General features: G+C 35.9%; 45 protein-coding genes (1 of these 45 running past the window's edge). 15 read left to right on the forward strand and 30 right to left on the reverse strand.

Annotation, left to right across the window (positions count from 1 at the left end):
* The 16 genes from I3217_RS09730 to I3217_RS09805 form a co-directional block, all read right to left on the reverse strand.
* Positions 1–1,512 (reverse strand): protein-disulfide reductase DsbD family protein (locus tag I3217_RS09730; RefSeq protein WP_435049565.1); only part of this gene is annotated, 1,512 nt, incomplete at its 3' end.
* A 17-nt stretch (positions 1,513–1,529) separates the two neighbouring features.
* Positions 1,530–1,976 carry a protein-disulfide reductase DsbD domain-containing protein gene (locus tag I3217_RS09735; RefSeq protein ID WP_435049566.1) on the reverse strand — a complete coding sequence of 149 codons (447 nt, stop codon included), beginning with the start codon at positions 1,974–1,976 and terminating at the stop codon, positions 1,530–1,532.
* A gap of 21 nt (positions 1,977–1,997) precedes the next feature.
* A complete protein-coding gene (locus I3217_RS09740) occupies positions 1,998–4,796 on the reverse strand; it encodes a M16 family metallopeptidase (protein ID WP_435049567.1) in 2,799 nt (932 codons plus the stop codon).
* 403 nt (positions 4,797–5,199) lie between these two features.
* On the reverse strand, positions 5,200–8,004 hold the full coding sequence (locus I3217_RS09745) for a M16 family metallopeptidase (RefSeq protein WP_435049568.1): 2,805 nt from the start codon (positions 8,002–8,004) through the stop codon (positions 5,200–5,202).
* An 82-nt stretch (positions 8,005–8,086) separates the two neighbouring features.
* Positions 8,087–9,418, reverse strand: a complete 1,332-nt coding sequence (locus I3217_RS09750) for a thioredoxin family protein (protein ID WP_435049569.1) — start codon at positions 9,416–9,418, stop codon at positions 8,087–8,089.
* Positions 9,419–9,436: 18 nt separating this feature from the next.
* A complete protein-coding gene (locus tag I3217_RS09755; protein ID WP_435049570.1) occupies positions 9,437–10,777 on the reverse strand; it encodes a thioredoxin family protein in 1,341 nt (446 codons plus the stop codon).
* A gap of 14 nt (positions 10,778–10,791) precedes the next feature.
* Positions 10,792–12,135, reverse strand: coding sequence for a thioredoxin family protein (locus I3217_RS09760; protein WP_435049571.1), 1,344 nt, complete (start codon positions 12,133–12,135; stop codon positions 10,792–10,794).
* A 170-nt stretch (positions 12,136–12,305) separates the two neighbouring features.
* Positions 12,306–14,978 carry an insulinase family protein gene (locus I3217_RS09765; RefSeq protein ID WP_435049572.1) on the reverse strand — a complete coding sequence of 891 codons (2,673 nt, stop codon included), beginning with the start codon at positions 14,976–14,978 and terminating at the stop codon, positions 12,306–12,308.
* A 114-nt stretch (positions 14,979–15,092) separates the two neighbouring features.
* Positions 15,093–16,589: a hypothetical protein gene (locus tag I3217_RS09770; protein WP_435049573.1), complete on the reverse strand. Its 1,497-nt coding sequence runs from the start codon at positions 16,587–16,589 to the stop codon at positions 15,093–15,095.
* Between the two features lie 16 nt (positions 16,590–16,605).
* Positions 16,606–17,715: a hypothetical protein gene (locus tag I3217_RS09775; RefSeq protein ID WP_435049574.1), complete on the reverse strand. Its 1,110-nt coding sequence runs from the start codon at positions 17,713–17,715 to the stop codon at positions 16,606–16,608.
* 46 nt (positions 17,716–17,761) lie between these two features.
* On the reverse strand, positions 17,762–19,192 hold the full coding sequence (locus I3217_RS09780) for a RagB/SusD family nutrient uptake outer membrane protein (RefSeq protein WP_435049575.1): 1,431 nt from the start codon (positions 19,190–19,192) through the stop codon (positions 17,762–17,764).
* An 11-nt stretch (positions 19,193–19,203) separates the two neighbouring features.
* The gene (locus tag I3217_RS09785) at positions 19,204–22,842 is read right to left on the reverse strand and encodes a SusC/RagA family TonB-linked outer membrane protein (RefSeq protein ID WP_435049576.1); all 3,639 of its coding nucleotides are present in this window, start codon (positions 22,840–22,842) and stop codon (positions 19,204–19,206) included.
* A 133-nt stretch (positions 22,843–22,975) separates the two neighbouring features.
* On the reverse strand, positions 22,976–24,169 hold the full coding sequence (locus I3217_RS09790; protein WP_435049577.1) for a FecR domain-containing protein: 1,194 nt from the start codon (positions 24,167–24,169) through the stop codon (positions 22,976–22,978).
* An 88-nt stretch (positions 24,170–24,257) separates the two neighbouring features.
* A complete protein-coding gene (locus I3217_RS09795; protein ID WP_435049578.1) occupies positions 24,258–24,830 on the reverse strand; it encodes an RNA polymerase sigma factor in 573 nt (190 codons plus the stop codon).
* Between the two features lie 334 nt (positions 24,831–25,164).
* Positions 25,165–26,721, reverse strand: a complete 1,557-nt coding sequence (locus I3217_RS09800) for a T9SS type A sorting domain-containing protein (RefSeq protein WP_435049579.1) — start codon at positions 26,719–26,721, stop codon at positions 25,165–25,167.
* A 278-nt stretch (positions 26,722–26,999) separates the two neighbouring features.
* Entirely contained in the window at positions 27,000–27,251 is a 252-nt protein-coding gene (locus I3217_RS09805; RefSeq protein WP_435049580.1) for an RNA polymerase sigma factor, read from the reverse strand.
* A 495-nt stretch (positions 27,252–27,746) separates the two neighbouring features.
* Between I3217_RS09805 and I3217_RS09810 the strand changes: the two genes are divergently transcribed.
* Together I3217_RS09810 and I3217_RS09815 are read left to right on the forward strand one after the other, a co-directional pair.
* Entirely contained in the window at positions 27,747–28,076 is a 330-nt protein-coding gene (locus I3217_RS09810) for a hypothetical protein (RefSeq protein WP_435049581.1), read from the forward strand.
* A 190-nt stretch (positions 28,077–28,266) separates the two neighbouring features.
* A complete protein-coding gene (locus I3217_RS09815) occupies positions 28,267–28,845 on the forward strand; it encodes a c-type cytochrome (RefSeq protein WP_435049582.1) in 579 nt (192 codons plus the stop codon).
* A gap of 76 nt (positions 28,846–28,921) precedes the next feature.
* On the opposite strand, the gene I3217_RS09820 is transcribed toward I3217_RS09815, so the two are convergent.
* Positions 28,922–29,320, reverse strand: a complete 399-nt coding sequence (locus tag I3217_RS09820; RefSeq protein WP_435049583.1) for an ankyrin repeat domain-containing protein — start codon at positions 29,318–29,320, stop codon at positions 28,922–28,924.
* Positions 29,321–29,590: 270 nt separating this feature from the next.
* Here I3217_RS09820 and gpmI point away from each other — a divergent pair, with 270 nt between their 5' ends.
* From gpmI to I3217_RS09845, 5 genes are all read left to right on the forward strand, one after another.
* Positions 29,591–31,111 (forward strand): 2,3-bisphosphoglycerate-independent phosphoglycerate mutase, encoded by a 1,521-nt coding sequence (gpmI, locus tag I3217_RS09825; RefSeq protein ID WP_435049584.1) that lies wholly within the window; start codon positions 29,591–29,593, stop codon positions 31,109–31,111.
* 126 nt (positions 31,112–31,237) lie between these two features.
* Positions 31,238–31,654 (forward strand): BT0820 family HAD-type phosphatase, encoded by a 417-nt coding sequence (locus I3217_RS09830; RefSeq protein ID WP_435049585.1) that lies wholly within the window; start codon positions 31,238–31,240, stop codon positions 31,652–31,654.
* A gap of 96 nt (positions 31,655–31,750) precedes the next feature.
* Positions 31,751–32,569 carry a type I methionyl aminopeptidase gene (gene map / locus I3217_RS09835; RefSeq protein ID WP_435049586.1) on the forward strand — a complete coding sequence of 273 codons (819 nt, stop codon included), beginning with the start codon at positions 31,751–31,753 and terminating at the stop codon, positions 32,567–32,569.
* Positions 32,569–33,333 carry a class I SAM-dependent methyltransferase gene (locus I3217_RS09840; protein WP_435049587.1) on the forward strand — a complete coding sequence of 255 codons (765 nt, stop codon included), beginning with the start codon at positions 32,569–32,571 and terminating at the stop codon, positions 33,331–33,333. The genes map and I3217_RS09840 overlap by 1 nt, the downstream gene beginning before the upstream one ends.
* A gap of 12 nt (positions 33,334–33,345) precedes the next feature.
* The gene (locus tag I3217_RS09845) at positions 33,346–33,717 is read left to right on the forward strand and encodes a DUF423 domain-containing protein (protein WP_435049588.1); all 372 of its coding nucleotides are present in this window, start codon (positions 33,346–33,348) and stop codon (positions 33,715–33,717) included.
* 8 nt (positions 33,718–33,725) lie between these two features.
* Here I3217_RS09845 and I3217_RS09850 read toward each other — a convergent pair whose 3' ends face one another.
* Both I3217_RS09850 and I3217_RS09855 read right to left on the reverse strand, forming a co-directional pair.
* Positions 33,726–34,706: an FAD:protein FMN transferase gene (locus I3217_RS09850; protein WP_435049589.1), complete on the reverse strand. Its 981-nt coding sequence runs from the start codon at positions 34,704–34,706 to the stop codon at positions 33,726–33,728.
* A 1-nt stretch (position 34,707) separates the two neighbouring features.
* Positions 34,708–35,085: a Na(+)-translocating NADH-quinone reductase subunit F gene (locus I3217_RS09855; RefSeq protein WP_435049590.1), complete on the reverse strand. Its 378-nt coding sequence runs from the start codon at positions 35,083–35,085 to the stop codon at positions 34,708–34,710.
* A gap of 94 nt (positions 35,086–35,179) precedes the next feature.
* On the opposite strand from I3217_RS09855, the gene I3217_RS09860 reads away from it, so the two are divergent.
* Positions 35,180–35,617, forward strand: coding sequence for a Na(+)-translocating NADH-quinone reductase subunit F (locus I3217_RS09860; protein WP_435049591.1), 438 nt, complete (start codon positions 35,180–35,182; stop codon positions 35,615–35,617).
* On the opposite strand, the gene I3217_RS09865 is transcribed toward I3217_RS09860, so the two are convergent.
* From I3217_RS09865 to I3217_RS09905, 9 genes are all read right to left on the reverse strand, one after another.
* The gene (locus I3217_RS09865; protein ID WP_435049592.1) at positions 35,612–36,559 is read right to left on the reverse strand and encodes a hypothetical protein; all 948 of its coding nucleotides are present in this window, start codon (positions 36,557–36,559) and stop codon (positions 35,612–35,614) included. The two genes, I3217_RS09860 and I3217_RS09865, sit on opposite strands and share 6 nt — an antisense overlap.
* A gap of 5 nt (positions 36,560–36,564) precedes the next feature.
* On the reverse strand, positions 36,565–38,019 hold the full coding sequence (locus I3217_RS09870; protein WP_435049593.1) for an MBOAT family O-acyltransferase: 1,455 nt from the start codon (positions 38,017–38,019) through the stop codon (positions 36,565–36,567).
* A 157-nt stretch (positions 38,020–38,176) separates the two neighbouring features.
* Positions 38,177–39,040 carry a hypothetical protein gene (locus I3217_RS09875; RefSeq protein WP_435049594.1) on the reverse strand — a complete coding sequence of 288 codons (864 nt, stop codon included), beginning with the start codon at positions 39,038–39,040 and terminating at the stop codon, positions 38,177–38,179.
* A gap of 380 nt (positions 39,041–39,420) precedes the next feature.
* Positions 39,421–40,731, reverse strand: coding sequence for an NADH:ubiquinone reductase (Na(+)-transporting) subunit F (gene nqrF / locus I3217_RS09880; RefSeq protein WP_435049595.1), 1,311 nt, complete (start codon positions 40,729–40,731; stop codon positions 39,421–39,423).
* Positions 40,732–40,737: 6 nt separating this feature from the next.
* A complete protein-coding gene (gene nqrE, locus I3217_RS09885) occupies positions 40,738–41,454 on the reverse strand; it encodes an NADH:ubiquinone reductase (Na(+)-transporting) subunit E (RefSeq protein ID WP_435049596.1) in 717 nt (238 codons plus the stop codon).
* Positions 41,455–41,536: 82 nt separating this feature from the next.
* On the reverse strand, positions 41,537–42,184 hold the full coding sequence (locus I3217_RS09890; RefSeq protein WP_435049597.1) for an NADH:ubiquinone reductase (Na(+)-transporting) subunit D: 648 nt from the start codon (positions 42,182–42,184) through the stop codon (positions 41,537–41,539).
* 3 nt (positions 42,185–42,187) lie between these two features.
* Positions 42,188–42,940, reverse strand: a complete 753-nt coding sequence (locus I3217_RS09895; protein WP_435049598.1) for a Na(+)-translocating NADH-quinone reductase subunit C — start codon at positions 42,938–42,940, stop codon at positions 42,188–42,190.
* A 2-nt stretch (positions 42,941–42,942) separates the two neighbouring features.
* Positions 42,943–44,142 carry an NADH:ubiquinone reductase (Na(+)-transporting) subunit B gene (locus I3217_RS09900; protein ID WP_435049599.1) on the reverse strand — a complete coding sequence of 400 codons (1,200 nt, stop codon included), beginning with the start codon at positions 44,140–44,142 and terminating at the stop codon, positions 42,943–42,945.
* 2 nt (positions 44,143–44,144) lie between these two features.
* The gene (locus I3217_RS09905; protein WP_435049600.1) at positions 44,145–45,500 is read right to left on the reverse strand and encodes a Na(+)-translocating NADH-quinone reductase subunit A; all 1,356 of its coding nucleotides are present in this window, start codon (positions 45,498–45,500) and stop codon (positions 44,145–44,147) included.
* Positions 45,501–45,698: 198 nt separating this feature from the next.
* Between I3217_RS09905 and I3217_RS09910 the strand changes: the two genes are divergently transcribed.
* The 4 genes from I3217_RS09910 (at position 45,699) to I3217_RS09925 (ending at position 50,477) form a co-directional block, all read left to right on the forward strand.
* The gene (locus I3217_RS09910; protein ID WP_435049601.1) at positions 45,699–46,952 is read left to right on the forward strand and encodes a DUF5103 domain-containing protein; all 1,254 of its coding nucleotides are present in this window, start codon (positions 45,699–45,701) and stop codon (positions 46,950–46,952) included.
* Positions 46,953–47,047: 95 nt separating this feature from the next.
* Positions 47,048–47,434 (forward strand): Co2+/Mg2+ efflux protein ApaG, encoded by a 387-nt coding sequence (gene apaG, locus I3217_RS09915; protein ID WP_435049602.1) that lies wholly within the window; start codon positions 47,048–47,050, stop codon positions 47,432–47,434.
* Positions 47,435–47,604: 170 nt separating this feature from the next.
* Entirely contained in the window at positions 47,605–49,236 is a 1,632-nt protein-coding gene (gene pruA, locus I3217_RS09920; RefSeq protein ID WP_435049603.1) for an L-glutamate gamma-semialdehyde dehydrogenase, read from the forward strand.
* Between the two features lie 119 nt (positions 49,237–49,355).
* Complete coding sequence (locus tag I3217_RS09925; protein ID WP_435049604.1) at positions 49,356–50,477, forward strand: lactonase family protein; 1,122 nt, start codon at positions 49,356–49,358, stop codon at positions 50,475–50,477.
* A 1-nt stretch (position 50,478) separates the two neighbouring features.
* On the opposite strand, the gene rsmG is transcribed toward I3217_RS09925, so the two are convergent.
* Positions 50,479–51,108, reverse strand: coding sequence for a 16S rRNA (guanine(527)-N(7))-methyltransferase RsmG (gene rsmG, locus I3217_RS09930; protein ID WP_435049605.1), 630 nt, complete (start codon positions 51,106–51,108; stop codon positions 50,479–50,481).
* 135 nt (positions 51,109–51,243) lie between these two features.
* Here rsmG and I3217_RS09935 point away from each other — a divergent pair, with 135 nt between their 5' ends.
* From I3217_RS09935 to I3217_RS09945, 3 genes are all read left to right on the forward strand, one after another.
* A complete protein-coding gene (locus tag I3217_RS09935; RefSeq protein WP_435049606.1) occupies positions 51,244–52,344 on the forward strand; it encodes a fatty acid desaturase family protein in 1,101 nt (366 codons plus the stop codon).
* Between the two features lie 20 nt (positions 52,345–52,364).
* On the forward strand, positions 52,365–53,552 hold the full coding sequence (locus I3217_RS09940; RefSeq protein WP_435049607.1) for a pyridoxal phosphate-dependent aminotransferase: 1,188 nt from the start codon (positions 52,365–52,367) through the stop codon (positions 53,550–53,552).
* Between the two features lie 168 nt (positions 53,553–53,720).
* Complete coding sequence (locus I3217_RS09945) at positions 53,721–56,423, forward strand: T9SS type B sorting domain-containing protein (protein ID WP_435049608.1); 2,703 nt, start codon at positions 53,721–53,723, stop codon at positions 56,421–56,423.
* Between the two features lie 14 nt (positions 56,424–56,437).
* Here I3217_RS09945 and I3217_RS09950 read toward each other — a convergent pair whose 3' ends face one another.
* Positions 56,438–57,671, reverse strand: the 3' portion of a protein-coding gene (locus tag I3217_RS09950) for a TrkH family potassium uptake protein (protein WP_435049609.1). Its footprint extends 260 nt past the window's final position; 1,234 of the gene's 1,494 nt are visible here — the last part of the coding sequence; the start codon falls outside the window, past its right edge — the gene reads right to left on this strand; the stop codon is at positions 56,438–56,440.

A 57,671-nucleotide genomic window follows, 5' to 3' on the forward strand; every position in this document is an offset into this window, starting at 1 on the left:
AGGTAAGGCCTCATGGCTATCTGAAGCTACGCCTCCTCCTGAATTTTTATAACCTACACCGTATGGTGATTCACTATAGTTTGGTGGCGGCGGGAATGCACTTATTAAGTTTAAAGGCGCTCCCCAAAGTCCCGGAATCATATATATTGTAAAGGTTAAGGTGATAAGTCCTAAACTTAAACGTCCTACTGAAATATGTGTTAATGGTGAATCGTGTGGTAATTGTATCTTTCCGAATAAATAAAAGGCTAAAGCTCCAAACACAGCAATCCAGATTGCAATAAACACTTCGCGCTCTAAAATATGCCATTGCATAATGTAATCGGCATTCGATAAGAATTTAAAAGCTAAAGCAAGTTCTAAGAATCCTAAAACTACTTTTACGGTATTTAACCAGCCTCCTGATTTTGGTAAAGAGTTTAACCAACCCGGGAAGGCTGCAAATAAAGCAAAGGGTAATGCAATTGCTAAAGAGAAGCCTAACATTCCAACGATTGGAGCAATTCCGCCTTTAGACGCCGCTTCTACTAATAAAGTTCCAACAATTGGTCCGGTACAAGAGAACGATACAATGGCTAAGGCCAGAGCCATAAAGAAGATTCCGATTAATCCGCCACGGTCGGCCTGAGAATCTACTTTGTTTGCCCAGGAGTTTGGTAACATAATCTCGAATGCCCCTAAGAAAGACACTGCAAACACCACCAGTAAAATAAAGAAAATGATATTAAACCATGGATTGGCTGCCAGAGCATTTAAGGCATCGGCTCCAAAAATTCCGGTTACTGCGGTTCCTAAAAGCACATAAATTACAATAATACAAAGTCCGTAAATCACGGCATTTTTAATCCCTACGGCTTTGTTTTTACTCTGCTTGGTAAAGAAACTTACCGTCATAGGAATCATAGGAAACACGCAAGGTGTTAACAAGGCTGCAAACCCGGATAAAAAGGCGATAAAGAAAATACTAAACAGCCCTCTGTTATCGGCTTCTTTATCTTCCTTTTCTATAGTGTGAACTGTCGCTTGGTCTTTTGATGTTTCAGCAGAAGCTACCGCAGCAGTTGCTGCTAAATCGAAGCTTAATTCAACTTCGGGTATTTGCACACATTTTTCATCGTTACAGGCCATACCTTCAACAAAAGCCAGAATAGAATCGACTTTATCTGTTACCTGAATACGCTGTTTAAACGTTGCAGCATTTTCGAAATATTTAATTTCCATTTCAAACACAGGGTCATGCACCGTGTGTCCTTCCTCTTCAGTTGTATTACCGATGATTGTAAAAGAGCCTTCACTATCATCGTAAATAAAGGATGTTGGTAAAGGTCCGTCGGCAGGAACAGTCTGCGAATATAAATGCCACCCCCCTTCGATGGTGGCTATAGTAACTAAATCGTATTCAGTATCTGAAACTTTTTCAACAGTGGTAGACCACTGTACAGGCTCTAATATTTGCGCAAACGCAGCTGTAGATAAAACTAGAGCTGCGATTGCTAAAAGAAATTTCTTCATTTTAGATCTTCAAAAATTTATTTTACGTTGAATACTAAGTCTACTTCTGTTGGAGGTAAACAACGACTGTCATCGCACACCATAAATTCAACTATACCTTTAACATCAAAAGGCGCTTTTCCTTTTAATTTAACACGTTGTTTAAAGTCGGCCTTTGTTTCGAAAAACTTTATTTCCATTTCGAAAACAGGATCCTGAATCGTGTGTCCTTTTTCCTCTACAGTATTTCCTTTTTTAAGATAGTTACTATTGCCTTCGAAAGTGAATTTTGTTGGAATAGGTCCATCCTGAGGCACGTTTTGCGAGTATAAATGCCACCCTTTTTCGATAGTTGCGGTAGCGACCAATTCATATTCTGAATCGGAAATTTTATTAACCGAAGTACTCCATTTTACCGGTTCTAATATTTGTGCTTGCCCTACAAAGGCAGTTAAAAGGGCAAAAAATAAAATTACTTTTTTCATGTTTAATATATTGGATTTAGTTTATTGTTCTGGTTTAAAAACGATCTCGTAAGATTTGCCGCCATCTAACACCGCTTTCGCTATATTTTGAATATCCTTAGCTGACATGGCTTTTACTATATTTTCGAAATTTTTAGGATCGTTTATATTTTCATCATATCTGAAATAACGTGTTAAAACCTGCATATCGTAAGCGTTTTTGTTCTTAGCCTGCTCACGTACTTTTAAAAAGTTAGTTCTGGTTTTATTTAAATCGTCTGCATTAATCATACCATTTGCTATTTTTTGCAATTCATTATTCACAATTTTCACAAGATTATCGGCCATATCTGGATTACAATCAAACTTAAAACTTACAATAGCCTGAGACTTAGGTTCTCTTACAAATGTAGCATTAGCTCTTGGGCTGTAAGCGCCCCCTTCGGCTTCTCTTACCGTTTCTGTCACTCTTAATTGAAGAATATCACCTAAAACGTTAGTGTAAATCGAGTTTTTGTTAGAATAAGACATTTCCTTTTTATACACCACATTTACAGTCGCTTTAGGGTCCTCCATAGCTAAATAAATGGATTTATTAATATTATCGGCAACCCATTCTGCACCATTATCTTTATATTCTTCCTTTGTTTTGTTGGTAGGAATGCTGGCAATATATTGTTCTAAAAGAGGTTTTAACTCATTTACCTTAACATCACCAACGATGAAAAATTCGAAATCTGAGGCATTTGCAAAACGCTCTTTATATATTTTTTCGATGGTATTAAAGTTTACATCATCGGCGAACTCCTGATCAAAAATACGCTCTTTCGGATTGTTTTTGCCATACACACTAAGTGTTAAACTATCGCGCATTTTTTCACCAACATCTTTACTTTTTCTTATTAAATACGTATCGATATTGTTTTCCAGAACTTTATAAGCATCGGCATCAAAACGCGGTTTCACAAAATATGCATACACCAGTTGCAACATGGTTTCTACATCTTTTACGTTAGAATATCCAGAAACTGATTCGCCTATATCGCTTAAACCAAGCTGTACTTTTGCTGTTTTTCCTGCTAAAATTTTCTTTAAATCGGTTGCTGAAAAATCAACTACACCAGACATATTCACTAAACTGGTTACAAACATAGCTGAAGGCAAATCTTCATCGGAAATAAGAGATTTCCCTCCTAAACTTAAAGCTTTTAAAGACACATTATCCTTTTGTTTGTCTGCATATTTATAATGTACCGTAATACCATTACTCAAGGTAAAAGTAGTGGCATCAACTGTTTTATTATAAGTTTCCTTAGTTATAGTCCCTGCTTTAATATTTAAATCTGAAACTAAAGTTTTTCCTGCAAGATCTTCTGTATACGGTTGTAAGTTGTCATTATTTTCTACTGAAGCAATAATTTGATTCACCTCAGCTTCGGTTAAATTATGCTGCCCTTCTACTCCTGTTATATTCACAAAACGATTCTCCTGAGTGTATAAACCTTTAATCGTATTATGTAATTCTTCTTCGGTAATATTGTTTAAAATCTGCTTTACAATACCGTACTCCTTCTCGATATCGGTCATGGTACGATTGGACAAAAAGTTATTCTGAATAACATTTTCTATGCTTTTATGACTTTTATCGTCCTTTTTAGCAATACCATTTTCGTATGCCGTAATGATGACAGCTTTAGCACGATCAATTTCCGAAGGAATGTATCCAAATTTCACTGCTCTTTCCACTTCAGTTAACACTTGGGTAAACGCTTCCTTTTGCATATCCGGCTTTGGAACAATACTAACATTAAAACTATTGGAAGTTCTTGAAAGTCCACCATAACCAACAGAAGCTCTTAGGAAATGAGCATCAGGTTTTCTGGATAATTCCGAAATTCTTGAAGACAGCATACGCGTTGCCATACCTTCTAATAAATCGCGTTTTAAATCGGCAACAGTTTCCGGTTGTAATGATTTTTTATGACGAATACCAAAACTTATAGAAGCTGAAGACACTTCCGGATCGGTTCCTAAACTGTATAATAAGTTTTTATTATCAGGGATATTAACTACAAAACGCTCTCTTGGATTTTCTACTGCAGGTATTTTAGAAAATTTCTCTATAATTTTCTGTTCTATCTCTTCCACATTCACATCTCCTATTACAGCGATAGCCTGTAAATCGGTTCTGTACCAATCGTGATAAAAATCGCGAAGGGCTTTATACTCAAAGTTTTCTACCACCGACATTAACCCGATTGGCATTCTATTGGCATACTTAGAGTGGTTGTACGTAATAGGCATCGAGGTTTCGTAAATACGCATTCTTCCATTTTGTCTGGTACGCCACTCTTCTTTAATTACTCCGCGTTCTGAATCTATTTCCTCATCGGTCAGTAATAAATAATTTGACCAGTCATTCAATACTTCCAGACAGGTATCTACTAAACCATCTTTTGTTGGGATATCGTTTAAATTATATACCGTTTCGTCGAAAGCCGTATACGCATTAATATCCTTACCAAATACAGCCCCGTGCTTCTGAAGCGTATTTAAAATTCCTTTTCCTGGAAAGTGTTTGGTTCCGTTAAACGCCATATGCTCCAGAAAGTGCGCCAACCCCTGCTGATCATCATTTTCTAAAATCGAACCTACATTTTGTATAATATAATAACTTGCCGCATCTTTAACTACATCGGTACTTTTAATGTAATATGTCATGCCATTTTCCAGCACACCTTTTTTAATAGTATTATCTACAGGTAAAGGCTGCGTTAAATCTTGAGCATGCACTTGTAAAACTGCAAGAAAAATAAGTACTTTCGATAAAATAGATCTCATTAATTAGGGTTTAATTCGTTTAGTTTTCTGTTTTAAATAATTGGCCAAAACTATAACTTTACATCTTATTTACTCTTAATTTTAAGATAGTTTTAATAAAAGAGGGCTGTAAATTTACAGCCCTCGGGTTTTCATTTCTTATTATTAAGGGACTAACTCAAATAAAATATAAAATGATAAAATTTTCAACCATTGTTTCTCTTCATACTTTGAGCGGGAATCGACCTGAAACAATTTCCTACTATAAGCCTGGCAATTAAAGTTCTAGTCCTTTCACTAACATCTGTTTTCGCTATTAACCTATATTTTAAAGACGCCAATAACACTAAGAAGAGTGACAACTTCTCAAAAAAAGTTGTCATTTTTTAAGAATTTTTAGGCTAAAAATATTTATCCCTTCAATTTACTTTACCTGAGGCACAAAAAGAATATCTAAAACATCGGCATTATTAAAAAATCGTTTAGCCGCTGCTTTAATATCTTCTGTCGTCACTGTATTTAAAATTGCATCGTAATATTCCGGAGCCAGCATATTCTCCCCATATTCGTAATAGGTCTCCAAAACAGACATCCAGTATTTATTCGACTGCTGAATCACCGGCCTGTTTTTCTTCAGGTTTAAGACTACTTTATCAAGATCTGATTGTGACACCTCTTGTTTTACATTTTCAAGTTCTTTTAACACCAATTCATTTAAACGCTCAGCATTCTTTGGGTCACAGTTAAATGAAATATCCATATTGGCTCGAGCTTCAGGCTTTCGGACATCGCGAGCATTTACATTTATAGTATATACTCCTCCTTCTTTTTCTCTGATATTCTCTATAAGTTTAATATTTAGAATATCTCCTAAAATTGCGTGATGCACCATATGCGCTCTGTTGTACGGCATGCCCTTTTCCATTTTTAACACAACTGTTGCCATTGGCGCCTCTATTGGCAACTCTTCAATATGCTTATTAACCCCTTTAGGAAAATAATTCTCCAGCGGTTTCCATGAATCCTGAGACTCATGCCCCGGAAGACTTCCTATATATTTTTCGACCATCGCTCTTACATCATTGTAAGGTGCATCTCCAATAATATAAAAGATGAAATCTCCGGCATTGCTAAAGGTCTCCTCGTAAATCTCTTTTACAAGGTCAAAATTGATTAAATCCAGATATGCCTTATTATATTCAAAATAATGCGGGTCGCCATTGGCTTCTAATCTTTTATAAGCATCATTCATTAATCTATTCGGATTCTGTACCGGATTCTCAAGACCTTTATAATTATTGGCCATAATCTCGTTAAACTTATCGGCATCAAACCTTGGGGATTCAAAGCGCATATACACTAACTGAAACAAGGTTTCCATATCTTTATTTGCAGCGCTAGCCGTAATACGCTCTGCATAAGTTTCTAATGCTATCGCTGACTTTGCTGTATTATCGGCCATTACCTTACTGTAAGCCAAAGGATCTAATTCACCGATTCCAAATTTATTCACCAGACTTACGGCTCTAAAGGACGGCACATCTTTGATATCGTAAACAGACATACCACCCGGACTCACAGCATTTAATTCTAAATTACCTTTATTATTATTACTGAATTTATAAACCACTTTAGCTCCGTTAGACAATTGCCACTCTACAGCTTTAAACTGACGTATGATTTTCTCGCTGATAATTTTACCGCTTTCAGGCAAAGAATCCATTACAGTTGCATTTACAGGAGTCTGATCTACATACGGCTCCAGTTTTGTTCCTTCTACCTTTGTCATTATCGACTGAATCTCATTTAAAGACGGAACTTTCAAATCCTGTTTTTCTGGAGCTGTAATCGTAAAGACTCTGTTTTCTTTTGTTAAATACAAATCTACAAGTTCAGTAAGTTCCTCTTGACTGATAGTAGGAATTACTGTTTTAGCGAAATTATAACTAAACTCAGAAGTTGGGATTGCAACACCATCCAAATAAGCGCTTTTTATACTTTTACCATACTGGTCTGAGCTACTATTTCCGGCACTTTTATACCAACGGTCGTTATTCTCCAGCATTTTAGATTTTAAACGGTCTATTTCCGTTTGTGTAAAGCCGTGTTGTTTTACACGCTGCAACTCAGAATACACTGCTTCAAATGCTTCATTTAACTTAGCTTCGTTAGCTGTTACACTTAAATGAAAGACTTTGTAATTTTTTTCAAAATCGGTATAAATGGCTCTGGCCGATTTGTATGGTTGATTCCCTTTTATTAAAGCCTCCTTGTAACGGTTATCCAGTAAACTTCTGAAAAACGTATGTACAAAACTTTCACGAAGCTGAGCCTGAGAATTATCTTTCTTATAAAATTTCCTGATTTCTAAAGTCAAAGTTACATTACTCACTTCTTTATCGGTAGCAACTTTATACAAGGCCTTTTCGTTATCCGGAATGGTGACATAAGTTCTGGTTTTCGGATGTTTTATTGCCGGAATTTTAGAGAACAAGGCTCTCACCTGAGCTTCTACTGCTTCTGCATCAAAATCGCCCACTATACCTATAGCCTGCAAATCGGTACGATACCAGTCGTGATAAAAATCTCTCAGCGCTTTATATTTAAAGCTTTTAACCACTTCCATACTGCCTAAGGCGTCGCGTTTAGAATAAATACTGTTATTGTATTTAACGCCTTTAAGTTGTTGTCCTAATCGGTAATTCGCATTATAACGTTGCCTCCATTCTTCCTGAATCACCTTACGTTCGGCATCAATTTCAGCATCAGTTAACGCCAGTTCATTACACCAGTCGCTCAAAATAAGTAAGCAGGAATCCATAACTTTTTCATTACTTAAAGGCACCTGACTTAAATTATACACGGTCTCGTTGGTAGAAGTGTAGGCATTTATATCCTTTCCAAATTTAACTCCTTTTTGTTCCAACATATCAATAACACTGTTCCCCGGAAAGTGAGACGTGCCATTAAACGCCATATGCTCCAGAAAATGTGCTAAACCATTTTGTTTATCGGTTTCTAAAACAGCCCCTACATTTTGATACAAATAAAAACTAGCCTTTCCCTTTGGCTTGGCATTAGCTTTAATATAATAGGTTAATCCGTTTGGCAGAACACCGGTAATAAACGAATCATCAAATGGCACTTCCTGAGATAAATCCACTGTATTCTGGGCAATACCAAGTGAAAAAACAAAGGCTGATATGATAAATAATAAAAATTTACGCATGATTTTAATATAAGAAGGCAACATGCTTACAGTAGTAATAAACATATTGCCCTTGTTTTTTAATATATATTCCGATAGAATCTTAAAGTAAAATATCTTCGCCGGCTTTCATTAAGTCTAACTCTCCTTTTATAGCCGAAAGTCGTTTTAATTTCTCCTCCTGACCTAATCTTAAAGCCTCTTCTTTAAGCTTTATTGCTTGTTCTTTATCTCCTAATACATAAAGAATATTCGCGTAATTACTTGTATTTTCTGCTGAATTAGGACGTATGTAATAAATGGTATCCATCCAAGACTTAACTTCTTGTTTCTCTGCCTCTGTATTTACAAATTGAACATAGTCTTTAAGCATTCTATAAGTTTCCTCGCTATATTTTACGGCATTTGGCCTAACCATTCTTAAAGCTTCCGGATCACCAGCAGCCCGTTTTTCCAACCAATCTAAATAAAAACTTCTAAATTGTTCTTTATCAATTTTAGCAACATAATTTGCAATATCATCATGCACCAAGGCTTTGTATTGTTCGCCTTGGTTCGTGTTGAAATAATAATATGTATAGACTCTTTTTCGTTGTGCATCGGAAACAGTTACGCCCGATTCCATCGCCTTATCAAAAGTCAGTTCTATAAGGCTAGTATCGCGTTTTACAATGGCATACTCTGTAGTAGTCGTAATCATTTCTTTTGGCACCTTTTGATAGATTTCCCGAACATCCTTTCTCACGTACTTTTTCCAGGCCTTGGTTTTCATATTCGCATCTATAATTCGCTCTGCTTCTCCACCGTAAACTAATTGTTTATGATGATTCGCTAATAACATAACCATAGCTTTACTTGAATCTGGAATTTGAGTCTGAATGCTTAAATACTGTTCCAGCACTTCGGAATAATTATCCATCGATTTAACTTCCAATAACTTGTCCAGGTACTTGGCTATTAAAACCTCATCTTCTTTGTTATTATTATACAATTCTGAAAGACGCGCTAAGCTATTTGGGTTACTGGCTGAAGCTATAGCTGCTTTTGCTACATTCATAAACGCTTCAGTTGTCATTGCACTGGAAGACCTGTAAACCACCTCGTCATTACCATCTATAAACACATAACTCGGCAAGCCCTGAATGCCATATTTTTCTTTAAGCTGCGGCCCGTTTCCTTTTTCAATATCCAGTTTATAAGACACAAAATGCTCATTAAAATAAGCACCTACCTGATCTTCCATGAAGACAGTCTTTGCCATCTTTTTACATGGTGCACACCACACAGCATAGCCATCAACAAACAGGACTTTATTTTCCTTTTTAGCTTTATTTAAAGCCTGCTGAAAGCTTCCCTTTTCAAAATGAATACCTTGTGCAATTCCCAATACAGGCAACACCAATAGTATATATACAAATTTTTTTTTAGTGATCATTAATATATGTTTAGTAGTTTAAATAGACTCCCCTTTTTTCATCTGCACCAATTCGTATTCCTTATTTACAAACTTCTTATCTGTTTTTGGCCAGTTTTTAACAGCACGCTCTTTTAGTTCGACCGCCTTTTTGGTTTTCCCTTTTTTATAATACACCGCTGCCTGAAGATCATCGGTAAAACAGTTTTCCGGCTTCAACTTATACCCATACTTAATCCAGGATTTTACTGTTTTATATTCTTCTTTAGAGTTCTCAAAATCCAGATAGCCCTGCCCTTTTTCGTTTATTTCTTTCAAGATTTTTGTAGCAATTAATCCTTCTTTGGAGGCATGCAACATACGCTCTCTTGACTCTATAGGATCCCTATCGTAAGCTTTTTTATACATCTGGTATGTTTTCTCATCTTCTGCATTAATTTCGGCAACAGATGTTTTGTTCATCAAGCTATCAACATAATTCTCTACAACTTGCTTATAGCTTTTACCGTCATTTATCATAACGAAATACATCAACTCTGCTTCAACCAAATCGTCTTGTTTTATTTTATCTGCTGGTCGCTCCTTATAAGCATCAATATAAGCCTTCACTAATTCCGGATCATTTTTACGTTCAGCTACAATTATTGTATTATTTAATATTTGAGTTTTTAACCTTGGAAGCATTTTTGCTTCAAACTTTGAAGCTGATTTCATATAGGTCTCATAATTTTCGTCCAGAATCTGTTCCCCTTTACTACCTACAGTAAAACTTCTTACATTATGCATAATATAATCCTTCATTTCAGGACTCGCTTCTTCCATTTCGGTTTGAACCCTTAACCAGGCATCGACACCTTCTACAGGACGCTGACCGTATTCTTCCATTTTTGTGATGTACATTTTTAGAAAAGCCTCGTCGTTTAATTTATTCGGAAATTCCTTTTTAAGGTTTTCTAAACTATACTGACTGTCTATAGACGACACCGCTCTTTGAGCCATTTCTAAAAATAGATCTTCGTGCTTAAAAGCTGTGTCTTTTAGCAAGACTTTACCGTCAGTATCTAAATATAATAAAGTAGGATACCCGGTTACATTATATTGTTTCGCAACGGCCTCTCCCTCTTTCTCGGCATCTAACTTTAAGTTGATAAAGTTTTTATTATAGACTTCTCCTACCGAAGCCAGTGGAAAAATGTCTCTCGCCATTTTTTTGCAAGGTCCGCACCACACGGTATAAAAGTCTATAAAAACCTGTTTATTTTCCTGTTTCGCTTTTACAAAAGCTTCTTCTAAAGTTATATGTTCGAAATTAATACCCTGGGCATAGCCATTAAAGGCCAGCAACAAAAAAGTTAATAGTAGTATTTTATAAATTTTCATAATATGTTATTGGTTTAAAGTGCTTCGCCGTTTTTCATTTGTTCTAACTCATACTGTATTGTAGATACTTTTTTATCATCTTTCGGCCACTCGGCTAAAGCTTTTTCTTTATATGTTACCGCTTTTTTAGTTTTTCCTTTTTTATAGTACATATTAGCAGTAAGATTGTCCATGTAGTAAGAAGCAGCTTCTAAGGCATTGCCATACTCAATCCAGCTTTCAAGCGTTTTATAATCACTTTTAGAGTCTGTATACTTTAAATACGCTTCACCTTTCTGATCTATTTCTTTTACTATACCTGCAGATTTTATACCATCTTTATATGCTACTAACATTTGCTGCGCCTGTGGAGCGGGATTACCTTCTAATGCTTTCCCTCTTTTTTCGTAAGCGGCCTGATCTTCAGCTTTAATCTCACTCATTGTTTTATCAGCCATAAGGCTATCCACATACGTTTCAACCACTTCTTTATAACTATTCCCATCGTTAAGCAACGAATAATAAATCATTTTATACTCTAACAGATTACCTTTTTTCTTATACTTTTCCGGTAAGGTATTAAAGGCTTCCATAAAGCGTAACCAAAGTTCCGGGTCTTTAGTTTCGTAGGCATAGTTTTTCGTGTTCTGAGCCATACGTACGACTTTTAAAACCTCCAGTTCCTTTTCCTCACTGCGGGTAGCAATATCCATATACTCATCGAAGTTTGCATTCAGGATATCGGAGCCTTTAGAATCTAATAAGATATATTCTTTATACTTTAACAGGAACTCCATCATATCGACATCGGCTTCTTCAATTTCATTTTGCACCTTTAACCAGGCATCTACACCTAGCGCCGGATTCTGACCATATTCCAGCATTTTTTCAATATAAATTTTCAGGAATTCGGCATCTGTTTTTTTATTCGGAAAATTAGCCTGTAACTTTTCCAGACTGTATTCGCTGTTTACAGCGGCCACAGCATCTTTACCTAAAGCGATAAATTCTTCTGGCATACGGGTCCCTGATTCCTTGAAAACCAGATTACCATTACTGTTTAAATACACATAGGTAGGATAACTATTTACCTTAAATTGTTTGGCGGCTTCCATACCTTCCTTTTCGGCATCCAGTTTTATATTAATATATTCTGCATTGTACACCGCTCCAACTTCCGGAAGTGTAAATACATTTTTAGCCATAACCTTACATGGCCCACACCAAACGGTATAAAAATCGATAAATACAAGCTTGTTTTCAGATTCTGCCTTTGCCAAAGCTTCTTTCAAAGTCAAGTGCTGAAACTCCATACCCTGAGCCAGTACGCTTTGAACACTTAATACCAATACTAAAAACGGAAATAGAATGTTTTTCATATATAATTTTAGTCGTTAAAATGAGTTCTAAATTTTAATTCTTTATTAAAAAAAGAACAACTCTGTATTAATAAGACGAGAATTTTAAGGTTTAGAGTGACAATCTCACAAAAAAAGCCACGACATATTTGGTCGTAGCTTTTTTAATTCCTTAAACTTTTATAAATCGTTTATTTTTGAATATCAGAAGACTGAATTAATAAAAAATAAGCATCCATATTGATCAAACGTTTCATATGCTTTACAATATCATCTTTAGTTAGTTTACGAATCTGTTTCTGGTAATCTTCCATGGTATACAATTTCCCGTAATCCAATGCCCATTTTAAATAGTCCGAACTCACGCGGTCAGTTTCGTAAAACGACGCCACATAATCCTTTTCCAAAAGCGCTTTTATAATTACAACATCCTCATCCGTCAGTATGCCTTTGCCCATAGGCGTTAACACCTCTTCTCGCATTGCTTGTTGTGCAGCCTCCACATTGGCGGCGTCTTCAACAATGTACCTAATACTTACTGCAGATAGGTTTTGAGACGCATTTTCGAAATCTGAAGCTCCCAAAGAATAAATAAACCCGTATTTTTTTCTTAAAACGTCAAACATGCGTTTATACCCGTACTCCGCAATACCTTCACTAATCAGTTTGTCTTTAAACGTAATGGACTTATGACTCACATCTGAAAATAAAAAACTGGATTTACTGGAGCTTTTTCCCCAATGAAATGCTTTAACCTTTGGCGACTTAGCCAATAGTGCCGGCGTATTTTCATCTACAGGAGAACTTAAGGCTAGAGGTTCTATAGTGGCAATGTATTCCGATATTAATACATCTACATTCTCGGGTAAAGCACCACCAACATAAACATAGGCATCTTTTAAACTGCGTTTAAAACTGGTATTATACTCAAAATAACGATTAATAGTTGCCTGATCCAAAATTGAATCGGTTAGCACAGGTACTTCAAGGTCCTTACCTAATATTTTATTTAAGTAATTTTCATAAGTCTCTTCTGAACCTTTTACACGTTTAAGGTAACGTTTCAAGCTTTTGTTCAGACTTTCAGCATCCGGCACAGTTTCATTGGTAACCATCAGGTGAAAGGTTTTTATAAGCTGATTAAAATTATGATTGGTTCCTTTTAAATCGAACTCGTAATCGTAATTACTGTACTTTACTTTTTTATAAATTCTTAGTTTACGCAGTAAATCCCTTGATTCACCTTCTGAGTATTCTCCAAAAGTATCATCAAACTGATCGGATACAAATTGAAACAACGCACGATCATTTTCAGAAATACGGTTTAATCCACGATTGGCTACAATTTTTATGTGGTTTTCTGCATTTGGAGCAGTATTGACCACAACACGGATACCGTTTTCGTATTTAAGTAAATACAGATAATCGCCTAATTGTATTTTCTCTTTTACAGGTTTTGCTTCTTTAGCCACAATATTTACCTCTGGCAAGTTAGCATTACTTTTTACAGCAAACTGACCTGATGGCTCTGCAAATTTATAAGGCGTTACCTGAGTTATCGTATCGATTTGTTGTAAGGCCGATAAAATAAAGGGTTCATCAAAACCAGCTTCAAAGGCCTTTGCCTTCTTATCGAAAAGAATGGTTTTATTTAATTCTGTAAAACTATTAAGGAGCTCTGTAAAATCTTCAGGCGTAATTGTGTTAGCAATGTGTTGCATATACTTTACCTTATCTTCGGCAGACATCGGGATATCGCCTTTAAAAAAATGCATTTGCGCATCGGAAAAATAATTCTCTGAACTCCCTAGTACACTTTTATAGCGCTTTAATTTAGTATTTACAAAATAGTCGATCTCTTCCTGTAAAAAGCCATAACGTCTGGCCTGAGCAATAACCGTATTAAAATTGTTCAACATGGTCTTATAAGTTCCCCCGTCTTTAGCCTCTAACCTAAAATTAAACCATAAATTACCGGTAAAAGGTACCGCTACATTAGCTGTAAGCTTTGTAATATCGGAATCTGGAAACTGTTCCAGTCGGTTTTCAAGCATCTCGCAAAAGAGATTATAAATCACATTTTTTTTATACGATTCGAAACTATTCACCGGAAAATCCCGTGTTTTAAAACCTAAGACCAACATCTCAGAATTCTTTACCTGATAATCACCAGAAATGATGTTTTCCTGACTTAAGTCTAAATACTTGTTTTTAGTATGAATTGCACTTTGCGGTAACTTTCCAAAAAGCTTGTTAATGTATTTAGACACTTTCTTTTCGTCTACTTTACCATAAACAACCAGAGCTAATTGATCTGGCGTATAATACTTTTGATAAAACGTTTTAACATCGTTTGCTGAGACATTGTTAATCTGCGTTTCCGACCCTAAACCATTATGCCCTTCTAAATACGTCCCCATAACAAAAGGCGTCCCACCTCCTGATCTCAGTTTAATTTCTTCTATGACCACCTTCTTTTCAACCTCCAAATCATTGGCATCCATTTCCAGATTAAAACACCAGTCGTTTAAAAGCCTTAGTGTTTGCTCTAAAGTCTCCTTATTATTTTCAGGAATAAAAACACGGTACTCGGTATGCGTATCATCAACCGAACCATTATAATCACGCCCGATACGCAGCCCCATACGTTCTAATGCAAGAGCGGTTTCGTTTCCCGGAAAGTTCTTACTGCCTTTAAACACCATGTGCTCTAAAAAGTGCGCCACACCACGTTCTTCAGGTTTTTCCACAAAACACCCCGTGTCTGATAACAGATACAGGCCTATTTTCCCGGGCTCTACATTAGGCACAAGGTAATACGAAAAGCCATTTTCTAACTGATTGTAAGTAATACCTTCTGGCATAAAAAAGTTCTGCCCAAAACTTTGGGCAGAACTTAGTATTATACACAGAAAGCTAATAATTTGTTTTAGGTTTAACACCACAATTTTCACTTTCTAAATGTTATTTTAAATTAATTATTCGGCGTAGAAGAACGTAAAAATTTCTGTATCGCCTTTAGTTTGGTAAGAGCCATCGGTATACAATTTGTTAATAGACGAAATATTACCATCTTCATCGGTCTCATAAGTATAACTTGGCTGAGTTAAATACCCTCCAGGATAGGCCGGATCTGTAGCCACCGTTTTAGTCATTATATACTTACTGTATAATAAATCCTGAAACACCGTTAAATTAGATCCTGTTAGTGCATCATGATGCGGTGGGAGACCTTCTATATATGTAGGAATTAACACCGGATCGTAATCTTCTCTGTGTTGTCTTCGCACAGTATTACTACCAATATAGCTTTGCGACTGGAAATACTCTCCATACACATATTCACCTAAGTTAAACGGATCGCTATAGTACACATCACTTACGGTAGAACTTCTTCTAAATGATAACACCTTAGTAGATTCTCCTTCGTATACAAACTGACTGGACTGAGTAGAAACAGCACTTTCTGAAGAAAGGTTTCCATTTTCGTCGTAACCAAACTCCTGTTCTGTAATGGTTTCTAATTGCTTGGTTCCTGGAATATAATTAAAATAGAACACATTTTCCCTAGGGAATGTTCCTCCTGGCGAATCATATGCTCTATAGCGCATAACCGAAACCATATTCAACTCGTTATATTCAAAACTCGTTTGGCGCACACTTCCATTGTTAGGGAAAGCAACTACAAAGGTTACCAAGTTACCATTTTCGTCGAAAGTTGGTGTAATTTCGGTCTGTACATCTTGTGAATTCTTCCATAAAATTTTATACGGCTTTTTTACAAGATTGCTTTTTCTTACGTTTACCACCGTAGTAGATTCCTGTCCTGTATTATCAGATATTATAATGTCTATTGGATATCTCACGCCTTCTTCCAGGTTTCCTAATAACACCTGGGCACTTAAATCCATTTCATGTAATTCCTCTCCAGGAATGGCATCGTAACTATATTGTACTTCACCGTCGAATACCACCCTAACCGATTCTATGGTATTTAAACCGGTAGATATGGTACCTTTTACAACATAGGCTGGTGCAGCTACCGCTACATCTGTACCCCCAACTAATTTAATTTCCGGGAAAGAGAAGCCTTTTACTGAAATTCTGATACCGCGGTTGAAACTACGTAAATCCTGATCGGTAACTTTAATAATATAGTTTAATACAGAATCTTTTTGAATTCCTGTAAGATCTACCAGATAGTCAAAATCGAAATTGGTTTTACCGTGATACTCATCAATGGTTTCCACCAAATCATAATTCAATCCGTCTAAAACTTCAATAACATCAACTTTATTAGGCACTTTCATAGTCATGTGCACATTATAAAAATCGGCCGTATCTCGTCTCACTTCAACACGCTGATCGGTAATTTCGAAGCCTGGATCCGGGAATTCAGGATCGTCCTGACAGGCTTGAAATAATAACAAACCAAAAACGCCTAATAAAAGTGTATATACTAGATTCTTCTTCATGTCTTTTCTTTATAAATTAATTTAACACCTCTAAATCCGGATTAACGGCTAACATATCTACGCCCCAACCTGTAAACAAGTCTAAAAGCAGCTTCATATTATCCTGAATATTCTGCGGGAAAGCTAAAATTTCATCTCCCGTACGGTAAATCATTTCGTTTAAATACGCCCTTACATCTTCACCTTCATCTTCCACAAACTCATCGTCTGGTGCAATCGCGTCATAATGTCTTATTTGCCCGATTACTCCTAAATCATTCCCGTCTTCGTCGTAACGTTGATAAATAGTTCCTAAACCAGAATCAAAGAAATATTTTGAAGTAATAAAGCCTTTTGCATAGAACCAGTCTTTATCGATTACAAAAACCAGTTTTTCATCAGCTATATCAAGTTCTTCTCTGTAAACCGGCTCCATTTCCAAACCGTAATACGCATCTTTATTAGCGTAAAAGGACTCCGGAATTGCATCGTAAAGATTGTGCATCCTCAAAATTCTTGAAAAGAAAATAAAGAAATTATCTTTAGAGAATTCCGTTTCATCACCTATGTCAGACAGATTTACACCAAATACCATCGAGTTGTTGTTATACACTGTTCTTAGCTGACTGGTAGCATCACTGGAAAAACGACCTTCTGATTCGGTAATAACATCTGAAGCTTCACCAGCAACGTTTCTTGGACTAAAGATAGATTCGCTTACCAATACCTTATAAGGCATCTTACCAGCTATAGCTGAATTAGGTTTAAAAAATTTGAAGACACTATTGTCTAATAAGGCTGCAATATCCGTTTTATACTGCTGATAAGCCGCTTTATTTTCAGGTAAAACCACACCTGTATCATCGTTATCGAAAAGCGTACTTACCTGAGGAATTTCCATATCTCCCCAGATTAACGCTTCATTATCGGAAGACGCCACATAGGCAAAATCTAAATTCTGGTCGTATTCAAACAGCAGCCCCATATTATAGTCTGCATAAAAGCGCTCCACATCTGCGATAGATACATCTATCTGGGAAGTTACCCTGTCTACATCTTTATTAGAAGCTTCTAATTCATCTTCGTTATGGCAGGCTGTAAGCGAGACCATAAGCAACATGATATATATTAATATTTTGTTTTTCATAAGAACGTAAATGTTGTTAGTTAAAAAGATTATTTAAACTCTTTAATTAATCGGTAATCACCGGTATTTTTTCGTAGCGCTCGTTATTTCTAATTTGCGGATTGTTTTCTCTTTCCTTTAACGGAATTGGCAGGGTATAATTAATATCGTCAGATAATAACGTAAAGGTTTCCGTCCCTGTTCTTACACCAGACTCTTCAATGATAGTGTAAGCATGCTTAATTTCCGGTCTGTTTTCCATACGACGTAAATCGAACCAACGGTGGTGGTCTTCAAAACAGAATTCTTTACGGCGTTCCTCAAAAATATAGTCAATAATATTACTATCCGGATATACAATATTGGAAGTATTGGAATATCTGTAACTGTGTAAGGTTTTAATATCGTTTAATGCACTTGCTGTGTTTCCTAGTTGCGCATAAGCTTCCGCACGATTTAAATACGCTTCAGATACTCTTAAATTAGCAAAACCTAAATCGGTATATAAGCCCATCTGGTATTTTTTAGTTCGGAAATACGTTTTTCCAGTTCCATCGCCAACCTCTAAAAAGAAAGCGTCCTTACGAATATCTTCGTCATCGTATAAATTGACCAATTCCGGATTGGTATAATAACTCACTTCATTTAAGCTTGTACCAGAACTATATAGTCTAAATATGGGGTTAGTAGTGTAATATGAATATAAAACTTCACTATTACTCTCTGATATAAAAGGTGTAGCCGCAGAGATTTTAGTTAAACGCTTTTGCTCAATCACAAGATCGGCGTAATCAATCGCTTCCTGCCATTTTTCCTGATACAGTTTAATACGTGACATTAACAGGTTACAAGCCGCTATATTCGGGTGATAAATAGTTTTCTCTATACCACTATTTGTAATTAACTCCATAGCATTTTCAAGATCGGCTTCAATTAGCGCATAACTTTCAGCTACCGTACTTCTGCTATAAGTAAACTCTACTCCAATATCTGAACGCAAAGGCACACCTAAATCAAAATCGGCCGATCCTGCATTGTAAGGCTGCCCGTAAAGGTTTACCAGGTTAAAGTAACTTAAAGCTCTAACAAAGTACGCTTCCCCTTTAATATTATCAATTTCCGATTGCTCACCTAAAGCCTCATCAATCTGCTCAATAACATAATTTGCTATGGCAATGTCTTCGTACATACGTTCCCAGGAACGATTAATTCCCGATATCGTATTACCATCTTCATCAATTTCTATTTCACGCTGCCAGCTATATGTTGTTTTATGGCTGAATTTATCTGAAGCGAATGCCTTGGCATCTTCAACTATGTTATCAGTCATATAATCTACATCCCTAAAAATTGGATACTCACTGTTAAATTCTAATAACAATAATGCTGCATAGTGATCCGTTTTTTCCGGTATTAATTTATCCTGACTAACCTCATCAAGAAAATCACTACATCCGAATACCGGTAACAGTAATAATATATATAGTACTTTTTTCATATTCAATTCTTTTAGAAACTCATGTTTACACTTAAACTATAGGTAGGTAAGGCTGGTAAACCAACTCCTGAAACCTGCTCCGGATCCTGTCCTCTTAAATCTTTGTCGAAAGCGAAGTATGATAAATTACTTCCCTGAATACCTAAATTTAAATTACTGATTCCCGCCCCTTCAATTAATTTATTTGGAATATTATAAGAGAAGGTCAAAGATTGTAAACGAATATGGTCTGCATTTACAATACGGGCGTCACTACGATCGTACATCCACCAGGCATTAGATCCACTAGGAACAATATAACTTTCGTTTGTTACATAAATATAATCTAAGCCATCGGCTTGAGCTGAACTTGATGTAAATGACTGATTATAATTGGTAATTGTAGGAATATTTGTTACCAATTCATCTCCAGGTTGTCTCCAACGGTTATTAAATTCACCCGACATGTTTTCGTAAGGTAAAGGCAGGTTCTGGTTCCCGTTATACAATGGTAACAATCTTGTTTTATACCCTAACTTATAGGTGAAATTAGCTGAAAAATTAAAGTTACCCGAGCGTAATTGTAAACCGAAGCCACCATAGTACAATGGTACACGGCTCCCCTGATATTCTAACACGGCTTCCAGTTGCTCTTCCGGTGTAGCATCTTCCATTACCAGATTTTTAAAGGTTGGTAAGCCCTGCTCGTTTAATCCATCGAACTGATACGCAAAGAATCCATTCGTCGGGAAGCCTTCACGGTAAATACTTCCATTTAAATAATCGTTTACAGTTAAGCCTCCAAGCTGTGCACCATCTTCGAAACCTTTTAACACACGATCTTTACTATATGAGAAGTTAAAGTTTGTACTTAAACCTAAATCGTCCTGTTTAAGCAAAACGGCACGTAAAGACACTTCGTAGTTACTTACATCCTTACTTCCCGAATTAAACATTTGCGTTGCAGAACCGTTTACTAAAGAAATTGGTCTGGACTGTAATAAATCTTCACTCTTAGAATATGAGTAGTCTAAAGCCCCACTTAAACGGCCATCGTATAAACTAAAGTTAAGTCCAACATCTGTAGTTGTGGTTTTTTCCCAGCGTAAATTAGCATTAGGAAACTCGCTTAACTGCGCCGTAGTTTCAGGATAATACACGGCATTATTTCTACCGTAATTCGAGATAATTAAATACGGACTTGTATTTGGCATAGTCCCTCTAACACCATAAGACGCTCTTAAAGCCAGTTCGTTTACGTTATCTGTATTCGCAAAGAATTTTTCATTTTGGATATTCCAACGTCCAGACACCGACCATGTTGGCTTAAATTTATAACGCTCGTACTGTCCAAACTGGTTAGACCCGTCACTACGCATATTAAAGTTTACCACATAACGGTTATCAAACACATAATTTAATATCCCAAAATAAGACATACTGTTTGTTACACGGTCTGTAATTGTTGGATACACACTAAGACCTCCGTCTGTGGTTAACCAATCCATCATAGCATCGTAATCATAACTTGCGTAGTCTTTTATAGAATCACCATCTTCCGTTGTAGTACCAGTTAATCTTGGAAGAGCAATAAACCCTCTACCCTGATAGTGGTTATATCCTGGCACAGAAAAACCTGTTACCCCCCAGTAGTTTATAGAACGGGCTTCCTGACCTAAGTTAACATTAAATGAATGCCTGTTTTTACGTAAATTATAGTTTAACTGATTGGTAATTGCATAGGTGTCCTGACTTACCATACCACCACTGTACACGCCACCAAACGGCAACTGACTGTTTAAATCTACACGCTCCTGAATTAAATCTTCGAAAGCATCATAAGTACGTAAATTCGCAGCGTAATAGGTATCTTCAGTAATCCATTCTTCAGTTAGGTTGGTCGTATTTCTATAACTTACCTGGCTGTTAAATCTGAAATTATCTAAAAATTTCCAGTTCAATGTCCCCGTAATGGTTAAATCTTTATTGGTAATATTTCTTTCAGAATTATCCATTTCTTTCAACACATTATACCCTGCATAGGCACGATCTCCATATTTATCAGCGCCATATATTTGTTGGCTCTGTAAAAAATACGATCCGTCCTCGTTGTAAATAGGGATACTTCTGGAAGTATAATAGGCCGTATTAAACAGGTTTACTGAACCATGGTTATAAGTTGCATCCTGAACCGAACCGTTTACTCTAAACGATAATTTTAAATTTTCGCGAACATCTAAATCCAGATTAGAACGTGCTGTAATACGATTTAATCCCACATTTTGCTCTGCGCCCTGCTGGTCGTCGTAACCAATAGAGAAATAATATTTAGCGTTTTCACTACCTCCAGATGCACTTAAGGCATGACGCTGACTGAATGAATTCTGATACAACTCTCCAAACCAGTCACTGTTTAATGTTTCCAGATAACTTACGCGATTCTGAAACTGTTGCTCTGTATAAGTACCATCCCATAAATTCAGCAAAGCACCTTCGTAACCTAATCTGTCAATATTGTCGTAAGACTGGCTATACCCCAGGTTGCGTTCGTACATTTCTCTGGACACGTCTATACGCTCCAGTGAATTCATTAAATTCAAATCGGAATATCTCGGTGCCTGCACAAAACTATAACCTCCCGAATAACTTAATACCGGTTTTCCTTGTTTACCACGTTTTGTAGTTACTACAATTACACCATTAGCGGCACGCGTACCGTAAATAGCTGTTGCCGAAGCATCTTTTAAAATATCGATTTTTGCAATATCGTTAGGGTTAATACCTGTTAAAGCATTACCTATAATGTTTACATTATCGAAACTGTTAATCTCGCTGGCACTTAATGGTACAGGGTCTTCGTATATAACACCATCGACCACCCACAGCGGACTCTGGTTTCCTGTAAAGGTACTACCACTACGCACACGAATTTTAGCTGCTGCACCAGGTGTAGAACTTAAGTTGGTAATCATAAGTCCTGTAGACTTACCTTCAAGCATTTTATCTACACTAATTGCCCCAACAATATCCAGATCTTCAGCTTCTACTGTAGAGATTGAACTTGTTAATTCCCGTTTATCAATCACCTGATACCCGGTTATTACAACTTCCTCCAGTCCAAGAATTTCTTCTTCCATTCTTACATTTAAGGTCTCATCTTTCGTTACCTTAATTTCCTGGGTTTTATATCCCACATAAGAAAACACAAGTGTATAATCTGGTTTTGGTAATCTGATAGCAAAATTACCATCAAAATCCGTTGAAGTTCCTAACTTACTATTCTTTACTAAAACAGTTACTCCTGGTAAAGGGTCATTTGTTTTACCATCGATAACCACACCTTTAACTGTAATAGACTGATCTTGCACCGGTGTATTTTCAACAATAACTACTACACCGTCTACAAGTTTAAACGATAAATCTGTTCCCAGTAAAACCTCATCTAAAAGATTATTTACAGTAACGTTAGATTCTTTTACAGAAATCCGGCCGAGTTCGGCGATTTTTTGTTCGTTATAGAAAAAGCTGTAATCTGTTTGTTTTCTAATTTCTTCGAATAATTTAGAAAAGCTCACATTAGTTAAGTCTATACTCACACGCTTGGATTGTGAGTAACCTGCTGCATTTAAAGTAAGAACTGCACTCAGGATAAAAATAATCGACAATCTCATAGTTTACCAATAATATTTTAATGGCCTTTCAGAACACTGAAAAGAGGTTAGTAACTTAGGTTCTCTCATAATATATTTGCTAATTAGGAATTTAAGTAAAATTTGGCAGAAACACCAATTAAAAATCTGACTACTATTTAATTACATAAATAGTTTTATTATTCTCCACTTTTATATGCACAGACATTTCTGCTTCTATAATCTCGAGAATATTTGTCATATCGTTATATCTAGGAAGGTCTCCCGTAAATTTGATATGTTTTAAACTATCGTTTGCAAACACCACTTCTACGTTATACCACTTAGACATTTTTTCCAATAAAGTTTCCAGTGGCACATTATTAAACACAAAACGACCGTCTTTCCATGCGGTATAAGGATACACATCTACCTTATGCTTTTCAAGTCCTGCAGTTTTTAAATCAAGTATTGCCTGTTCGTTAGGTGCCAGTGTCAGCGCATCGTGACTTAAAGTATCCTCTACACTTACTTTACCTTCAACCAAAGTAGTTTCTATTACCGGTTTATCGCTATAAGCAGATACATTAAACTTCGTACCTAAAACCTGAACTTTCTGTTCTCCGGTAGACACTATAAACGGCATATCTTTATTTGGTGCCACTTCAAAAAAGGCTTCTCCTTTTAAAGACACCTGTCTTGCTTCGCCTGTAAACGGCACTTCGTAAGTCAACTCGGTATCGGAATTCAACCACACTTTAGTACCATCGGAAAGCACTAACTGATATTCACCACCACGAGGTATTCTTAAAGTATTCACTTTAGAAGCCACAACATTTTTATCATTTTCCGACGCATAAGACAAAACGCCTTTGGTATTCGCTACAGCCACCTCATTTTCTGCAATTACATTCTCGGCACCGTCTTTAAGATCTACAACCTCTCCTGTAGACAACACCAACTGCGCACTGGAAGACCCGGGCGCTATACTGGACGCTTCAAGTGTGTCGTATTTTTCATAAACATCGGTAGTGTTAAATACAGAAAACAAAGCAAAACCAACCACTAAAATTGCAGCTGCTGCAGCGGTCCATTTTACCATGCGTAATCTGCGTACCTTAGTTTTAGTCTGCACTGACTGATTCATGCGATCTAAAAAGTAACTCCACTCTTTTCCGGTATCTACAGCCTGAAATTTCTGCTTCCACTCTGCAAAACTTTCCGGATTTAAAATATCTTTTGCTAAGGCTTTATTATTTGGGTTTCGTTCCCAGGCCTGCAGCTCCTTTTCCTGCGCTTCAGTTAAGGTACCAAGCACCTTACCCACCAGCAGCCTGGAATATTGTATATGATTTTTAATTTCGTTCATTTTTTAACTATTAATTTACAACAAATTAACACGTACAATAAAATGACGCAATTATTCGCACAACGGGTGACAGTTTTGTTAAAAATTTCTAAAAAAACTGAATAAAGTTTGTCAAAAGTAAAGCGACAACCTGAGCACCTAACAAATCCCGTAGTTTAGCATAGGCTCGCTTCTTAACTGTTTTTACCGAATTGATGGAAATTTGAAGATGATCGGCAATTTCCTGATTACTCATTCCTTTGAGCGCCAGCTGCACAACTTGCTCGGCCTGAGGTGATAATTCCTGAATAGCATCATATAATAAGGTGTAAGTCTCTTCTCTTAAAATTTCGTTTAAAAACGATTGTTGTCCTACACTAAGCCCTTCATCTAAAGTAGTATTCAGAACATTTTTCTCTTTACGCAACTGACTTATGCAGGCATTTTTAACCAGTACGTATAAGTACGCCTGCAGGGCCTTTTCGCTTTTAAACTCTTCTGTATCTTTTTCCCAGAGCTTTACAAAAGCTTCCTGAGCAACATCCTTGGCCTTCTCTTCACTCTTTAAAATACGAGAACCCAGCAAATACAAATGCGGAAAAAGACGATCGAATATGTCTTTAAATTCTATACTGTTGTATTGAATGATTTTCCCAGATACTCTCATTACACTTATTGCCAATGCTTTACATTATAATTTTAAATAAAACCATATGATTCACGATATCTTCTAGCATATAATTAAACTATAATTTAACTTTAACAATAGCATAAACTTAGTGCAAGTTTAACAAAGTTATACTGAATATCAAGACATTTTAGCAAGTTTATGCAAATACTATACCTAAATTTAAACTGAGCCCTTTCTTTTTTGTTAATAATTCCACCATTCTCTCCCCAAAACATTTTACATACTTGTAATGAAGATCATATAAAAAACAGCTTCAGATAAAAACAAAAAAAATACCGCTTAAAAAGCGGTATTTTAAAATTAACCTAGTTAATTATGGATATACTTATTTTTTAATAACAAGCTTTTTAGTTACAGTACCAACTTCTGTTTTTGCACTGAAAATATATAATCCTGTATTTAAGTTAAAGTTTAAGGTATCTGAAGTAATTACTCCTGTTTTTACCATTTTACCAGTAACATCGTAAATGCTGTAAGGCGCATTTATTAACTCGTTAGATACTTTTAAGTAATCTGTAGCAGGGTTAGGGTAGATTCTGGCTGTAGACAATCGAGCATCTTTAACAGAAAGTGTAGCCGGGTCTAAAACATACAACTCTGCTCCTGTAACTTGAGTTTCCAAACCATCATCATCACCATTAAAATAAAGCTTACCATTTAATTCCACTAAATCTTCACAATCATAATCAAGAGTAGCTTCAATTAATTCAGGCGTATTAGATCCGTTTTTCAATCTAAAAATACTATAATCAGTATCATCATCATCTATTTTAGCAGCATAATACAAATCGCCACCAACAATCGCATAAAAACGAGGGTCATAATCTTCTTCTATATTCGAACTAATCTGAGTTACTGTATTAGCACTAGGATCGTACATAAAAAGTTGATCATCACTACTTGTATCGGCTACCTCACCTGTTTCTACAACACCATTATCACCTTCAAAATACAACTTATCATTCCAGACAAACAAAGACAAAACACCATCAATACCAGCATCCGTTAACGCAGACACAGGGATAGTCCCGTCTGCAGTACCATCACTTTCATATAAATGATTATCTATTCCTGCTTTAAAATAAAACTTATCTCCCATAATTGTTAAAGAAGCAATATTACTACCGGCTGCACCATCATTTTGAGTGTTTGCTCCCGGCGTAACATCCTTAACTAAAGCAAACTCACTCGTTGTGGGATCGTAAGAATAAAGTTCGTATCCAATATTTTGAGAAAAATCCTCAGAGGCATTATCTAACGACATTGTCGCCATAAAATACAACTTTCCTTTGTAAGGCAAAATAGTTTTAGGTGCTATGTCTGACACTCCACCAGAAAGCACTTCTGTACCTAAAGTCGCCTCAGAATTATTAGTCACTTGACTTGCGGATGTGCCATCAAAAACCCACAAGCTAGAATCTGCCTGATTTTGATTATTTACAAAATAAATTTTACCATCCAACTCACAAAAGCTATAGAAACCAGGCACGCCTCCTACAGGCTCTGCTCCTGTTCCGGCAGCATTTAATTTAAATAATTCATGACCACTTCCTGAATTTGCAGAAAAATATAACTCACCATTAAATTCAAAGTACCCCTCAGGTCCCCCTGATATACTCCCTTCTCTGGTATCCTGAACAAACATTGTGCCTTCTTCAGTGCCATCAGTAACCCAAAGTTCACTTCCATATTTCTCACCGCCTGTATTTTCTCCAGAAGAATCATTCGCCTGAAAGTAGAGTTTATTATTAAATTTAAAGAAACCATTAACACCAGGTTTTGAGTCTCCTGTTCCAGGGTTAATATCTTTTACTAGTGAAATTTGTGCGTTAAGTGCTAAAGCGCCTAAAAAAGCAGCACAGGAAAGTAATGTTCTTTTCATACGTTTCGATTTGATTAATTAGTATTGGTTTTTTATTGTTTTAACAACCCTTTTGAGTTGTATATAAAAAGGACGCACGATTTTTTGAAGTGGGTGACAGAAATCTTAAAGAAATTTAAATAAAATGTAATAAAATTGTTAAAAAACCAACACTACAACACTACTTAAGCTACAAAATAAACAATCAACACGTGTTTTTAACCATACTTTTTACAGCATCTTCAATACAACTAAGCAATCACTGAAAATTATTGAAAATTCAACTTTTTTAAAAAAGTTTACGAATACCACCTGTTTTTACAACTTTTTCTAACCAGATCGTACAAAAAAGCCTGTAATGCTGATTCATTATGAAATTCCTGAGTCTCCTGCTCCCATAAACTAATAAACACCTGCTGGGCTACAGCACGCCCCTTTGTATTGCATCCCAGCAAACGCGAGGCTAATAAATACATATGCGGATAGAGCCGCACAAAGACAGCTTTGAATTCTTCACTATTATACTGTATGGTTTTTCCAGATAGTATCATATCTCCTTATTCGTTATGGCATAAACACACGCTAAAACTTTATAATGCCACTTCATTATGGTTTTCAGTTAAAAAGAAATGCGCTTGTAAAGACAATCCCGTACAAATATGACACTGGAAAATAAAAGGAAAGGTTGGTTTTCATGACAATTGATTAATGGTTATTAGCAGGTTACACTAAATAAAACGCAAAAAACCAGGCCCAGGAGTGACACACCTATTAAAAAATTGTGCTTTTAGTAAAAATCAGAAATATATCAATAATTCAAAAAAGTCCATCTCGAATTCAATTTATGCTAAAAACTTAACACTTAGACAACAACAGAATAATAAGCTTCTAAAAACAAATGTAACACACACATTTATAACGATTTAAAATAACAACTTTAACATTTTTCGGCTTGATTATTTACAATCTTTATTTTTATATTTGCTTCACCTTAGCTACTAATATCAATAATTTTTTCGTTAACCAACCTAAATTATGGAAGTTCTATGCACACTAACAATCCAACCGCCGCAAGAAAACTAGTTAAGAAAAGTATCCGATCTGTAATTTTCACTTTTGTATTAAGTTCGCTTTTAATTTTACTTTTCCTTATTACCAAAAACAATTTAATTGCCATTTTAGGGCTTTTGTTCATTTCAACCGCCTTAATTTTTAACAGCGCCTTTCTGGTTCATTTATTCAACACCCTGTTAAACAGAAATATTAAACTTAAATCGACCATTTTTCCCTGTTTGTTTTTTATAGTGAATCTATTTATAGGCATGGTATACTATGAAATGGCAATGAATGTTATTGGCCCAATGGGCGTAAACTAGCCAATACTTAATTCAGTTTCTGGTCATTCTAAACAACACATTGTGTTACCAAATTAATACGATGTAGTTAAATACGACTTATAGGTTTTCGGCTTTCCCCCGACAAACTATAAGTAGAATCAAGTATTTAATTTTCAACACAAAAGCCTTAGATTTATGGAATTAACTAACCTTAAACAGATAATTCCTTATGAAAACTATTGCTTTTGCAACCTGCGCCTCTCTAATGCTACTCTGGAGTTGCGACACAAAAAAAACAACCAACATCCCTGAATCGGCCCCAGCTCCAACACGAGCAGAACTGATTAAACGCGGAGACTATCTGGTAAACACCATTGGTTGCGCCGACTGCCACACCCCGAAAAAAATGACCGAACAGGGTCCGGTTCCCGATATGGATAAATGGCTTATGGGACACCCCAGCACAGATTCTCTTCCTAAATTTAAAAAAGAATCACTTACAGGAAACTGGTTATTGTTCAACCCCGGATTAACTGCAGCGGTTGGTCCATGGGGCACCTCCTTTGCGTCTAATCTAACACCAGACGAAACAGGAATTGGCTCCTGGAGCTTAAAACAGTTTAAACTCGCCTTACGCAAAGGCAAATACAAAGGATTAGAAAACAGTCGTCCGCTGATGCCTCCAATGCCCTGGCAAAATTTCAGTAAATTAACAGATGACGATCTGGAAGCGATTTTCGAATATCTAAAAAGTATAAAGCCTATCGACAATCTGGTGCCCGCCTACATGCCTCCAAGTGATAATTAAATTCTTATAAAAAAGAATACCGCCTAAAACACTTTAGGCGGTATTGCTTTGACTAATTCAAATAAAACGCATGAATTTATTTCATGGCTAAAACTTTTTCGATAAGGGCTTTTGCTTCTAGAGCATTTGTAGATTCTGCATACTCTATAGCTGTATGCCCCTTAGCACATTTTTTTTCAAGATCTGCTCCGTTTGCAATTAAAAGCTGAAGAATTTCCACTCGGTTATGACGAGCGGCATACATGGCAGGAGTAAGACCATTCGATCTTTCGTTTACATCTTCTCCCATAGCAATTAGTTTTTTAACGATGTCAATATCGCCTTTAGCAATAGAGGTACATAATAAGTTTACTTCACTTTTGGTCATTCCAATTTCAAAACTATCTGTGTTTGGATCTGTAAATACATTTGCTGCCTGAATTGAAGTGGTTAAAAACCCTAAAGCGATTGCGATGATAACTGTTGATTTTTTCATGATGAAAGATTTTAAATTAATTGATTGATTTTTTTTGATTGTATTAAAAAGACGAGCCATTTTTTGAATTGTTACAGTAATTTTCATTCTATAACATTTTTTTAACTATTTCTAAACAAATCGTTTATCAAAACAAACCCCACAAAAAAGCGGATGAAACACTTGAAAAACAGTGATAACGATTTCGTAAAAACTTGGATTTTGTAAGTCGAAAAATTCCCTAAAGCCATTTTAAACTTTTATCTTTACAGTGATAATAAAAACGACATTATGAACAAGAAAGTTATTTTAATGATACTTGATGGTTGGGGAAAATCTCCAGACCCAAAAGTATCGGCAATTGATAATGCAGAAACCCCATTTATTGACGCTTTATATACCGCTTACCCTAATGCTTCACTACGCACAGACGGATTACATGTAGGACTTCCTGAAGGTCAGATGGGAAATAGTGAAGTAGGACACATGAATCTTGGTGCCGGTCGAATTGTATATCAGGATCTGGTTAAAATAAACTTAGCTGTTAAAAATAAAACTTTAGGACAAGAACAAGTGCTGGTAGACGCCTTTAATTATGCCAAAACCAATAATAAGCCGGTACACTTTTTAGGCCTTTTAAGCGATGGTGGTGTACACTCTCACATCAATCACTTACTGGGTTTATTAGATGCAGCGGATGATGCCGGACTTAAAGATGTTTTTGTACATGCCTTTACCGATGGCCGTGATGTAGACCCTAAATCAGGACTCGGATTTGTAACGACTTTAGAAGAACATATTAAAGATACTCCGGCTCAGTTAGCCTCTATTACTGGACGTTATTATGCTATGGATAGAGATAAACGCTGGGAACGTGTAAAACTGGCTTACGATGCTGTAGTTTTAGGAGAAGGCGAACATTCTACCAATGCAACGGAAAGCATTAAAAAGAGTTACGAGAACGAGGTTACCGATGAGTTTATCAAGCCTATTATTATGTGCGACGACAAGCAACAGCCTGTAACAAAAATTAAAGATGGCGATGTGGTCGTATTCTTTAATTTTAGAACTGACAGAGGTCGCGAACTGACTCAGGCACTTTCTCAAACCGATTTTCATGAAGAAAACATGCATAAACTGGACTTGTATTATGTTACCATGACGAACTACGACGAGAATTTCCAGAAAATTAAAGTGGTTTTCAATAAAGACAACTTAACCGAAACTCTGGGAGAGGTTTTATCTAAACACGATAAAAAGCAAATCAGAATCGCTGAAACCGAAAAATATCCGCACGTTACCTTTTTCTTCTCTGGCGGACAGGAAGAACCTTTTAAAGGTGAAAGCAGAATTTTAAAGAATTCGCCAAAAGTAGCCACTTACGACCTTAAACCGGAAATGAGTGCCTACGAACTGCGCGATGCGTTAATCCCGGAATTAGAGAAAGAGGAAACCGACTTTGTGTGTTTAAACTTTGCCAACGGTGACATGGTAGGACATACTGGTGTTATGGAAGCCGCTATTAAAGCCTGTGAAGCCGTAGATGTTTGTGTAAAAGATGTCGTAACAACCGCTTTAGACCACGGTTACACGACATTGCTTATTGCCGACCACGGAAACTGTGAGACCATGATTAACCCAGATGGCACACCAAATACGGCACACACTACAAACCCAGTGCCTATTATTTTAATCGATAAAGACTTAAAACAAATAAATGACGGTGTTTTAGGCGATGTTGCTCCTACAATTTTAAAATTAATAGGTGTCCCTCAGCCAGAAGCTATGACCAGACACTCACTTATAGATTAAATTCTGGTTTCAGTTTATATCAAAAACTGAAGTCATAAAAAATTTGTAAATTAAAACCTTCGGCAGTTTCTTTGCCGAAGGTTTTATTACTTTTAAGAATACCCAAAACTAGAAGGACTTTATTACATGATATTTCAGGATAAATTAATAATTGCAGTAGATTTTGATGGCACCATAGTTGAAGACGCTTACCCAAGAGTCGGCAAAGCTAAAACCTTTGCTTTCGAAACCCTTAAGCGCTTACAAAAAGATGGTCATCGCCTGATTCTATGGACCTACAGATGCGGCAAAACCTTAGATGAGGCTGTAGCATTCTGCAAAGAAAACGGCATAGAATTTTACGCCGTAAATGCCAGTTTCCCGGAAGAAGTTTTCGATCCTGCGAAAAGCAGGAAAATAAATGCCGATATTTTTATAGACGATCGTAATGTTGGCGGATTCTATGGCTGGGGAGAAATCTATCAGTTACTATCTAACAACAACCAGTCGCCATTAGCAGAACCTAAGAAGAAAGGTCTTTTTTCATTTTTAAAAGGCAAATAATACCAATCCGCTCAAAGTCTTAAAGCCTTATTAAAACGAGGGCTAATCCTGTGCTCCTAATATATTTTAAGTATCTTTGCCCTTATTTTTTGAATCATGGTTATAGTAAAAACAAGAGAAGAAATTGAATTAATGCGCGAAAGTGCTCTAATTGTATCTAAAACTTTAGGTGAATTAGCCAAAGCCGTTAAACCCGGAGTTACCACTTTAGAGCTTGATAAAATTGCTGAAACCTGTATAAGAGACCACGGCGCTATTCCTGGTTTTTTAGGTCTTTACGATTTCCCGAACACACTATGTATGAGCCCCAATGCTCAGGTAGTACATGGTATTCCTAATAATACACCTTTACAGGAAGGCGATATTATTTCTATAGACTGTGGCGCATTAAAAAATGACTTTTACGGCGACCACGCTTATACTTTTGCTGTAGGAGAAATTGCTCCGGAGGTTCAAAAATTATTAGATGTTACCCGTGAATCACTTTACGTGGGAATACGTGAATTTAAACTTGGCAACCGTGTAGGAGATGTTGGTTATGCCATTCAAAATTACTGCGAAGCCCATGGATACGGAGTAGTTCGCGAACTGGTAGGTCACGGATTGGGAAGAAAAATGCACGAAGATCCTGAAATGCCTAATTACGGTAAACGCGGACGTGGTAAAAAATTTATAGAAGGTATGGTAGTCGCCATCGAACCCATGATAAATTTAGGAACACAACGCATTAAACAACACCGAGACGGCTGGACCATTACTACTTTAGACAATAAACCAAGTGCTCACTTTGAACACGATGTCGCTCTTGTAGATGGTAAACCGGAATTACTATCAACCTTTGCTTATATTAATCAGGCTTTAGGTATAGAAACCACAGAAGAGGACGAATTTCGCCAGACTGCTTTAGTGCTGTAATGAAAAAAGCCTTCAAACTTGTATTAAATACGGTTCCAAGACCATTACTCATCAGGCTTAGTTATTGGGTACGCCCGTTACTGGCTGCTGCTTTAAAAGGTGATACCTTTACAGATCCTATAGACGGTAAACGTTTTAAAACCTTTTTACCTTATGGTTACGGGAGACAACGCAATAATGTCTTATCGCCTTCGACCTTATCTTTAGAGCGCCACAGATTGTTATGGCTGTATTTAAAACAGGAAACAAACTTTTTTACAGCTCCGAAAAAAGTATTGCATTTTGCTCCTGAACAATGTTTTTTAAAGCGTTTTAAAGCCTTAAAAAATCTGGACTACACCACTACCGATTTAGTATCGCCGATAGCTGATGTTAAAGCCGACATTTGTAATCTTCCTTTTGCAGATGATAGTTTTGACGTTATTCTGTGTAACCATGTCCTGGAACATATTCCGGATGACACCAAAGCCATGCAGGAATTATTTCGGGTTATGAAACCGGGAGGTATGGGCATCTTCCAGATTCCTCAGGATTTAAACCGAGAAACAACTTTTGAAGACGATACGATTACAGACAAAGCCGAACGCGCAAAAATATTCGGGCAATACGACCATGTTCGTGTTTATGGTCGCGATTATTTTAATAAGCTCAGAAGTATCGGATTTAAAGTTGAAGAAGTAGATTATACTGCAACATTTTCCGAAGCTGATATCGAACGCTTTTGTCTGGCTAAAGGTGAAATTATTCCGGTTGTTCGTAAATAAAAATAAGAAACTATGAATCCATCAACTTTTATACTTACCGGCGCTTTTTTCGGATTGTTTTCAGTAATTCTGGGTGCATTTGGTGCACATGCATTAAAAAAGGTATTAACTCCGGATCAGCAGCATAGCTTTGAAGTTGGGGTACGGTATCAAATGTATCACGCCATAGTATTACTTGCCTTAGGCTTGAATACAAACTTAGCTCTACCTGCTGCTATTTTTTGGTGTTTCACTATAGGTATCATGTTATTTTCATTCAGCATTTACGGTTTAATCCTTTCGGACATGAAAGGTAATAAATTAAAAATTCTAGGACCGGTTACTCCTGTTGGGGGCTTATTATTTGTAGCCGGATGGATACTCCTAATACTACATTTTATTTAAAACCCTTATTATTCCGGAAATCCGTTTAAACCTAAGGTTTCCAATTCCTGATTTGAATTTTCAAATATTAAAAACACCTGCAATTCCGGGTGTCGCGTTAAAAACTGTTTTACCCCATCTATCCCCATAGCCTTAAACGCCGTAGCATAAGCATCTGCCGTCATGCACTTATCGGCAATAACCGAAATGCTCAATAAATTCGTTTTACTTGGATACCCCGTTTTCGTGTCTATAATATGAGAATACCTGTTCCCCGCTTCATCTGTTTTAAATTTCCTGTACGTCCCGGAAGTAGCCATCGCCCGATTATGAAGTTCTATAGCCTTTAAAATAGATTGCGTACCATCAAAATGCGGCATCTCGACCCCTACTTTCCATGCAGATTGCTTCTCCTTATTGATTCCGCCTGTTCTAATCTCACCGCCAATTTCTACAAGATAATCGACCACTCCCTGACTTTCCAGAAAATCGGCAATTACATCTACTCCATAGCCCTTGGCGATAGCATTAAAATCTAAAAAGGTATTCGCATCAGCCTTTACAATACGACTTCCATGACGCTGCACTTTATCCAGTCCTACACTTAGCATCAAACTATCAATTTTAAGACTATCTAAGCCGATAATTTCCTTTTCCGGGCCAAAGTCCCATGCATTAACCAAAACACCAATGGTAGGATCGAATGCGCCTTCTGTGGCTTTGTAAATGGTTATAGAATTATCGAATACCGCTATAAAATGATTATCTATACTATCGGATTCATTCCTGTTTAATTTCGAAATATCAGAATCCGGAATATAAGTGGACATGGATTTATTTATGACTGCGAACAAACTATCAAACTGTACCTGGTAATTCACATCTTTCCCTGAATAATACTGAACAGAATACGAGGTTCCGAATACAGGACCTGATAATTTTACATTTTTTGATGCATCACTACATCCGGCAAACAGTATAAGCCCCAGTAAAAAACTTAAATACTTCATATTAATTCAGATGTGTTTCTATAACCTGAATACCATTGTATTCTAATAAATATTCTTCGTTTAAATAAACAGGCAAATCTTCGCCATTAGGATTACCAAGCCCCACACCTGCATACAAGACCTTAGCGTTTTTAGACCGCGCATGCGCTTTAAAACTTTCCATCCAGACCACATCGTAATTATTAGGATTTTCCGGCAATATAACAGCGCGTACTACTACGAAAAAATACTGACTGTTTTTATCGATACAAACAAACTGAGGATGCCGTTTTAATTTGCTGTTAACTGCTACGAATTCAAATCCGCGTTGTTCTAAATCCTTGCCCACATGATTCATGGCAAGGTTGTGTAACTCCTGTTTTGTAAGTGCTTTACTCATGCTGCAAAATTAACACTTTAGCTGCTCTAAAACTAAAAATTGAAATCACAAATAAAATTTTCGTAACTTAATGACAATAAAAATTTTAGTAAAAATGAAAACAACATCGCGATTTAATACGGCTATCCAGAAATTATACACAGCATTTCACGATAACAGCTTACATCCGGAATGTTGTAAAAGTTGTGCAGTGGGAAATATTTTAGACCGAACAGACTCCTGGAAATACTTATCTGACAGTCATGGCACAACAAAACTAAATTATTTAGGACAGGTCCATCAAAACTTAGGGCGACGTTTTAACGGATACACGCCTTTAGAGCTACTACAAATTGAAGCTGAATTTTTAAAAGCCTGTGGTTACACAGTCCCTTTACACCATAAAAACAGAAAACCAAAAAGTCCTTTAAGCAAAGATAATTTATTTAAAGGCTTAAGTGCAGTGGTCTCACTATTATGTTTATTTGATGGTATCCCAGACGTTATGGATTGTTCCCGACTATTTCAATATGAGTTTCATGGCTCCTTATGATTTTGACAACAAAGCAGTGAATGATTTATTATGAGATAAATATGTACTTAACTTAGAAACCCCTTTAAAGTTTAAGTGAATAGGGTCGAAAAAATTCGACTTTTCATTTCGTATAGATTCAATATTAGCATCAATATAATCAATATTTAATTCTTCGCAGATTTCCCGTGAAACCTCGAAAGATTTAGGGTCATAGATATCTTTATAAACAGGAGTTCCCACACAAATTAATTTAATATTTTTTGCTTTACAGTATTCATTAAAATCCTTAAGTGCCGTGTGGATTTGATTGAATTTTTGATGGTCTTTATAATACACATCCCAGCCTTCATCCAGATTCATACCGCGTTGTAAATTAAAACCATCACCTTCCACCTTTCCGTACCCAACTCTGGCGTAAGGATTTTTATCCAAATCGATATAATCATCTAAATTCTCATACTTCAAAAACCCATATAAAGGAACAACACGCTCTAACAAAGCATTAGAACTTTCCTTATTGAAAGATGCATTCTTATTGAATGGAATTGTTGAATTAATACTGAATCTATTTTTTCTATCCAGATATGTTTTATAAGATTCCGGATCTACTTTAGTACGAGCATCGAAAGCCAAAATCACAAATTTAGGAGCTTTCTTAGTTTCATTTATATAAGTTTTCAATCTGTAAAAAGCGACCTCAATTTGCGGGTAGCCTCGCAATCCCATATTGATACCATTCAAATTAAAATTCGCTTTGAATAATTCAGGATCGAAATGATACCAGCATCTGGAACTTCCTGCAAAAATAACTTCTGTATTCGATGCGGTAGCTTCATCTATATTATCCAATTTCCATGCAATCGTATTTGTATAATGTTTATATAAAGCATAATTAAGCATAAAAATGATACTGTAGCCCAAGAGCAAAATCAATATAGTTTTTTTTAGAAATACTTTCATAGCTCTTAAAATTGGAAATAAATAAACTGTTGCCCGTCGATGGTTATTGAGTAGTAAAATATCGATAACGCAATTAATAAAAAGCTGGCCCAACGTACTGGGCGATAATTCACTTTTCTAATAATCTGCAACCCAAAATCCTGTTCTCTCCCAATCCATTCTATAGTAAAGTATACAACAACCATAACCATCAATCCCATTTTCAATCCCATACCAGGAAAATAAGGCATTTTAAAAAGTGAAAAGTTAAAGATAGAACTTAACATCGTTAAAGCCTGCTGGATGTTATCTGACCTAAAGAAGATTCTGGACAGCCCCGTTAAAGCAAAAGTTATCATGATTAAGCTAACATCTTTTATTCCGGGTAATAATTTCCCCTTGGCTACTATGTCAAGATTAGATCTGTTTATATTAAAAATCATTAAGGGGAGATAATAAATAGCATTCAGTGCCCCCCAAACTATAAACGTCCAGTTGGCGCCATGCCAAAAGCCACTAACAATATAAATTATAAATACATTTCTAATACGCTTTGCTAAACCTACCCGAGAACCTCCAAGCGGTATATATAAATAATCCCTGAACCATGTGGTTAACGAGATATGCCATCTCCTGTAAAACTCGGCAATATCTCTGGCAAAATAAGGAAACGCAAAATTTCGTTTTAAATCAAATCCAAATAACCTGGACACTCCTATAGCGATATCAGAATACCCTGCAAAGTCACCATAAAGTTGAAAATTGAAAAATATTACTCCAAGTACAATAGTACTACCGGAATAATCGTGATAATTATTAAATATCTCATTGACTATTGAAGCAGAGCCATCTGCTATAACCACTTTTTTGAATAAGCCCCAAAGTATTTGCTGCATACCATCAACTGCCAGACTATAGTTGAACTCCCTCTTTTTATAAAACTGAGGCAATAAATGAGACGCTCGCTCGATTGGCCCCGCAACTAATTGTGGAAAAAAAGCAACAAAGGAAGCAAATACAATAAAGTTTTTTGTTGGCTCTAATTGCTTCCGGTAGATATCAATAGTATAGCTTAACGTTTGAAAGGTATAAAAACTTATCCCGACTGGAAGGATGATATGAAGTAAACCAACATTTATTTTTTGCCCAAAGAAAGAAAATGCATCTATAAAATTGCCTAAAAAGAAATTGTAATACTTAAAGAACCCCAAGAATCCAAGGTTAATTATAACACTGGTTAATAGTAAAATTTTTCGGGTTCTTATATTATTCTCTTTAGCCAATGCTAAACCTACAGTAAAATCTACTATAGTACTAAATAGAATAAGTGCTAAAAAGCGATAATCCCAACACGCGTAAAAAAAATAACTTGCACCAAGAATAAGGAGATTTTGAAATTTTAAACTCCTATTAGTTACAAACCAGTATAACACAAATACGATAGGCAGAAAAACGGCGAAATCCAGGGAGTTGAATAACATATAACACGTATTAAAAACCTCGTAATTCTATCTGACATAAAACACTTAGGTTGAACCTTATAAATTTGGCATTTTAAATTCGATAATCAAAATATTTTAACGCATAAAAAAGGCTGTCTTCACGGACAGCCTCTACTAATTCTAAAATAATTAACTTTTATTTTCTTAATAACCCCTTTAATACAGAAGAATCGATTTTAAGATTCATATCAGAAAGACTCGTAACTCCTGAAGGTCGATCGCTTGTAGTCAAATCTGCATAACCTAAATAAGTACCTGTGTAATCAATAGCAATTGGGGTACCGTTGATTATAGAAGCACTATAAGTGAAATCGGCAGTTTCAGAGAAGTCTGCATTGATTGCGAAAGTTATATCTTCTTCAGTAGTACCATTTTCTACAATATTTACCCCATCTAAAGTTAATAATGCTAAAGCATAATAATAAGTATTGTCTGCACTACTAGGCAAATAAGCTTCGCCTTCCGAAGTAATATCAGTTAATAAAATAGAATAAATATAGTCTGTAGAATCTGTAGTGTTGAAATCACCATTTCCTGCCGCTACTACCCAATATCCATGAGTATTTTCTTCAACGCCATCATCAACAGCATCTACATTACCATAGTAAGCCAATAATGAATTTTCTAATTTATAATTTTCTTCTTTGAAAAAGATTGAATTCTCTTCTTGCACTGCATTCACCTCTACAGTAACAGTATTACTAATTAAATTATCGTTTGTAGCGTGAATGGTATACGAACCAGCTTCGGAAGGAGTAAAAACCTGAGAAATCTCCTGACCATCGATAAAATAAGTAGAACTAGTTGTTACATTTTCTTCAAGGTCGTTCATTACGGTAAAAGTAACAGAACCTCCCTTATCGATACTTGTAACATCAACAGATAAAGTAATGGGATTAGCAACAGGTATTTTATCTTCCGAAGAATCATCATCACTGCTACAAGAGATTAGGGCAGATGTTCCCACTAACAGAGAACATAGTAATAAAAGTTTTTTCATAATTGTTGGTATAAGTTAAATTTTTAATGAATCAAAGATAGACTTATATCAGAAATTATTTACATGAAGAAAATCCATTGAATAGCAATTTTGTAAGTTTTTACTTGCAATCATTTTAAGAATGCAGAAATTAAAAAGACAAGTTTTATGACCACGAAAATGTAGATACATATGTTTTGTACTGCAAACCAACTCACTATTTAAAAGACTAGGAAAAGATTAAATACCTATAAACTAATGTTCCTATAATTTTATGAATAAGCCTAAAATCAGATTAAAAACATAACAACATGTCATCACAGAAAAAGCTATTCTTAACCAACAACAAAAAAACCCAACAATTATATTGTTGGGTTTTTCTAAATATATTTAGGAAAATATTATCCTCCGAAGTCGTCAAATCTGATGTTCTCATCCGGTAAACCGAAATCCTCACCCATTTTCTGAACCGCTTTGTTCATTAATGGAGGTCCACAGAAATATAATTCGATATCTTCTGGTGCGTCATGTTTACTTAAATAGTTATCGATAACACAGTTGTGAATGAAACCTACGAAACCATCTCCAGGCGCATCAATATCAGCTTTAACTTTCCAGTTATCTTCTGGTAAAGGCTCAGAAAGCGCTAAGAAGAAACGGAAATTAGGGAATTCTCTTTCTAATTCGTAGAAGTGCTCTAAATAGAATAATTCACGTTTAGAACGACCACCATACCAATACGTTACTTTACGACCTGTTTTTAAGGTTTTGAATAAGTGGTATAAGTGCGAACGCATTGGCGCCATACCAGCTCCACCACCTACATAAAGCATTTCAGCATCAGATTCGTTGATAAAGAACTCTCCGTAAGGTCCAGAAATAGTAACTTTATCCCCTTTCTTTCTTGAGAAAATATAAGATGAAGCAACACCAGGGTTTACATCCATCCATCCGTTTTTATTTCTATCCCATGGTGGCGTAGCAATACGCACGTTAAGCATAATTTCACGCCCTTCTGCAGGGTAAGAAGCCATAGAGTACGCACGCTCTACCAACTCTGTGTTTTTCATTACTAATGGCCATAAATTAAATTTATCCCATTCGTCCTTAAACTTATCTGGAGTTTCGTGCTCCTCTGGGTGCGCTGTAATATCAATATCAGAATATTTAATTTCACATTCTGGAATTTCAATCTGAATATATCCACCTGCTTTGTAATTCATATCCTCAGGAATTTCCACAACGAACTCCTTAATAAACGAGGCTACGTTATAGTTACGAACTACAGTTGCTTCCCACTTTTTAATACCAAACACTTCTTCCGGAATGGTAATTTCCATATCCTGCTTAACTTTTACCTGACAAGCTAAACGTGCTCCGTGTTGTAATTCCTTTCTTGTAAAGTGAGGTGTTTCTGTTGGTAAAGCTTCACCTCCTCCAGATAATACATGACATTCACACTGAATACATGTACCACCACCACCACAAGCTGATGGTAAGAATATTTTTGAATTTCCTAAAGTAGATAATAAACTACCTCCAGAACTTACTTCAATTTCCTTTTCACCATTAATCTTAATTTTAACAGGACCGGATGGTGATAATTTTTGCTTAACAAATAGCAATAAAGACACTAAAACTAGTGTAATAACCAAAAAGGCTGCTACTGTTGCTACGATGGTTCCTGTTGTAGTTGCTGCTAAAATCGTCATGATATCTTAGTTGATTTCTTTAGTATTATCGGCTAACTCGCTAGCTTTTTCAGCTTTTGGAGTTTCTACATGTACCGTTTTTTCTTCTTTAGCTCCTTCATCATCACCTCCGGTTAACATACCACCAAAGCTCATAAACCCGATAGCCATTAACCCAGTAATAATAAAAGTAATTCCTAGACCTCTTAATGCAGGTGGTACGTTAGAATATCTGATTTTTTCGCGAATTGCAGCAATAGCTAAAATTGCTAAAAACCAACCTATTCCTGAACCTATACCATAAGTTGTTGCTAAACCAATAGTTGGAATTTCACGAGACTGCATGAATAATGATCCCCCTAAAATTGCACAGTTTACGGCAATAAGCGGTAAGAAAATACCAAGAGAGTTATATAACGATGGTGAAAATTTCTCAACTACAATTTCTACTAACTGTACCATAGTTGCAATGGTGGCAATAAATAAAATAAAGGATAAGAAACTTAAGTCGTAGTCGGCATACTCTGCACCTAACCATTTTAAAGCTCCAGGTTGTAAAATATATTGATCTAATAACCAGTTTACAGGTACCGTTACTGCAAGAACGAAGATTACTGCAGCACCTAAACCAACCGCTGTAGATACTTTTTTAGATACGGCCAGGTAAGAACACATTCCAAGGAAGGTGGCAAATACCATGTTATCTATAAATATTGATTTAAAAAATAATTCTATATGTTCCATATGTCTTAGTATTAAGTAGTGAGCATTGAGAAGTGAATATTTTAAAAGTCTAACACATCACATCTAAAATCTCATTACTATTTTAATGATCTTCGATTAATGCTTTGTTTCTAGAACGTTGTACCCAGATAATTATACCCACAACAATTAAGGCCATAGGCGACAATAACATGAATCCGTTATTTTCGTATCCTATAGCATAAAGTCCGGTCTTCTCGATTGGGTCTCCTAATACTTTAAATCCTAATAATGTACCAGAACCTAATAACTCTCTAAAGAAACCAACAATTATAAGAATTAAACCATAACCAGCTGCGTTACCAATACCATCAAGGAAAGATCTCCAAGGTCCGTTACCTAAAGCAAAGGCTTCGAAACGCCCCATAATGATACAGTTTGTAATAATTAACCCTACGAATACAGATAAAGTTTTACTTAACTCGTATGAGAAGGCTTTTAACACCTGGTCTACTATAATTACCAAAGCTGCTACTACAACTAACTGTACTATAATTCTAATTTTTGAAGGAATTACATTTCTTAATAAAGAAATTACTACGTTTCCTATGCCTAACACCGCCATTACCGATATAGCCATTACAATAGACGCTTTTAACTGCGCTGTAATTGCCAAAGCTGAACAAATACCTAACACCTGAATGGTAATCGGGTTATTATCTGCTAACGGATCGGTGATTAACTTTGTGTCTTTTTTTGATAAAAGTCCCATAAATTAATTGTTTTTTAAATTATCAAAATAAGGTTTGTAAAGCTTCAAATCGCTTTTAATCATTGCTGAAACACCGTTACCTGTAATGGTTGCTCCTGCGATAGCATCTACCTCGTTATCTGTTTTATCCTGATTGGTAGGATCTGCATTACCTTTAGCTACTTCAACTCCTTTAAAGTTTCCGTTTGCATCTAATAAGTGCTCACCAATAAAATCATCCATAAAGAAACGTTCTTTAATATTAGCACCTAAACCAGGCGTTTCTCCTTTATGGTCGAAATAAGCACCTTGGATTACCATATCCTTATCTACAGAAACATAACCCCAGATAGCATCCCAAAGTCCTTTTCCGTAAATTGGAATTACATAATACGTTTCTCCGTCTTTTTCTCCAATAAAAATTGGTAATCTTCTTTTTGAAGCATCACTTCCAGCAGCCGCCTTTTCCTTTTTAATATCTATTAAATAAGCTTCAGCATCCTCTGTAGTTTTTCCGTCTAATACAACAATTTGCTTTGTGATGTATTTATTAAACAATTCAGGAGCATCTGCCGTAGATACGAAAACGGCACTACCTTCATCATTATCGTTAACCCCCATAGCGTAAAGAATATTCTGTTGTTTTTCTATACGTTGGTTTTCTGCTATTCTTGGTTTTAATGAAGACGCTGTAAAGGCTAATAACGCACCTACAATTAGTACCATTACGATAGCAAATATAATGGTGTATGAATTTTTGTCTGTTCTGTTTTCCATTGTTATGCCGTTTTAACTTTTAAACGTTTCATTCTTTTCTTAACGTTACCCTGCACTACATAGTGATCGATTGTTGGAGCAAATACGTTCATTAATAAAATTGCTAACATTACACCTTCAGGATAAGCCGGATTGAAGACACGAATCATAATAGATAAGAAACCGATTAAGAATCCGTAAATCCATTTTCCTTTATTGGTTTGAGACGCCGTTACAGGATCTGTTGCCATATACACTGTACCAAAAGCAAATCCACCAATTAATAAGTGATGCCAGAACTCAGTATTCATTAAAGTATAGAATTTACTGCTTTCAGTAATCCATCCTGATGATGCCACACCGTTAAAAATTAAGCCCATTACTAGAGCACCTAAAACAGATGATAACATGATTCTCCAGCTTCCTATTTTAGTAAAGATTAAGAATAACCCACCCAATAAAATAAGGAATGTAGATGTTTCTCCTACTGATCCCGGAATAAAACCAAAGAACATATCGCTAACAGAATAGTGAATGTCATGCCCTTGAGCAAGACTACCTAAAATAGTTTCTCCAGAAATGGCATCTACATTAGCACCTGCAGCCAATTGTTTCGCATTCTCAACTGCACCGTGAACCCAAACTTTATCTCCCGACATCCACGTTGGATATGCGAAGAATAAAAAGGCACGAATTGTTAAAGCAGGGTTAAGAATATTCATTCCTGTACCACCAAACACTTCTTTTCCTATTACAACACCAAAAGCTACTGCTACGGCTAACATCCATAACGGAATATCGATTGGTACAATAAGAGGCACTAACATACCTGTTACAAGGTATCCTTCTTCCACTTCGTGTTTCTTAATAATGGCGAATAAAAACTCTATCCCTAAACCAACACCATAAGACACGATTAGTAAAGGTAATACCTTAATTAATCCGATGTAAAAAGAGTCCCACGATAAAAAATTAACCGTTTCTCCTAATGCTACATGATGCTGATAACCTGCATTAAACATACCGAAAATCAAACATGGAATCATAGCCATGATTACCGTGTTCATTGTACGTTTTAAATCGTCTGCAGCTTTAATATGAGTACCGTTATGAGTCGTCTCATTTGGCAAGTATAAAAACGTATGCAATGCATTAAACGCCGGCGCCATCTTGGTGCCTTTATACTTTTCTTTTAAATTATGTAAATTACTTTTTAAACCCATGATTACCCTATTTCTTTAATCATTACATCTAAACCTTTTCTAATTATTTCCTGATGAGGCTGTTTAGATACACATACAAATTCTGTTAATGCAAAATCTTCCGGAGCAACTTCATACATACCAAGTGCTTCCATTTCATCTAAATCATTATACATACATGATTTTAAAATCTGCATTGGGTAAATATCTAAAGGAAATACCTGCTCGTAATTTCCAGTTACTACGAAAGCTCTGTGCTCTCCGTTAGTATTGGTATTTAAACTGTATTTTTTATTCGGATTTAACCAAGAGAAAGTTAATGCTCTCGAAGTAGACACCTTGTTAAATACAGGCGCTGTCCACCCGAAAAACTCATAATCATTACCTTCAGGAATTACTGTAATTAAGTTACTGTAATAATCTAAATTACCATCTGGCTTTATTTGTTTCCCTGACAAGACATTACCAGAAATAATACGATCATTACCTCCTTCTTCCACGCCATTATCATAAATCATAGTCGCTACTTCTGCTCCTATTTTAGTCTTGAAGTATCTTGGTTTTTTAACAGACGATCCTGCTAAAGCCACAATACGCTCAGCATTAAATTTACCTGTTAAAAGGGTTTCTCCAATAATTACCAGGTCTTGTGCATTAATAGTCCAAACCACTTCCCCTTTATTTACAGGGTCAATCTTGTTAATCTGAGTTCCGACATTTCCAACCGGATGCGGGCCAGAAACCTGGTGTAAAGCCACTCCGTTTAGTCCTGCCAATGGAGAGCTTGCACCATTTTTAACAGACACATGCACTTTACCAGAAGTTAACTTCGCTAAAGCTGTAATAGCCGCCTGTAATTCTGCTTCTTTGCCTTGTAAAACAAAATCTAAATCTGCCGCTAAAGGCGCACTATTGTAACCTGAAACAAAAATCGCTTTTGGCGATTTTCCCGGATTAGCAATAATATCGTATGGCCTTTGTTTAATAAATGGCCAACATCCTGAAGCTAACAAATAAGCTTTTATGGCTTCTGCATCTGCAGATTGAACATTGATTTTTTCGTTTTCCTGAATTACCTGCTCCTTATCAGCCTGAATCTTAATCGCTAAAATTCTACGCTTTTCACCACGTACAATTTCAACAATTTCTCCCGAAACCGGAGAAACAAACTGAACCGACTCGTTCGCTTTATCGTAAAACACCGGACTTCCAGCCTTTACTCTATCACCAACTCTCGCAACTAACTTAGGAATAACACCGTGGAAATCTTCTGGTCTAATGGTGTAAGAATTGCTCACAACAGCATTCTCTAAAGCCTTTTCTGCCTCACCCTTAAGTTTAATATCTAGACCTTTTGTAATCTTAATGTCGTTTGACATATTTAAATATCTATTTATTAATAATAGTTATACCAATTTAAGGCCTTAAAAAAGACTCAAAAATCGACGCAAATTTACGAATAAAAAGATAATTTTCTTTGAATTTCCTACAAAGGAAAATTATTTATATCTGTTCTAAATAACAAGACTTCTCTTACTTTTTATTTTAATTATCTTTACCCCTGTAAAACTTATTTCATGCGTATTTCACAATTCCTAATTCCATTTGTTTTTTTATTCAACCTCTTCGCATTCAGCCAGGTTGCATCAGAAACCACACCTCCTTTAGATATTAAAACCATAACCTTTAAAGGAAATACAGATGTAAGCATGCTCCCTATACTAAACCTGGGCGAACCTCTCACTTTAGAATTTGATGTTTTAAATGGAAATGAAGCCGATTTTTATTACACTATAAAACATTTTAATTACGACTGGACACCTTCCAGTTTAATGCGACAAGAATATATAGATGGCTTTGACAAACAACGCATAGTAAACTACGAAAATTCTTATAACACTTTTCAAATATTTTCACATTACATGCTTACCATTCCTAACGATCAGGTAAGACAACTTAAAGTTTCGGGCAATTACATGATTTTCGTATACAACGAAGACGATGAACTTATGTTTTCAAGAAAATTTATGATTAACGAAGGAGGCGCTAATGTAGGAGTGAGTATTAAGCGCTCTAGAGATGTAACCTTTGTAAACGAAAAACAAACCGTCGACATTACAATTAACTCAAACAACATCCAGTTCACAAACCCTAAACAAACTGTAAAAACAAGTATCATTCAAAATAACAATCTAAAATCATCGATCAACAACATTGAACCCATGTACACCATGGGAAACACTTTAACTTACAAATACACCAATGAGACCAGTTTTTGGGCAGGTAACGAATATTTCTATTTCGAAAATAAAGATGTACGAGTGGCCAACACTGGGGTAAACTTTGTCGACCTTCAGGATATTTACCACTCCTACTTATACACGAATGAAGTCAGAAAACACAGACCTTACACCTACAACCCTGATATTAACGGAAACTTCGTAATTAACACCATAAATGGCACCGACCCGAATATAGAGGCTGACTATACTTATGTTCACTTTTCTTTAGCCTCCAATGAATTCCCACTAAACAAGAGCGTTCATGTTTTTGGTAATTTCAACAATTATGAAGTCAACAACGAAACTAAAATGACTTACAACCAGAACAAGGGTATTTATGAAGGCACACTACTACTAAAACAGGGATTCTACAACTACAAATTTGTAACCAAAGATGAATCTAACCAAGTAGACGAAGGCGAAATCGGAGGCAATTTTTACCAAACAGAAAATGATTATAAAGTAATAGTCTACTACCGCGAATTAGGAGGGCGTTACGATAAAATAATTGGATTAGGTGAAGCGAGTTCGGTAAATATCTCAAATTAGTACATATTTTTATGGCATACCATTTGCTTTAACAATTTTTAAAAATTAATTTTATTATTTTTGTATTCAAAATCTCTATTTATCAATAAGATAACATGGTTCAACAAGTAACAAAAGGCATAAAAATTTCGGTTGAAACTAATTTCGAAGGCACATTTTATAAAAACTATAAAATACAATACGCTTTCGAATATCAGGTTACAATTGAAAACCAGAGCAAAGATGCCGTGCAGCTTAATGCACGACACTGGACCATTCTTGATGCGCTAAATAATGTTGAAATTGTTTCCGGAGAAGGTGTTATTGGTAACAAACCTGTTTTAAAACCTGGAGAATCACATTCCTATAAATCGGGTTGTCTATTAACCTCACCTTTTGGCGCCATGCATGGGTTTTACAATATGATAAACCTGAACAATACACAAAAATTCAAGGTATTCATTCCGACCTTTAAATTAAGTGCCCCTTTTGCTATAAATTAAGCCAAAAGCACAGCACTTTTTACAATCAACTTCCAAAACGAACTTTGTCTTTCTAAAAGATTAATTCTCACCACCATTTTAACGCCTTTTTAGTACATCGAAAATCCGGCAAGCAAGATAAAAATTGTACATTTGGGCCTAATTAAATAAACTCTGTAAAAATTATAAATATGGGAAAAGGATTTTTTAACACCCCAGTTGCCATTAATGAGCCGGTAAAAAGCTATGCTCCCGGAACTCCGGAACGCGAAGCTGTATTAGCCGCTTACAAAGAACTTTTTAATAGCAAAGTAGATGTACCTTTATATATTAATGGTAAGGATGTAAAAACAGGAAACACCAGAACCATGTCGCCTCCACACGACCACAAACATATTGTAGGTCAATACCATTTAGCTGAAAAATCTCATGTAGAAGACGCTATTGCCACCGCGCTAGAAGCAAGAAAAACCTGGTCGCAAATGCCATGGGAACACAGAGCTGGCATCTTCTTAAAAGCTGCAGAACTTATTCAAGGACCATACAGAGCCAAAATAAATGCCGCAACTATGATTGCGCAGTCTAAAACAGTACATCAGGCAGAAATAGATTCAGCTTGTGAGCTTATAGACTTCTTAAGATTCAATGTACAGTATATGACAGACATCTACCACGAACAACCAGAAAGTTCAAGCGATGCCTGGAATAAAATTGAATACCGTCCATTAGAAGGTTTTACCTATGCCGTTACTCCATTTAACTTTACTGCCATTGCCGGAAATTTACCAGCTTGTATGGCTTTAATGGGGAATGTAGTTGTTTGGAAACCTAGCGACAGTCAGGTTTTCTCTGCCAAAATTATCATGGATGTATTTAAGGAAGCTGGAGTTCCAGATGGTGTAATTAACGTTGTATTTGGAGATGCTGCTATGATTACAGATGTTGTAATGGCTAGCCCGGATTTCTCAGGATTACACTTTACAGGTTCTACCTTTGTATTTAAAGAATTATGGAAAAAAATCGGTAACAATATCCACAACTACAAAACCTACCCTAGAATTGTAGGTGAGACTGGAGGAAAAGACTTTATTGTTGCTCATAAATCTGCAATTCCTAAACAGGTTGCTACTGCAATAGTTCGTGGTGCTTTCGAATTCCAGGGACAAAAATGTAGTGCAGCTTCAAGAGCATACATCCCTAGCAACATCTGGAGCGAAGTGAAAGACCTTGTAATAGAAGATGTAAAATCCTTTAAAATGGGTTCTCCTGAAGATTTAAACAACTTCATTACTGCAGTAATTCATGAAGGTTCTTTTGACAAATTAGCAAAATACATCGACCAGGCCAAAGCCGATGCCGATGCTGAAATTATTGTTGGTGGTGGTTACGACAAAAGTAAAGGATACTTTATCGAGCCTACTGTAATTGTAACAACCAATCCAAAATACACAACTATGTGTACTGAATTATTTGGTCCGGTTATTACAATTTATGTTTACGAACCAGAAGATTATACAGCCACTTTAAAACTTGTTGACGAAACCAGTGAATACGCCTTAACTGGTGCTATTTTATCTCAGGATCGTTATGCGATAGTAGAAGCTACTAAAGCTTTAGAGAATTGCGCCGGTAACTTCTATATTAACGACAAACCAACAGGTGCTGTTGTAGGAAACCAACCATTTGGAGGAGCCAGAGCTTCAGGAACCAACGACAAGGCCGGAAGCGCATTAAACCTATTACGTTGGGTATCGCCAAGAATGATTAAAGAAACATTTGTTACACCAACAGATTATCGTTACCCATTCTTAGGAGAGAACTAAAATATATTCTCATTCAATTCAAAAACCTGTTAATGCTTATTAACAGGTTTTTTTTATTTATTGCTATTTGCTTGTTGTTCATAAAAACTGTTACTTAGTTCACGCTTTAATCCCGATTTATGAAACGTTTACTTTATCTGATTTGTCTTGTACTAATTTCCAGTTGCCAATCTTCAAAAACCTCAACAATCAATAAAGGAGATTATCCGTTTTATTTAGGCACATACACCCGAAACGACAGCAAAAGCAAAGGCATTTACAAATACGTTTTAAAAAAAGACGGAAGCTTACAACAATTAGGATTGAAGGCTACTACAAAAAACCCTTCGTTTTTATGCTTTAATTCAGACAAAACCAGCTTAATTGCTGCTAACGAATTGGCCATAGACGGATCGGGAGCAATAACGGCTTACGATATTAAAAATGATTCCCTTATTTTTAAAAACACGATTTCTTCAGGCGGCACTAATCCCTGTTTTGTAACAGCAACTCCAGATGATTATATTATTGCAGCAAATTACAACTCCGGAACCGTTGGATTACTAAAACTAAAAACCGATGGTTATCTAAGCGACTTATTAGATACTCAAAAACATATTGGAAAAGGAGCTAATGAAAGGCAAGACGCTCCACATGCACATTCGGTTTGGAAAACTCCTGATAGTAATTCTATAATTTCGGTTGATCTGGGAACGAACCAACTTTGGTTCTCCAAGATAGACAAGGATAAAAACATATTAGAACCTGTTGAACCTTTACTAATAGATATGGCTGAAGGCGCAGGTCCAAGACACTTAACGTTTCATCCTTCGAAGCCATACATTTATGTTTTAAACGAATTAAACAATACGGTTACCCGAATTGAAAAAGTTAGCGAGAGCAATTATAATGTAAAAGAAAGCATTTCCACATTACCCGATTCATTTACAGAAACCAATACCAGTGCAGACATACACATTTCTGCAGATGGTAAGTTTTTATACACTACCAACCGTGGTCATAATAGTATTGCCATTTTCAAAGTAGATAATGAAACTGGAATCTTAGCACACATTGCAAACGAATCAACCCGAGGAAAAACACCCAGAAATTTTTCGCTTTCTCCTAAAAATGATTTTCTACTTGTTGCCAATCAGCATTCCGACAATATCGTATCCTTTAAACGCAATAAAAAAACAGGCCTGTTAACTTTTATAGATGATATAGAAGCTCCCAGACCTGTTTGTATTTTATTCGAATAGATTATCCTCTATATTTTAAAGGCAAATGCACTATTTTTTTAGTTTCGAAAAAATCTTCTTCAAAATAATCACTTAAATTATAAATTGTAGCCGTTTTATAATCCTGAAGTTCTTCAGATAGATCTCCACCTTTTAAATAGATAATTCCGTTCTTAAGGTCATGGTTTTGCTGCTTGGCAATTTTACCCTTTGTCCAGTGCACAAAAGTAGGCATTGCAGCCACAGCTCTGCTTATTATAAAATCGTAAGTATCGTCAATCTCCTCCACGCGACTGTGAGTTATTTTCACATTCGTCAACCCTAAGCCTTCCACGACTTCGCTTACTACTTTCAACTTTTTAGCAATACTATCTACAAGATGAAACGAACATTCTGGAAACATAATAGCAAGAGGGATTCCCGGAAAACCACCTCCGGTACCAACATCCATTAATTTAGTACCAGGATTAAACTGAATGAGCTTAGCAATCCCCAACGAATGCAACACATGACGTAAATACAATTCATCAATATCTTTACGCGACACCACATTAATTTTCAAGTTCCAATCCTGATATAACTCTTCCAGTTTTTCGAATTTAGAAATCTGATCGGCTGTTAAGTTTGGAAAGTATTTTAGAAGAAGTTCCATTCTGTTTTATTTTTGGCAAAAATATGGAATTTAAGCTCATATTTTTATCAATTATATTATTAGTTAAGCCTCTTTATTAGTTATCTTTGCCGAAAATGAGAACCAGACAACTGATTATCATTAAATTAAATACGTATGACAAATCAAATGCTTTCATTTTCACGACAGGATTCTGCCAAATTTTTCAGAACCTTAAACAAACGTGTTAATGAATATTTTAAAGAAAATAACATTAAGCGAACAGGAAACTGGAAATTATGGGTAAAAACCATAGTTATGTTTACCATCTTTTTAGCGCCTTATTTTCTAATCCTTACTTTAGATATTCCACAATGGTCACAGTTACTTTTAACCATAGTTATGGGAGTAGGTATGGCAGGTGTAGGCATGAATGTCATGCACGATGGTAATCACGGTTCATTTTCTGACAAAGAATGGATTAACCGTTTAATGGGAAGCAGTATTTATATTTTAGCCGGAAATGTGTATAACTGGAAAGTACAGCACAATGTATTACACCATACTTATACAAATATTCACGGTCATGATGAAGATCTGGAAGCCGGACGTATTTTACGTTTTTCTAAACATTCTGAATGGCAATGGCATCATAAGTTTCAACATTATTATTCTATTTTACTATATGGGCTTTTAACTATAAACTGGGCGATTACTACAGACTGGAAGCAAATGAGAAGTTATATGAAACGTAAGTTAGCTTACGGGAAATTCCCTAGTCCTGTTGCCAATTGGAGTAAACTGGTAATATCTAAACTTATTTACATCAGTATCTGGATTGTACTTCCTATGCTAATTTTAGATTTAGCCTGGTGGAAAATCTTAATAGGTTTTTTCTTAATGCATTACACAGCAGGTTTAATTTTAAGTGTAGTGTTTCAATTAGCACATGTTATGGAAGAGGCTGAAATGCCACTACCGGAAAAAGACGGTACCATGAAAAACACCTGGGCTATACATCAGTTAAAAACCACAGTGAATTTTTCAACGAAAAACAAAATAGTAAACTGGTTTACAGGCGGTTTAAACCATCAGGTAGAACACCATATATTTCCACACATTAGCCATATTCATTACACCAAAATTTCTAAAATAGTAAAGGAAACGGCAAAGGAATTTAATTTACCTTATAACGAATACAAAACTACTCGTAAAGCGATTATAGCCCACTTTAGATATCTACGAGAAATGGGTATGAATCCTGCATTACAATCATAAATAATAGAATTTTTATTTCAATGAATCCACTTTCTGACAGAATTACCAGTCTGCCTACATCGGCCACTTTGGCTATGGCAGCTAAAGCAAGAGAACTTAAAAATCAAGGTATCGACATTATCGGGTTAAGTTTGGGTGAACCTGACTTTAACACTCCTGATTATATTAAGGATGCTGCTATAAAAGCTATTAATGATAATTTTAATTCGTATTCTCCGGTTGATGGTTACGCCGAATTAAAAGATGCTATCATCACCAAATTTAAACGTGATAACAATTTAACTTACACACCTGCTCAGGTTGTAGTCTCTACAGGAGCTAAACAATCTATTGCCAATGTAGCTCAGGTATTATTAAACCCTGGAGACGAAGTATTATTACCAGCGCCTTACTGGGTAAGTTATTCTGCTATTGCTACCTTATGTGAAGCGACCTATAAAGAGATCCCTTCTACTATAGAGAACGATTTTAAAATCACACCAGAGCAATTGGAAGCTGCCATTACACCTAAAACTAAAATGGTATTTTTCAATTCGCCTAACAACCCTAGTGGAACTATTTACAGCGAAAGTGAATACCGTGCATTAGCTGCTGTACTAGAAAAGCATCCGAATATTTTCATCCTATCTGATGAGATTTACGAACACATTAGTTATGGGGCTAAAAACTTCAGCTTTGCTTCTATACCAAGTATGTACGACCGTACAATTACTGTAAATGGTGTTGCCAAAGCCTTTGCTATGACAGGATGGAGAATTGGTTATATTGGTGCACCGGAGTGGATTGCCAAAGCCTGTACTAAAATGCAGGGACAAATTACCTCTGGAACCAACTGTATTGCACAACAAGCTACTATTACAGCATTAAACGAATCTCCTTCTCGTGTACAGTATATGATTGATGAATTTAAAATAAGACGTGATTTAATTTTAGATTTATTAAACGATATTGAAGGCTTTAAAACTAACGTTCCTGAAGGTGCTTTTTATGTATTCCCTAACATATCTTACTATTTCGGAAAAACATTAAGAGGTAAAACTATTAATAACGCAACCGACTTTTCTTTATACCTTTTAGAAGAAGCGCACGTTGCAACGGTAACAGGTGAGGCTTTTGGAAACTCAGATTGTATACGTATTTCTTATGCTGCGTCTCAAGAGCAGATTAAAGAAGCTTTAAAGCGTATAAAAGCTGCACTTACAGAATAGTATAAAAAAACACTTAAATATTTTAAGACCTCTTTATTTTTTAAAGAGGTCTTTTTTTTATACCATTTAACTACAAATCTTATTCCTTATCGATAATTATTTAAAAGATTTTATATATACACACATAAAACTTAAATTTCTACCCTTAATACATGCTTCAAGTAATTTATGAATACATCTAAATTAATATTATTTATAATAATTATTTTATATTCTTTTACTGCCCTCGCACAAAAAGAAACCGCTAATTGGTATTTTGGGGAATACGCCGGATTAAATTTTCAAAATGTAAATCCTTCGATTCTAAATGATGGAGCGATGGATACTCCTGCTGGCTGCTCCACAATTTCTAATGCAGATGGCCAACTACTATTCTACACTAATGGACAAACGGTTTGGAACAGAAATCATGACATTATGGAAAACGGCTCTAATTTGGCAGGAGACCCAAATCATAGCCAGTCAAGTATAATTATACCTCAACCTGGCAATCCTAATACGTACTATATTTTTCTAACAAGAGATTCAGCCACCAGCTCGCCTTTAGTTACAGCGGGATTGTTCTACGCTACAGTAAAATTTTCAGACCAAAATCCTTTAGGTAGAGTTACAGCAAAGAACATGATATTAAGAAGTAATACTACACAACGCATAACAGCTATTCACGACGCCTCTACTGAATCCATTAAAGTAATTGCATTCGGTGCCGACTCAGACAAACAAGAACCACCCTACGACACATTTTTTGTATATAATATTACTAGCAGTGGTATAAGTAATGTTCCTGACAAATCTAAAATTACAAATCCTGTTTTTCTTATAAAATCAACCAAAGGCGGCATGAAAATCTCTCCCAATGGACGGCTAATTGCTTTAGCTGATTTCGACAGCAATTTTATTCGCCTATTTGATTTTGATATAAACAAAAACGCTGTAACTCCCAAAACATCTATAAATCCGAATGATTTAGGAGATTTTCGTTCTCCGTATAGCGTGGAATTCACACAAGATTCTAATTTCCTTTATTTTACAGGAAACAATGCAAATAACACAAGTTTTTTGTTTAAATACCATTTAGCAACTACCGATCCTCTATATCAAAGAGAAATACTTCAAGTTCTATCAGGAAACAGCTTTGCTGACTTACAATTAGCCAGTAACGGTAAAATATATCTCGCTAATTATGTTACAGCAAACCCAATAACATCATCAAAATCCATTAGTGTAATTAACACGCCCGAAGATGATGAAGCTCCTAACCTAGAGCTTTTAAATATTGGTTTACAAAAAGGAGCCTCCTATAAAGGACTTACAAATTTTATATCCTCTTATTTAAGAAACCGAATTATTACTAACAACCATTGCTTAGGAGAAACAATTCAATTCACTACAGACACTTATATGGAAACTCGAGATATAACTTGGGATTTTGGAGATGGAGGCACTGCCAATGGAGTTACGGTTTCTCACACATATAACACCCCTGGAACTTACCTAGTAAAAGCTAAATTTGATTATAAGAACCAACCTTACACTTTAGAAAAAGAAGTAGAAGTTTATGAACTTCCTGAATTGAATAACGGAGAGACTTTAAACAATTGCGATAACGATAATGATGGTTTTTCTATTTTCAACTTAAACAATATCAAGGATAAAATAATTAATTATCGGTTATCTGATAGCTTGAATTTTTACAAAACACGAACGGATGCTATTCAGGGTACAAATCAGATACAAAACTCAAAAAATTATACCAACAACACCAACCCTGAGGAGCTGTATGTAAAAATAATCAATAGCAACAATTGCTCTATAGTACGTAGTTTTTTAATAGAAACCACCTACAACACACTACCGGCTATTGATACAATGTACAGTTGCGAAAATTCCGATGCAATTTTAAATAATGGCATAGGCACCTTTAATTTAATTCTGAAAGAAAAAGACATTAAACAACAACTATCTTTGCCTGATTCTACAGACATCCTGTTTTATCCCTCTTTGGTTGATGCTCAAACAAAAAGCAATGAATTAACAAGTTACCACAACTCAACACAAACCGAAATTTGGATACGTCTTGAAACTTCTAATTTCGACTGTGCGGGTATCGGTTCATTTAAAGCTCAGGTTAATTCTAATTTAGACCTCTCAATTGACGACAGCTATATACTTTGCCATTCAGTTTCATCCACTGGAATTAGGTTGAATGGAGGAGCGAAAAACGACACCTGGGAATGGACAAACAGCAACAACGATATCATATCTACAAATCAAAACATAATTATTAATACTGAAGGAACATACACCTTAAATATTACTAAAACGGAGAACGATCTACTTTGTGAGTCATCCAAAACATTTAAAATACAAAATCCCGAAAAAGTAGAATTTAGCAATATTTCAACTTACAACAATCAAATATCAGTAAGTGTTACAGGGAATAAAAATTACGAATTCTCTATTGATGGGATTCAATACTATGGATCTGGAAAAACCTTTACGTTCCAAAATATTTCTGGAGGAATTTATACTGTATACGTTAGAGATATCGAAAATTGCCAATTTCCAATCTCTACAAAAGTGACTTACATAGAATATCCCAATTTTTTCACCCCGAATAACGACAATAGTAATGATTATTGGACTATAAAAGGAATAACTCCTGAATCTTACAAAACCGCTGACCTTCTAATTTTTAATCGTTATGGAAAATTACTTCTAAAAATCGACTTACTAAAAACGCCAAAAGGTTGGGATGGCACATTTAACGGCAAACTTTTACGTACTGATGATTATTGGTTTCAGGCAATTTTAACCGATATAAATAATGAATCCCTTATAAAAACAGGACATTTCACCCTAAAACGTTAAATATAAACCTAGATTTAACGATTCCTCCAAAAAAAAGGTGTCATTAAAATAAAGACAGTAAAAAGTTCCAGTCGACCTAATAACATCAAGAAACTACACCACCATTTTCCTATACCCGGCAAAGCGGCATAATTGGTTACCGGCCCAAAGTTTCCTAATGCAGGCCCGACATTACCTAAACTGGAAGCCGATAATCCTACCGCCGATTCGAAATTAATTCCGAGCATGGAAAAAACCAGGGCACCAATAATAAAAGACAGCATATACAATATAAAAAAGGCCAGTACATTAAAAACGATATCGCCAGCAACAGCCCTTTGATTATATCTTACAGGTAATACGGCATTAGGATGAAGCGACCTCTTAAATTCCATAAATCCATTCTTGATCATAATTAAATGTCGTACCACTTTTACCCCACCAGAAGTACTCCCTGCAGATCCCCCTAAAAACATTAATCCGAAAAAGAACACCACTAAAAAATGAGTCCAAAGCGTATAATCGGCACTTACAAATCCGGTAGTTGTAATTATGGTTAATACCTGAAATAAGCCATGTCTAATTGCACTTTCAGCCTTACCCCAGACCATAGGATGCTCAATAGTAGACAAAGCAAGATCGGCTCTGAAATATATAATTCCGGAAACTATAATAGTAAAGATTAAAATAAACCAGCAATACAGTTTAAACTCTTCATCCTGTAACACTTTTTGCACCCGACCTTTAAATGCAAAATAACTCAACACAAAATTAGTGCCTGCCAAAAACATAAACAGAATAATAATATACTGAATAATCGGCTGGTGATTCCAATACGCCACACTCGCATTTTTGGTTGAAAAACCTCCTGTAGACAAGGTTGCTAAAGCGTGATTTATAGCATCGAAAAACGTCATGCCCGCCAGCCACAAAAATAAAGTTTCTGCTACCGTATAACCAAAATAAATAAGCCATAAACGTTTGGCTGTGTCGGTAATTCTGGGATGTAATTTATCGGCACTAGGCCCTGGAGCTTCAGCCGCAAACAGCTGCATTCCTCCTATCCCAAGCAAAGGAAGTATGGCTATTGCTAAAACTATAATACCCATTCCTCCAATCCAATGCGTTAAACTTCTCCAGAAAAGTACCCCTTCAGGCATCGCCTCAATATCGTGTAAAATTGAAGCTCCTGTTGTGGTATAGCCAGACATGGTTTCGAAAAAAGCATCTGTAAATCCAGGAATACTATGGGTTAACACATAAGGCAAG

It is taken from the genome of Formosa sp. S-31 (assembly GCF_051172795.1).
Taxonomy (GTDB): domain Bacteria; phylum Bacteroidota; class Bacteroidia; order Flavobacteriales; family Flavobacteriaceae; genus Formosa.

Bases quoted from the DNA above. Each gene is read 5' to 3' on its own strand.
- I3217_RS09735 (WP_435049566.1), bottom strand. From the start codon at position 1,976: ATGAAAAAAGTAATTTTATTTTTTGCCCTTTTAACTGCCTTTGTAGGG.
- I3217_RS09740 (WP_435049567.1), bottom strand. From the start codon at position 4,796: ATGAGATCTATTTTATCGAAAGTACTTATTTTTCTTGCAGTTTTACAA.
- I3217_RS09745 (WP_435049568.1), bottom strand. From the start codon at position 8,004: ATGCGTAAATTTTTATTATTTATCATATCAGCCTTTGTTTTTTCACTT.
- I3217_RS09750 (WP_435049569.1), bottom strand. From the start codon at position 9,418: ATGATCACTAAAAAAAAATTTGTATATATACTATTGGTGTTGCCTGTA.
- I3217_RS09755 (WP_435049570.1), bottom strand. From the start codon at position 10,777: ATGAAAATTTATAAAATACTACTATTAACTTTTTTGTTGCTGGCCTTT.
- I3217_RS09760 (WP_435049571.1), bottom strand. From the start codon at position 12,135: ATGAAAAACATTCTATTTCCGTTTTTAGTATTGGTATTAAGTGTTCAA.
- I3217_RS09765 (WP_435049572.1), bottom strand. From the start codon at position 14,978: ATGCCAGAAGGTATTACTTACAATCAGTTAGAAAATGGCTTTTCGTAT.
- I3217_RS09770 (WP_435049573.1), bottom strand. From the start codon at position 16,589: ATGAAGAAGAATCTAGTATATACACTTTTATTAGGCGTTTTTGGTTTG.
- I3217_RS09775 (WP_435049574.1), bottom strand. From the start codon at position 17,715: ATGAAAAACAAAATATTAATATATATCATGTTGCTTATGGTCTCGCTT.
- I3217_RS09780 (WP_435049575.1), bottom strand. From the start codon at position 19,192: ATGAAAAAAGTACTATATATATTATTACTGTTACCGGTATTCGGATGT.
- I3217_RS09785 (WP_435049576.1), bottom strand. From the start codon at position 22,842: ATGAGATTGTCGATTATTTTTATCCTGAGTGCAGTTCTTACTTTAAAT.
- I3217_RS09790 (WP_435049577.1), bottom strand. From the start codon at position 24,169: ATGAACGAAATTAAAAATCATATACAATATTCCAGGCTGCTGGTGGGT.
- I3217_RS09800 (WP_435049579.1), bottom strand. From the start codon at position 26,721: ATGAAAAGAACATTACTTTCCTGTGCTGCTTTTTTAGGCGCTTTAGCA.
- I3217_RS09805 (WP_435049580.1), bottom strand. From the start codon at position 27,251: ATGATACTATCTGGAAAAACCATACAGTATAATAGTGAAGAATTCAAA.
- I3217_RS09810 (WP_435049581.1), top strand. From the start codon at position 27,747: ATGCACACTAACAATCCAACCGCCGCAAGAAAACTAGTTAAGAAAAGT.
- I3217_RS09815 (WP_435049582.1), top strand. From the start codon at position 28,267: ATGAAAACTATTGCTTTTGCAACCTGCGCCTCTCTAATGCTACTCTGG.
- I3217_RS09820 (WP_435049583.1), bottom strand. From the start codon at position 29,320: ATGAAAAAATCAACAGTTATCATCGCAATCGCTTTAGGGTTTTTAACC.
- gpmI (WP_435049584.1), top strand. From the start codon at position 29,591: ATGAACAAGAAAGTTATTTTAATGATACTTGATGGTTGGGGAAAATCT.
- I3217_RS09830 (WP_435049585.1), top strand. From the start codon at position 31,238: ATGATATTTCAGGATAAATTAATAATTGCAGTAGATTTTGATGGCACC.
- map (WP_435049586.1), top strand. From the start codon at position 31,751: ATGGTTATAGTAAAAACAAGAGAAGAAATTGAATTAATGCGCGAAAGT.
- I3217_RS09840 (WP_435049587.1), top strand. From the start codon at position 32,569: ATGAAAAAAGCCTTCAAACTTGTATTAAATACGGTTCCAAGACCATTA.
- I3217_RS09845 (WP_435049588.1), top strand. From the start codon at position 33,346: ATGAATCCATCAACTTTTATACTTACCGGCGCTTTTTTCGGATTGTTT.
- I3217_RS09850 (WP_435049589.1), bottom strand. From the start codon at position 34,706: ATGAAGTATTTAAGTTTTTTACTGGGGCTTATACTGTTTGCCGGATGT.
- I3217_RS09855 (WP_435049590.1), bottom strand. From the start codon at position 35,085: ATGAGTAAAGCACTTACAAAACAGGAGTTACACAACCTTGCCATGAAT.
- I3217_RS09860 (WP_435049591.1), top strand. From the start codon at position 35,180: ATGAAAACAACATCGCGATTTAATACGGCTATCCAGAAATTATACACA.
- I3217_RS09865 (WP_435049592.1), bottom strand. From the start codon at position 36,559: ATGAAAGTATTTCTAAAAAAAACTATATTGATTTTGCTCTTGGGCTAC.
- I3217_RS09870 (WP_435049593.1), bottom strand. From the start codon at position 38,019: ATGTTATTCAACTCCCTGGATTTCGCCGTTTTTCTGCCTATCGTATTT.
- I3217_RS09875 (WP_435049594.1), bottom strand. From the start codon at position 39,040: ATGAAAAAACTTTTATTACTATGTTCTCTGTTAGTGGGAACATCTGCC.
- nqrF (WP_435049595.1), bottom strand. From the start codon at position 40,731: ATGACGATTTTAGCAGCAACTACAACAGGAACCATCGTAGCAACAGTA.
- nqrE (WP_435049596.1), bottom strand. From the start codon at position 41,454: ATGGAACATATAGAATTATTTTTTAAATCAATATTTATAGATAACATG.
- I3217_RS09890 (WP_435049597.1), bottom strand. From the start codon at position 42,184: ATGGGACTTTTATCAAAAAAAGACACAAAGTTAATCACCGATCCGTTA.
- I3217_RS09895 (WP_435049598.1), bottom strand. From the start codon at position 42,940: ATGGAAAACAGAACAGACAAAAATTCATACACCATTATATTTGCTATC.
- I3217_RS09900 (WP_435049599.1), bottom strand. From the start codon at position 44,142: ATGGGTTTAAAAAGTAATTTACATAATTTAAAAGAAAAGTATAAAGGC.
- I3217_RS09905 (WP_435049600.1), bottom strand. From the start codon at position 45,500: ATGTCAAACGACATTAAGATTACAAAAGGTCTAGATATTAAACTTAAG.
- I3217_RS09910 (WP_435049601.1), top strand. From the start codon at position 45,699: ATGCGTATTTCACAATTCCTAATTCCATTTGTTTTTTTATTCAACCTC.
- apaG (WP_435049602.1), top strand. From the start codon at position 47,048: ATGGTTCAACAAGTAACAAAAGGCATAAAAATTTCGGTTGAAACTAAT.
- pruA (WP_435049603.1), top strand. From the start codon at position 47,605: ATGGGAAAAGGATTTTTTAACACCCCAGTTGCCATTAATGAGCCGGTA.
- I3217_RS09925 (WP_435049604.1), top strand. From the start codon at position 49,356: ATGAAACGTTTACTTTATCTGATTTGTCTTGTACTAATTTCCAGTTGC.
- rsmG (WP_435049605.1), bottom strand. From the start codon at position 51,108: ATGGAACTTCTTCTAAAATACTTTCCAAACTTAACAGCCGATCAGATT.
- I3217_RS09935 (WP_435049606.1), top strand. From the start codon at position 51,244: ATGACAAATCAAATGCTTTCATTTTCACGACAGGATTCTGCCAAATTT.
- I3217_RS09940 (WP_435049607.1), top strand. From the start codon at position 52,365: ATGAATCCACTTTCTGACAGAATTACCAGTCTGCCTACATCGGCCACT.
- I3217_RS09945 (WP_435049608.1), top strand. From the start codon at position 53,721: ATGAATACATCTAAATTAATATTATTTATAATAATTATTTTATATTCT.